This is a genomic window from Vibrio mediterranei (assembly GCF_013364395.1).
In the GTDB taxonomy this organism is placed as follows: domain Bacteria; phylum Pseudomonadota; class Gammaproteobacteria; order Enterobacterales; family Vibrionaceae; genus Vibrio; species Vibrio mediterranei.
Genome location: NZ_JABXGK010000002.1, coordinates 115,344 through 173,014, shown reverse-complemented (window position 1 = coordinate 173,014; position 57,671 = coordinate 115,344). Strand labels below are relative to the sequence as shown.

General features: G+C 42.3%; 57 protein-coding genes (2 of these 57 cut by a window edge). 36 read left to right on the top strand and 21 right to left on the bottom strand.

The genetic code is table 11. The features are described 5' to 3' along the window. A protein-coding gene (locus tag HOP38_RS14190) for a hypothetical protein (protein WP_198558330.1) crosses the window boundary here: on the top strand, positions 1 to 82 show its 3' end. 170 nt of this gene lie to the left of the window's left edge; only the last 82 of its 252 coding nucleotides appear in the window; its start codon lies beyond the left edge, outside the window; it ends in the stop codon at positions 80 to 82. Here the strand turns inward: HOP38_RS14190 and HOP38_RS14185 are convergent. Then, positions 79 to 1,674 (bottom strand): winged helix-turn-helix domain-containing protein, encoded by a 1,596-nt coding sequence (locus tag HOP38_RS14185; RefSeq protein WP_198558329.1) that lies wholly within the window; start codon positions 1,672 to 1,674, stop codon positions 79 to 81. The genes HOP38_RS14190 and HOP38_RS14185 overlap by 4 nt on opposite strands. Positions 1,675 to 1,772: 98 nt before the next feature. Beyond that, positions 1,773 to 2,270, bottom strand: a complete 498-nt coding sequence (locus tag HOP38_RS14180; RefSeq protein WP_198558328.1) for a winged helix-turn-helix domain-containing protein — start codon at positions 2,268 to 2,270, stop codon at positions 1,773 to 1,775. A gap of 331 nt (positions 2,271 to 2,601) precedes the next feature. Between HOP38_RS14180 and HOP38_RS14175 the strand changes: the two genes are divergently transcribed. From HOP38_RS14175 to HOP38_RS14125, 11 genes are read left to right on the top strand one after another with little or no spacing between them, the layout of a single operon-like run. After that, positions 2,602 to 3,132 carry a prepilin-type N-terminal cleavage/methylation domain-containing protein gene (locus tag HOP38_RS14175; protein WP_198558327.1) on the top strand — a complete coding sequence of 177 codons (531 nt, stop codon included), beginning with the start codon at positions 2,602 to 2,604 and terminating at the stop codon, positions 3,130 to 3,132. A gap of 55 nt (positions 3,133 to 3,187) precedes the next feature. Next, on the top strand, positions 3,188 to 4,234 hold the full coding sequence (locus HOP38_RS14170) for a hypothetical protein (RefSeq protein ID WP_198558326.1): 1,047 nt from the start codon (positions 3,188 to 3,190) through the stop codon (positions 4,232 to 4,234). Between the two features lie 11 nt (positions 4,235 to 4,245). Then, complete coding sequence (locus tag HOP38_RS14165; protein ID WP_198558325.1) at positions 4,246 to 4,986, top strand: TcpQ domain-containing protein; 741 nt, start codon at positions 4,246 to 4,248, stop codon at positions 4,984 to 4,986. Then, a complete protein-coding gene (locus tag HOP38_RS14160; protein ID WP_198558324.1) occupies positions 4,949 to 6,379 on the top strand; it encodes a type II secretion system protein GspD in 1,431 nt (476 codons plus the stop codon). The genes HOP38_RS14165 and HOP38_RS14160 overlap by 38 nt, the downstream gene beginning before the upstream one ends. Continuing rightward, entirely contained in the window at positions 6,379 to 6,888 is a 510-nt protein-coding gene (locus HOP38_RS14155; protein ID WP_198558323.1) for a hypothetical protein, read from the top strand. The genes HOP38_RS14160 and HOP38_RS14155 overlap by 1 nt, the downstream gene beginning before the upstream one ends. Then, positions 6,885 to 7,685 (top strand): hypothetical protein, encoded by an 801-nt coding sequence (locus tag HOP38_RS14150; RefSeq protein ID WP_198558322.1) that lies wholly within the window; start codon positions 6,885 to 6,887, stop codon positions 7,683 to 7,685. The genes HOP38_RS14155 and HOP38_RS14150 overlap by 4 nt, the downstream gene beginning before the upstream one ends. Then, the gene (locus HOP38_RS14145) at positions 7,678 to 8,229 is read left to right on the top strand and encodes a hypothetical protein (protein WP_198558321.1); all 552 of its coding nucleotides are present in this window, start codon (positions 7,678 to 7,680) and stop codon (positions 8,227 to 8,229) included. Before HOP38_RS14150 ends, HOP38_RS14145 begins: the two co-directional genes overlap by 8 nt. After that, the gene (locus tag HOP38_RS14140) at positions 8,226 to 9,758 is read left to right on the top strand and encodes a GspE/PulE family protein (protein WP_198558320.1); all 1,533 of its coding nucleotides are present in this window, start codon (positions 8,226 to 8,228) and stop codon (positions 9,756 to 9,758) included. The genes HOP38_RS14145 and HOP38_RS14140 overlap by 4 nt, the downstream gene beginning before the upstream one ends. Before the next feature lies 1 nt (position 9,759). After that, the gene (locus HOP38_RS14135) at positions 9,760 to 10,770 is read left to right on the top strand and encodes a type II secretion system F family protein (protein WP_038225048.1); all 1,011 of its coding nucleotides are present in this window, start codon (positions 9,760 to 9,762) and stop codon (positions 10,768 to 10,770) included. Between the two features lie 25 nt (positions 10,771 to 10,795). Further along, positions 10,796 to 11,575 carry an EAL domain-containing protein gene (locus tag HOP38_RS14130; protein ID WP_242456543.1) on the top strand — a complete coding sequence of 260 codons (780 nt, stop codon included), beginning with the start codon at positions 10,796 to 10,798 and terminating at the stop codon, positions 11,573 to 11,575. Next, the gene (locus HOP38_RS14125) at positions 11,535 to 12,170 is read left to right on the top strand and encodes a hypothetical protein (RefSeq protein WP_198558318.1); all 636 of its coding nucleotides are present in this window, start codon (positions 11,535 to 11,537) and stop codon (positions 12,168 to 12,170) included. Before HOP38_RS14130 ends, HOP38_RS14125 begins: the two co-directional genes overlap by 41 nt. A gap of 414 nt (positions 12,171 to 12,584) precedes the next feature. On the opposite strand, the gene HOP38_RS14120 is transcribed toward HOP38_RS14125, so the two are convergent. Continuing rightward, the gene (locus HOP38_RS14120; RefSeq protein WP_198558317.1) at positions 12,585 to 13,268 is read right to left on the bottom strand and encodes a GntR family transcriptional regulator; all 684 of its coding nucleotides are present in this window, start codon (positions 13,266 to 13,268) and stop codon (positions 12,585 to 12,587) included. A gap of 154 nt (positions 13,269 to 13,422) precedes the next feature. Further along, positions 13,423 to 14,835, bottom strand: coding sequence for a pyruvate kinase PykF (gene pykF / locus HOP38_RS14115; protein ID WP_006075666.1), 1,413 nt, complete (start codon positions 14,833 to 14,835; stop codon positions 13,423 to 13,425). Positions 14,836 to 15,369: 534 nt separating this feature from the next. Here pykF and HOP38_RS14110 point away from each other — a divergent pair. After that, positions 15,370 to 16,038 carry an HAD-IA family hydrolase gene (locus HOP38_RS14110; RefSeq protein WP_096442808.1) on the top strand — a complete coding sequence of 223 codons (669 nt, stop codon included), beginning with the start codon at positions 15,370 to 15,372 and terminating at the stop codon, positions 16,036 to 16,038. A 15-nt stretch (positions 16,039 to 16,053) separates the two neighbouring features. Here HOP38_RS14110 and HOP38_RS14105 read toward each other — a convergent pair whose 3' ends face one another. The 3 genes from HOP38_RS14105 to rpiB all read right to left on the bottom strand — a co-directional run bounded on the left by HOP38_RS14105 (position 16,054) and on the right by rpiB (position 18,071). Then, entirely contained in the window at positions 16,054 to 16,803 is a 750-nt protein-coding gene (locus tag HOP38_RS14105; protein WP_051867750.1) for a metalloregulator ArsR/SmtB family transcription factor, read from the bottom strand. 145 nt (positions 16,804 to 16,948) lie between these two features. After that, positions 16,949 to 17,626, bottom strand: a complete 678-nt coding sequence (gene rpe, locus HOP38_RS14100; protein WP_006075705.1) for a ribulose-phosphate 3-epimerase — start codon at positions 17,624 to 17,626, stop codon at positions 16,949 to 16,951. Continuing rightward, positions 17,619 to 18,071 (bottom strand): ribose 5-phosphate isomerase B, encoded by a 453-nt coding sequence (rpiB, locus tag HOP38_RS14095; protein ID WP_038225066.1) that lies wholly within the window; start codon positions 18,069 to 18,071, stop codon positions 17,619 to 17,621. Before rpiB ends, rpe begins: the two co-directional genes overlap by 8 nt. 215 nt (positions 18,072 to 18,286) lie before the next feature. Here rpiB and HOP38_RS14090 point away from each other — a divergent pair, with 215 nt between their 5' ends. The 9 genes from HOP38_RS14090 to arsB all read left to right on the top strand — a co-directional run bounded on the left by HOP38_RS14090 (position 18,287) and on the right by arsB (position 27,179). Continuing rightward, positions 18,287 to 19,723 (top strand): sucrose-specific PTS transporter subunit IIBC, encoded by a 1,437-nt coding sequence (locus HOP38_RS14090; protein WP_242456542.1) that lies wholly within the window; start codon positions 18,287 to 18,289, stop codon positions 19,721 to 19,723. A gap of 46 nt (positions 19,724 to 19,769) precedes the next feature. Then, positions 19,770 to 21,179, top strand: coding sequence for a glycoside hydrolase family 32 protein (locus HOP38_RS14085; RefSeq protein WP_198558316.1), 1,410 nt, complete (start codon positions 19,770 to 19,772; stop codon positions 21,177 to 21,179). Between the two features lie 83 nt (positions 21,180 to 21,262). Next, positions 21,263 to 22,123, top strand: a complete 861-nt coding sequence (locus HOP38_RS14080) for an SIS domain-containing protein (RefSeq protein WP_231892984.1) — start codon at positions 21,263 to 21,265, stop codon at positions 22,121 to 22,123. 181 nt (positions 22,124 to 22,304) lie between these two features. After that, a complete protein-coding gene (locus tag HOP38_RS14075) occupies positions 22,305 to 22,628 on the top strand; it encodes an ArsR/SmtB family transcription factor (RefSeq protein ID WP_062459922.1) in 324 nt (107 codons plus the stop codon). 53 nt (positions 22,629 to 22,681) lie between these two features. Next, positions 22,682 to 23,686 carry an ArsJ-associated glyceraldehyde-3-phosphate dehydrogenase gene (locus HOP38_RS14070; RefSeq protein WP_038224056.1) on the top strand — a complete coding sequence of 335 codons (1,005 nt, stop codon included), beginning with the start codon at positions 22,682 to 22,684 and terminating at the stop codon, positions 23,684 to 23,686. Positions 23,687 to 23,688: 2 nt separating this feature from the next. Then, complete coding sequence (locus HOP38_RS14065; protein ID WP_198558315.1) at positions 23,689 to 24,183, top strand: cyclin-dependent kinase inhibitor 3 family protein; 495 nt, start codon at positions 23,689 to 23,691, stop codon at positions 24,181 to 24,183. A 186-nt stretch (positions 24,184 to 24,369) separates the two neighbouring features. After that, positions 24,370 to 25,590 carry an organoarsenical effux MFS transporter ArsJ gene (gene arsJ, locus HOP38_RS14060; protein WP_198558314.1) on the top strand — a complete coding sequence of 407 codons (1,221 nt, stop codon included), beginning with the start codon at positions 24,370 to 24,372 and terminating at the stop codon, positions 25,588 to 25,590. Positions 25,591 to 25,721: 131 nt separating this feature from the next. Next, complete coding sequence (locus HOP38_RS14055) at positions 25,722 to 26,030, top strand: ArsR/SmtB family transcription factor (RefSeq protein WP_198558353.1); 309 nt, start codon at positions 25,722 to 25,724, stop codon at positions 26,028 to 26,030. A 99-nt stretch (positions 26,031 to 26,129) separates the two neighbouring features. Further along, complete coding sequence (arsB, locus tag HOP38_RS14050; protein WP_006072623.1) at positions 26,130 to 27,179, top strand: ACR3 family arsenite efflux transporter; 1,050 nt, start codon at positions 26,130 to 26,132, stop codon at positions 27,177 to 27,179. A gap of 44 nt (positions 27,180 to 27,223) precedes the next feature. Here arsB and HOP38_RS14045 read toward each other — a convergent pair whose 3' ends face one another. The 3 genes from HOP38_RS14045 to HOP38_RS14035 all read right to left on the bottom strand — a co-directional run bounded on the left by HOP38_RS14045 (position 27,224) and on the right by HOP38_RS14035 (position 32,384). Further along, positions 27,224 to 28,072 (bottom strand): GGDEF domain-containing protein, encoded by an 849-nt coding sequence (locus HOP38_RS14045; protein ID WP_006072625.1) that lies wholly within the window; start codon positions 28,070 to 28,072, stop codon positions 27,224 to 27,226. Between the two features lie 221 nt (positions 28,073 to 28,293). Then, entirely contained in the window at positions 28,294 to 30,063 is a 1,770-nt protein-coding gene (locus tag HOP38_RS14040) for a lysophospholipid acyltransferase family protein (protein ID WP_198558313.1), read from the bottom strand. A gap of 188 nt (positions 30,064 to 30,251) precedes the next feature. After that, positions 30,252 to 32,384: a TonB-dependent siderophore receptor gene (locus HOP38_RS14035; protein ID WP_198558312.1), complete on the bottom strand. Its 2,133-nt coding sequence runs from the start codon at positions 32,382 to 32,384 to the stop codon at positions 30,252 to 30,254. Positions 32,385 to 32,604: 220 nt separating this feature from the next. On the opposite strand from HOP38_RS14035, the gene HOP38_RS14030 reads away from it, so the two are divergent. From HOP38_RS14030 to rpoS, 9 genes are all read left to right on the top strand, one after another. Continuing rightward, the gene (locus HOP38_RS14030) at positions 32,605 to 33,258 is read left to right on the top strand and encodes a PilZ domain-containing protein (protein ID WP_198558311.1); all 654 of its coding nucleotides are present in this window, start codon (positions 32,605 to 32,607) and stop codon (positions 33,256 to 33,258) included. A gap of 116 nt (positions 33,259 to 33,374) precedes the next feature. Further along, a complete protein-coding gene (ftsB, locus tag HOP38_RS14025; protein WP_006072631.1) occupies positions 33,375 to 33,656 on the top strand; it encodes a cell division protein FtsB in 282 nt (93 codons plus the stop codon). Beyond that, on the top strand, positions 33,653 to 34,363 hold the full coding sequence (gene ispD / locus HOP38_RS14020; RefSeq protein WP_038224046.1) for a 2-C-methyl-D-erythritol 4-phosphate cytidylyltransferase: 711 nt from the start codon (positions 33,653 to 33,655) through the stop codon (positions 34,361 to 34,363). The genes ftsB and ispD overlap by 4 nt, the downstream gene beginning before the upstream one ends. Next, positions 34,360 to 34,839: a 2-C-methyl-D-erythritol 2,4-cyclodiphosphate synthase gene (gene ispF, locus HOP38_RS14015; RefSeq protein WP_198558310.1), complete on the top strand. Its 480-nt coding sequence runs from the start codon at positions 34,360 to 34,362 to the stop codon at positions 34,837 to 34,839. Before ispD ends, ispF begins: the two co-directional genes overlap by 4 nt. Positions 34,840 to 34,851: 12 nt before the next feature. After that, positions 34,852 to 35,829, top strand: a complete 978-nt coding sequence (truD, locus tag HOP38_RS14010; protein WP_198558309.1) for a tRNA pseudouridine(13) synthase TruD — start codon at positions 34,852 to 34,854, stop codon at positions 35,827 to 35,829. Between the two features lie 4 nt (positions 35,830 to 35,833). Next, entirely contained in the window at positions 35,834 to 36,598 is a 765-nt protein-coding gene (gene surE, locus HOP38_RS14005; protein ID WP_006072638.1) for a 5'/3'-nucleotidase SurE, read from the top strand. A gap of 4 nt (positions 36,599 to 36,602) precedes the next feature. Beyond that, positions 36,603 to 37,226, top strand: a complete 624-nt coding sequence (locus HOP38_RS14000) for a protein-L-isoaspartate(D-aspartate) O-methyltransferase (RefSeq protein ID WP_198558308.1) — start codon at positions 36,603 to 36,605, stop codon at positions 37,224 to 37,226. Next, the gene (gene nlpD / locus HOP38_RS13995) at positions 37,227 to 38,183 is read left to right on the top strand and encodes a murein hydrolase activator NlpD (RefSeq protein ID WP_124940255.1); all 957 of its coding nucleotides are present in this window, start codon (positions 37,227 to 37,229) and stop codon (positions 38,181 to 38,183) included. Between the two features lie 115 nt (positions 38,184 to 38,298). Then, positions 38,299 to 39,276 carry an RNA polymerase sigma factor RpoS gene (gene rpoS, locus HOP38_RS13990; RefSeq protein ID WP_006072644.1) on the top strand — a complete coding sequence of 326 codons (978 nt, stop codon included), beginning with the start codon at positions 38,299 to 38,301 and terminating at the stop codon, positions 39,274 to 39,276. Positions 39,277 to 39,350: 74 nt separating this feature from the next. Here rpoS and HOP38_RS13985 read toward each other — a convergent pair whose 3' ends face one another. The 3 genes from HOP38_RS13985 to HOP38_RS13975 all read right to left on the bottom strand — a co-directional run bounded on the left by HOP38_RS13985 (position 39,351) and on the right by HOP38_RS13975 (position 42,251). Further along, positions 39,351 to 39,962, bottom strand: coding sequence for a TIGR04211 family SH3 domain-containing protein (locus HOP38_RS13985; protein WP_006072646.1), 612 nt, complete (start codon positions 39,960 to 39,962; stop codon positions 39,351 to 39,353). A 221-nt stretch (positions 39,963 to 40,183) separates the two neighbouring features. After that, on the bottom strand, positions 40,184 to 41,446 hold the full coding sequence (locus tag HOP38_RS13980; RefSeq protein ID WP_038224033.1) for an inorganic phosphate transporter: 1,263 nt from the start codon (positions 41,444 to 41,446) through the stop codon (positions 40,184 to 40,186). A gap of 124 nt (positions 41,447 to 41,570) precedes the next feature. After that, complete coding sequence (locus tag HOP38_RS13975; protein ID WP_198558307.1) at positions 41,571 to 42,251, bottom strand: TIGR00153 family protein; 681 nt, start codon at positions 42,249 to 42,251, stop codon at positions 41,571 to 41,573. Between the two features lie 205 nt (positions 42,252 to 42,456). Here HOP38_RS13975 and HOP38_RS13970 point away from each other — a divergent pair, with 205 nt between their 5' ends. Next, complete coding sequence (locus tag HOP38_RS13970; RefSeq protein WP_198558306.1) at positions 42,457 to 43,974, top strand: CYTH and CHAD domain-containing protein; 1,518 nt, start codon at positions 42,457 to 42,459, stop codon at positions 43,972 to 43,974. A 46-nt stretch (positions 43,975 to 44,020) separates the two neighbouring features. Here the strand turns inward: HOP38_RS13970 and HOP38_RS13965 are convergent, their stop codons facing one another. Further along, complete coding sequence (locus tag HOP38_RS13965; protein ID WP_006072654.1) at positions 44,021 to 44,788, bottom strand: potassium channel family protein; 768 nt, start codon at positions 44,786 to 44,788, stop codon at positions 44,021 to 44,023. Between the two features lie 134 nt (positions 44,789 to 44,922). Between HOP38_RS13965 and HOP38_RS13960 the strand changes: the two genes are divergently transcribed. Continuing rightward, a complete protein-coding gene (locus tag HOP38_RS13960) occupies positions 44,923 to 46,179 on the top strand; it encodes a methyl-accepting chemotaxis protein (protein WP_198558305.1) in 1,257 nt (418 codons plus the stop codon). Positions 46,180 to 46,269: 90 nt separating this feature from the next. Here the strand turns inward: HOP38_RS13960 and panC are convergent, their stop codons facing one another. The 7 genes from panC to sfsA form a co-directional block, all read right to left on the bottom strand. Beyond that, on the bottom strand, positions 46,270 to 47,157 hold the full coding sequence (panC, locus tag HOP38_RS13955; protein WP_124940254.1) for a pantoate--beta-alanine ligase: 888 nt from the start codon (positions 47,155 to 47,157) through the stop codon (positions 46,270 to 46,272). Between the two features lie 8 nt (positions 47,158 to 47,165). After that, positions 47,166 to 47,960: a 3-methyl-2-oxobutanoate hydroxymethyltransferase gene (panB, locus tag HOP38_RS13950; RefSeq protein WP_006072660.1), complete on the bottom strand. Its 795-nt coding sequence runs from the start codon at positions 47,958 to 47,960 to the stop codon at positions 47,166 to 47,168. Positions 47,961 to 47,984: 24 nt separating this feature from the next. After that, positions 47,985 to 48,470 carry a 2-amino-4-hydroxy-6-hydroxymethyldihydropteridine diphosphokinase gene (folK, locus tag HOP38_RS13945; RefSeq protein WP_006072661.1) on the bottom strand — a complete coding sequence of 162 codons (486 nt, stop codon included), beginning with the start codon at positions 48,468 to 48,470 and terminating at the stop codon, positions 47,985 to 47,987. Further along, complete coding sequence (gene pcnB, locus HOP38_RS13940; RefSeq protein WP_006072663.1) at positions 48,470 to 49,819, bottom strand: polynucleotide adenylyltransferase PcnB; 1,350 nt, start codon at positions 49,817 to 49,819, stop codon at positions 48,470 to 48,472. The genes folK and pcnB overlap by 1 nt, the downstream gene beginning before the upstream one ends. 87 nt (positions 49,820 to 49,906) lie before the next feature. Beyond that, on the bottom strand, positions 49,907 to 50,794 hold the full coding sequence (gluQRS, locus tag HOP38_RS13935; protein WP_198558304.1) for a tRNA glutamyl-Q(34) synthetase GluQRS: 888 nt from the start codon (positions 50,792 to 50,794) through the stop codon (positions 49,907 to 49,909). Positions 50,795 to 50,860: 66 nt separating this feature from the next. Further along, a complete protein-coding gene (gene dksA, locus HOP38_RS13930) occupies positions 50,861 to 51,307 on the bottom strand; it encodes an RNA polymerase-binding protein DksA (protein ID WP_006072667.1) in 447 nt (148 codons plus the stop codon). 131 nt (positions 51,308 to 51,438) lie between these two features. Continuing rightward, positions 51,439 to 52,152 carry a DNA/RNA nuclease SfsA gene (sfsA, locus tag HOP38_RS13925; protein ID WP_124940252.1) on the bottom strand — a complete coding sequence of 238 codons (714 nt, stop codon included), beginning with the start codon at positions 52,150 to 52,152 and terminating at the stop codon, positions 51,439 to 51,441. Between the two features lie 56 nt (positions 52,153 to 52,208). Here sfsA and hrpB point away from each other — a divergent pair, with 56 nt between their 5' ends. The 3 genes from hrpB to HOP38_RS13910 all read left to right on the top strand — a co-directional run. Further along, positions 52,209 to 54,674, top strand: coding sequence for an ATP-dependent helicase HrpB (gene hrpB / locus HOP38_RS13920; RefSeq protein ID WP_198558352.1), 2,466 nt, complete (start codon positions 52,209 to 52,211; stop codon positions 54,672 to 54,674). Then, positions 54,671 to 57,061: a penicillin-binding protein 1B gene (mrcB, locus tag HOP38_RS13915; protein WP_198558303.1), complete on the top strand. Its 2,391-nt coding sequence runs from the start codon at positions 54,671 to 54,673 to the stop codon at positions 57,059 to 57,061. The genes hrpB and mrcB overlap by 4 nt, the downstream gene beginning before the upstream one ends. Positions 57,062 to 57,142: 81 nt before the next feature. Beyond that, positions 57,143 to 57,671: the beginning of a patatin-like phospholipase family protein gene (locus tag HOP38_RS13910; RefSeq protein WP_124940249.1), read on the top strand. The gene runs 1,790 nt beyond the window's last position; 529 of the gene's 2,319 nt are visible here — the first part of the coding sequence; the start codon lies at positions 57,143 to 57,145; its stop codon lies off the right edge, out of view.

Sequence of the window (57,671 nt, the reverse complement as noted above, 5' to 3'; positions counted from 1 at the left end):
GGATAAAAAAGAGTATGAACAATCATACTGTGTGGCGTTTTCTGATAAAGAGCTAAAGCTTATTGCTTTGTCATATCGTTAAGTAGGCTTGGAGTAATAGTTCAAGTAAGGTGAAGCGCGTTTGCAATAACTAGTGAAAGAATTTATCCAAAAAGGGTTCACTTGATTAAGTGCTAATACAGAATCTAATTCCTTCCAAGGAGAAAGACATTCAGCGCTATTATTCAAGTTAGCGATTCTATGATAAACATATTTGGCGGAAACAACATTGATAAGCGACATTAGAGATTTCATATAATACTCCAAGAACTTGTTTTCATCAGCTAAACGGATTGATATATCTGACCGGACTAAATATAAAAATGAATTGTCGATCATTTTTATCGATTCAGATTTGATAAAGTAACGTTCAGAATTATAGAAGTCATTAACTCGATAAAATAGCAAAGATAGCCAAATATCGACATCTCTTTGGAATTCAGTATTGCTAGCTTCGAGTAGATATGCCCATCTACGAACAATTTTATTTGAAATAGTTGTATTAGAAAGCACATAAGGAGTGAGATAATTTATCTCGTCAATGTCAGCATATCCTCTCTGTAGAATTTTATCGATAGAATATCGATGAGGGTTATTTGTAAGTTCATAAAGGTTTGACTGAGGAGTATAACAGTTACCATTCTTTATACTAAAAAAATTTACAATATGAGCGTTTATTTTCTTAACGGATTCCTTTATATCTCTAGGGTCAATGATTGATTTGTAACGATATGATAATTTTTTACTCATATTGTCTACTATATTAATTACTATTACTAGTTCGTTTGTTCTTTTATAACGATTAATGTTGACATTAAGAGTATATTCTGAATGTTTAATATCTTTTGCTCCTGGCCAATATCGGTCTTCTTGAAATGCTGAAAGATAGAAAGAAGGAGATTCTTTATTCACTACATTTATCTGAGGGTTATACAGTTGTGATTGCATCAATAGGAATTTCAAGTTTTTCAAATAACGTTTTGAATAATCGTCGCTTGCCAATATACTATACAGCAATAAATCTATGTCCGCGGTGCTTATATACTCGCTATTAGCATGATTGTTTTCTGAAAATCCAGTCTGATTAATGGTCATATGAAGAAAATAATAAGTAAATAATGCGGCGATAATTAATGTCACGAGTATGGCATTCTTGTTAAATTTTGCTAAGTCTCTAAGTTTGAATTGAGATACTTCAGGCTTAGTGGGGGCGATATCTAAATCAGTTCTATTTGGAACTAATGAGACAAACTCTCGGTTTAAAAAATAACCCTTTTTAGGATAAGTAACTAACAATTTATGTGCTTCATTGACAGTATCCAAGTTTCTTAAAATAGAGCGCAGTGTACTAATTCGGTTGGAAATTACATTCTTAGAGATATATTTATTGCCCCAAACTACATCGATTATTTCTTCAGCTGATGTGGGTTTACCTACATTTTGAAGAAGCAATTCCAATATATCTAAGGTGCGTTGTTCTAAATTTACCACATTCCCTGAGAATGAAAGTTCTCTAGAATTAGGATTATAGTTTAACTCTCCAATTCTAATAGAGGAGTCTTCGGCTTTCGCTGTATGAAGTAAATCGGTCATATGACAAAGGAGATGAGCAAGATAATAACCCAATGTTAACATTAGATTTTATACATTTCAGCTGTATTTATGTAATAGTGATTTATGAAACTATAGTTATTAAATTTGTTTCATATGTGACTAGCCAACTGACTTATAAGCTATATGTTCCTATATACTAAGTAAGAACATAGCATAAAAAGAAACAAGGCGAGATAATAAATATGCCTTATATTGGATATCCAAAGTTTTTTAGTACTAGTGCAGTCTAAAGGTACGCGGTTAACATCATCCTCGACTCTAAGTTCCACGTAGTTAGGTGACAAATAGTAACCTTTTTTAGGATATGTTTTGAGTAATTCTCGTGGTTCTATGCTCACAACATTCTCTCTAACAATACCTCTAAGAAAACAAACTCGGTTTGTAACAACATTTTTCGATATAAACTTATTTTTCCAGACGCGACACAACATTGTTTCGGAATCTACTGGAGTACCGACATTAGATAATAGAATCTCTAATACCTCTAATGAACGTTGATCGATAGCGATAACTTTGTCTGTAGAATTTTTAAGTACTCTTGTTGATGGATTATAGACTAGTTCCCCCATTGTTATATCACATTCTAACTGCAATGCTTGATCCAATACATTTTTCATTACTTATCCTAATAACTTAAAAAGAAACTCTATTGTTATCAGATAACTACGAAAATAATACTGGTGTCAGTCTTAAATTATAAGTTGATTAACTAATGTGTAGATTTGTTATGTCGTGTGATTTTTTTGTTAGCTTTTATTAAGTATTGTTTTTAGGTGTAACTGCGTAGGTTGGTGTAATGTCCTACCGACTAAAGCAGTGTCCGGAAGAAGAGTTAACTTCTATTCAGTCGATAGTCTAGTTTAGTAGAGTTATTCAATTGCGATAGAAAAATTCGGTGGCCAACTCTTTAGCCAATGATAAGTAAAATCTAATATATTAGGAGCAGCGATGAAACTTACTCACAAAGGTAAGCAACACAAAAATAAACAGAAAGGGATTGCATTATTAGAGATGATAATTGCAATCGGTATTATAGGAATCATTACAGCTGCAGTAGTAGCTTTATCGTCATCTGCGTTTGCTGAACAGAAAATGAAGGATACAATTTCGAATATATCTCAGCTAACTACAACTATTCAAAGAGCTTATAGTAATGCAAACTCATACAACGGATTAGCTGCAGCAGATTTTTCTGATGATCTAAAGAAAAACCCATATGGCGGTTCCTTCAATATCAGTAAATCTGCGATAGGTTCGAATGCTGATGCTGGTTTTACTATAGGCATTGGTGGATTGGATGTAGATACATGCGTAGATCTACTTCAATCGATCGGAAAAAACTATTACTTTGCTAAGGTAGCTGCTGCAGCCCCTTCAGACATTGGAACAGGAGGTATCTCTGATTTTTCTCCGAGCAACCTTAAAACAGTTGAATGTAAAGATGCTGCTACAAATCCTCTGTGGTTAGGCGATCGCTAGTTTTATGGTTATTGCCTCTAGTACTTGTTACTAGGGGCAATAGTTGGTAAGAGATATGAGCAGAAAACTAAATCAGGGGTTCGCTTTACTTGACACAATGATAGCAATAATGATTGCTAGCATTTTAATGATCGGAAGTTCATATTATGCAATGCGAAAATCTGAGGAAGAAAAACTAAAATCGGTTGGACAAACAATAGGCTTGGTTAGTAGTTATATTCTGGACTACATAGACCTAAAAGGAAATGATCTTAATATATCTGATAGCCAAATGTTTACTGATGTATCGTTTAAGCAGCTTAAATCCACAGATTGTCCATCAGGAGAGAGAAATGAAGCATCGTGGAAAAAAGGCCTTAATTGTTCTCTGTCATTTGACTCAAGTCGTTTAGTAGAGTTTTTCTCATGGAAAATAAACAGAAAAACTTCAAGTGAATTTGAGTATCAGCTTGAATATCAGCCTATCAATTCAAAAGTAATATCAAATAAAGTTAATGAATCATTAATAGAAAGAGCGATTAGAAACACGATAAGAGTACATGGTTTTGACGCAAATGATTTATCAATCAATTTTGTAAAAAACGGTAGCAAAACAATATTAACTGCTTCAACCATAGCAAGACAGTATCTAGCGTCAGACGGCAGTACTAAAATGCAATCCGGTGGCACTATTTGTTGGAAGAATAGCTCGGGTTTAAATGTTTGTCTTAAAGGTGATGACGAAGGAATATCAATATTAGATGGAAGTAATAATCCAAGAAACATCAGTGTAGGCACTGTTATAACTAAAGATACAAGTGGCAATAAACGTTCAACTATCGAGAGTAGGATTGTACAAGACGGTGATAAACTATTGAAGCCAACCTGTCCAACAGGACTAAGGCCAAATATATCACTTTCATTGGCCTCATATGGTATTAGTGGCAGCCTACCTAGTCGTGATCGATATTCGCCAATAATCAGTAATGTCACGGTACCAGGAGCGTTTTCTCTAGGTTGGACAACTAGTGGCAGTGAGTGGAATATTAATATTGCATCAAATAACCCAGACGTAGATAAATCTAAGATATTGGCAATGGCGTTAATATGGTGTGATGCATAAGGCTATATTTAATGCGTAAAAAAGTAATAAGAATATCGATAATTTCCTTGTTCGCTATAATATTACCCTTGAAAGCTCTCTCTAAAGTGGTAATTGTTAGCAATGGAGATACTCTTTATAGCATACTTAGGGATAACGGAATAAGAAGTGACGCTAATAATGTTTCTTGCATGGTGGCTATTAATAAAATACCTAACGTTAGAGACATTAAGGTTGGCACTAGGTTATCTTTACCGAGTATTAGCACATGTAAATCGATGGCGAGTGTTGCTCCTGATGTTATAGGAACTTTTGAATTCCCTTATGTGGAAAATAACGATTCTAAATTTACTGAATTTAATGAAGAAAATAATAATAGGAATCGCGATGAAGTTAAAATTACATGTAGCTACACATTGCCTAAGAATGCAGATAATTATGCCAACACAGAAGGGTTTAACTGTGGTTTCGCTGGAAAAAATCAGAAGCGTAAAAGTGAAAGCTATAGCCAAAATACATCGAATAAAAATAGTATGGATAAAAATAGTTTTAATATTTACAAGGATAAGACCTTGTATTACAACATTACAGAATGGATGAATAGTATAAACGGTACTTTACGGTGGAATTCAGAGGTGGATAGTCGAATTATCAGTGATATAAGCTTTGGTAATGATTTTAGAGTGGCGCTTAAGAAGCTGTCTTCCTACTACGGAGAATATAGGTTTACATATTATGAGAAGAATAATGTGCTTGAGGTTACTAATAATTAACATTCTATTTTTGTTTATTGCTTCTGGATGCTCAAATACAAGCAATGTTGAAACGAAAGCAGATATAAATAATGTAAAAAAGCAATTGGAACAGCTCTCATCAAAAACTAATACTAGGAAAAAAAACAACGTTTCATTTGTTGATGACTTCTTATTTAGAGGTGAGCAGATAGCATTAGATCGCGAAGTAAAGTACCAAAGCATCAATGTGGCCATGTTTTCTATGTATGACATCTCGCTAATAGAGGCAACAAACCCTATTAAATCAAAAGGGATAAGAGTAGAGGTTATGGATAATTGTAATTTTCCCTCGGAAGAACATAAGTCAACAATTAACTATAAAGGTAATATTGTTGGGTATCTAAACTATCTTAAAGAAATCTATAACTATGATGCTCTTTTTGATGGGAAAAACCTGCGACTTAACAAGTGTTCTGTGTATAACGCTCAGTTGCCAGGGAACACTTTTACATCCAATATGAATATGTCTGTAAATGTAGTTTCTAGTAGTCCAATTTCTGGGGTACATAATCAGGATGATATGGACTCTATTGTATCTACAATCGAATCTATCTTAAAAGGGGAAGGTGACATCATACTATCAAAACGTACTGGACACATACGAGTTACATCAAGACCAGACAAAATAGATTCAGTTAGAGGGTTTATAGATAGATTACTAAAGAATCAAGAAAAGCAAACCTCTATTGACGTTAAGATTGTGCAATACTCAGGGGATGAAAGTTCTGTTTTTGGATTATCCGGAAAGTTAGCATATAAAGATAATGAATTTTCTAACTCAGTAACTTCACCAAATACTAATTCTGACTCTCCAGTAGGCGAGATAAAGGGAACTATTGTATCAGGAAAGTTCAATGGAACAGATATATTACTGTCCAGCTTATACGGAAATAAAAACGTGTCAATTACCAGTTCAATAAATCTTGTCGGTATAAATGGTTCACCTTTGCCCTTTAATGTGTCAACAAAAAGAAATTATGTACGCTCGATTGAGTCAGAGTATGATAAAGACAAAAATACAGAAACGAAGAGTTATGAAATAGATAGTGTTGAGTCGGGACTTGAATTATTAATGCTTCCAACAATTGATGAGCTTAACAATATTGAAATGACTATAATGATTAAACAGAAGGAGCTGTTGAAAATTACCAAATATGAAAATATCCAGTTGCCGGAAACAACGGAGAACTCCTCTTTTCAAAGAATGCGCCTTCAGTCTGGTGATACTTTAGTATTAACAGGATTTGATGAGAATCGTTTGAATGATAATAGAGGTAGTACTATCCCCGGTATTCTCGCACTAGGGGGAAGTATTGATAAGAATAAGGCTAATAGGAAAATTGCCATTTTAATATCACCGAAGGTAATATGATGGACATTGGATATTGGACGAATAATGGTATAGGAAAGTCAGAAAAGAAGAATTTTAGTCACTTCTATAGAATGATAGGTTCTTCTTTAATTGATAAAAAAAGTAGATATATAGTAAGGAGCAATTCCGACTATAATTTGGAGACTGAGTTAATTAGATTGTTAGAAAGTAATAAAGATTTCGATAATTCTAAGCCTCATTTTGCGGTTTATCATAACAAGGAAACAGATGAAGGATATATAGCAATCTACATAAGTGGCAGATTTCTAAATACAGCGAGTATGTTTCCTCAACCAGTAAAAATGACGATTGAAAATATAAATAAGATTGTCAGGATGTGCGAAAAATTAGGCGGGCAACTTCATGAAATTAGCGCTATTAGTAGTAAAATTGAAGGTTCAGTTAGGTTAAAAAAGGTAACTCTGCTAGATTATAAATTGGTAGCTTTATGCTTGATAATCTCTTTGTCCTTAATAGCATCTTTAATATTTAGGTCTATATACTTATGAAGCTATCAATTAATGCTTTCTTAATGGTTTTCATAGTTATCGGGTTACTAAGTACCATATATATATCGGTCAGTAATTATGTTGATTACAAAGAAAAGCAAGATCTACAATTACTCGAAAATCAACGTATAGAAGCTATTGCTAGTCAAAGCTCCAAAAAACGTCAAGTTCTGACCTATTTAAACTTACTTAATGCTAAGGATGCTGCACTATATTTTCATACAATCGTCAATATCGGAATTTTTAACGAAATATCTAATTGGAGAATTAAAAGTGTCGACTATGGTATTGATAGCGGTTCTCCACCTAAAATATCAGTCATTTATCAGAATGTTAACGGTTCTCAGGTATTCTTCATAGAACATATTGTCAATCAAATTGTAGGGTTAGGGTTAATGAAAAAGGAAGATACGGTTAATTTTAGTGACTCAAATAAGATTGCTACTTTAATGTTGGAACCAATACCCTCAGAACCAATACCGATCATGAATTTTGAACACATCAAAGTCAAAGAGACTCACTCAATATCAGATATGGCAAATCTTATTAATAATTATACTGAGCTTTATAGAAATATGGATAACAATATTAAGGTCACTTTAGCGACTACTCAGAATGAGATTTATATCTCTGAAGATATGAATATATATAAAATTAATCTATCTTATGAAGGGGATATATATTCACTCTACTCTTTGATTGATATATTCCCTGAGTCATCTAATGTCTTCTTTGAGAAACTATCTTTTAAAGATTCTAAATATATAGCAGATATAGGAGTGATATATAATGGGTAATTCTATTATAAATAGTAGGCACACGGTTACAGAAATCTTAATAATAATGGTATGCTCTCTATTTTCTTCTTTATCCTACGCTAGCAATATTGATGATAAGTCAAAATCAAAGACTACCACCTTGCAAGAAGAGGTTGCTCCTGTCAGTGAGATTGAACAGCGACTTAGAAAATTCCAAAAAAGAAGCATTGACAACCAAATTTTAATTAAGGGAATAGAGCAGAATATTGAGATTAAAAGGCTTCAACTTGAACAAAAGAAAATACTAGAGCAGTTGAATGAAACATCTAAGCAAGCATCTATTAAAGGAAGCATCAAGGTTAAAAATAACAGTTCTATTAAGACTACAGAGTCTCCAAAAACATCAAACTATGAAATAACCCTTTCTACTATATATGTAATAGATGGTACTACATACGCTGATTTTCTTAACAGAAGTAACGGTGCCAGATTTAGTAGAATTAAGCCAAACAGGATCTTCGGTGGTGGGTATAGTTATGTAGTTTCATCAAATGGCACAGTAGAACTGAGGTACAAAAAGTGACTACCAATGTAATCATTGACTATCAAGACATATTAGAGAGAGAAGATTTGTCTGTTACGAAATACTCTACGGATCTAGACAGCTATAATATCTACGTATGCAAGTTAACTAAATCAAACGAAAAATATCTATTCCTGCCTGAAGACAGTGGCAGAATGGGACTAGCCATTGATAGTTTAAATAAATTTATTCTTCAAAACAGTTTTAATTTTTCTTATTTTGTTCCTTTAAAAGTTATTTCTGAAATAGATCGTTTGGCTACTAAAGATTTACTTCATGTAGACTCTACCGAAGCTAAACAAACTTTAGTCTCTGTTTTCAGTGACGCTGATGAGTATGGTTCTAGCGACATTCACTTTGTTAGAAATGACCAACAGTGTGACATCTATTTCCGAGTAGATGGAAATAAGAGTTTTTACAAGACATTGGATACAGATAGTGCGGATGCTGCTATATCAACTTTTTACAATGTAGAAGCAATTAGCAAAGGTAGTGCATGGAATAGAAAGGTTCCTCAGGATGCTATGGGGCCGATTCCTAGCCTTAAAGGGAAGATACTAAATCTACGTTATGCGCACTCACCGCTTAAAACGCGCACCGAGCAAGGTTATCATGCCGTCTTTCGAGTGCTTCAAGACGGAGGCGTCGGAGAAATTTCTGATTTAACAGATTTAGGCTTTTCCCCCGAAGAATCTGATCTGATAAAAAAAATGGTAAGTAGACCATTCGGGTTAGTAGTTGTTGCTGGAACAACCGGCTCCGGAAAGTCCACAACGATTAAAGGTTTTTTGGAGTGGCTATATCTGAGTTTTCATAATAAGTCTATCTCAGTCCTAACTGTGGAAGATCCTGTAGAGTACTCAATAAGAGGGGCAGTTCAGACAAACGTAAAGAGGAATGAACTAAAAGGGGACGATACGAACCCATTTATGCGTTATATCTATTCGGCAATGAGACGAGATCCTGACGTGTTGTTAATTGGAGAGACTCGTGATCCAGCTACCGCTAAAGCACTAACTGACGTTGTTGAAAGTGGGCATTTAGCTGTAACTACATTACATGCTAGTAGCGTCACAGGTGTTATATCTCGCCTAAATTCACTAGGGATAGAAATGGATAAGCTTCGGTCATATGACTTCTGGGCCGGAATTATTGTTCAAAAACTTCTAAGGAGGACTTGTACTCACTGCTCCCTACCGTTCAACTTTGATGACGAAACTCTTAAATCACGTGTTTCTCATGGCTTATATACAAGACTTATTGATAAGAATGCTGATATTCATATATCGAGTGAGTCTGGTTGTGAAAAATGTAGTTACTCTGGCTACAAAGGTCGCCAAATTTGTGTCGAGTTTTTATTCCCTTATAACGAAGTAATCGATTCAGTTGGTACGCAAGAGCTGTTCGCTACTTGGAAGAGATATGAAGATGGAGTAAGTGGTTACACTATGTCTGAAAACGCATTTTCAAAGATTGTTGCAGGCACACTTTGTCCGCAAGAGTATGAGCGAATCTACGGGGTAAATTGATATGTATAATTCAAAAATACGAGTAGAGATATATGAAGCATTTATTGATTGTTTGAAAAATAATGTATCGGTAGTTAGCTTTTTGGAAAGTAATATTACCATCAACAAAAGCATAAAGAACAAAGAGATGGTGAAGTTATACACAGATTTACTTGAGGTGTACAATATTAAGGGCGATCTGGTTTTACTATTAGAGGGTAAGATTCCAGATGATGAAATGCTAATTCTTAAGCTTTCTTCAGAAGCTGGCGATATGGTGATAGGTATTCAGCGTGCTTATGATATATGCGTACTGAAGAAAAAATCAGTTGATAAAATGTTCTCTGCTTTGATTGGTCCGATTGTAATGGTTGGTTTAGTACTATTGATGATTGGCGGATATTCAATAAAGGTTTTTCCAGAGTTTGAAGCAGTTCTTCCAGTTGAACAATGGCCGAAAGTCTCATCGACACTATATGCTCTAGGTGGTTTTATATTTAGCTTCGGGTTTCCGGTTTTGATTTTCTCAGTTGTAATATCATTGTTTATATTTAATAGGTACTTGAAAAATGGAATTGGCAACTTTAGAGAAAAGTTAAGTAATTTGCCTATTGTTTCTATCCTTACTCTAAATTACGCATCTGTATTTTTAGGGGTATTATCTTTGATGATAAGATTAAACGTCCCAGTTGGACATACTTTTATGAATTTTAAAAGTACGACAAATTCCAGGTGGATTCAAAAACATATGGCCAGTATGCAGGATCGGCAAGCCGAAGGCCTTCCATTGGGCGATGTTTTGAATACTGGTTTCTTACCCATACAATTAGTTTCTAAATTAGCGTTATATGCGGAGTCTGCCGACCTATCAATGGCAGCAGATAAAATATTCATTAACTCACAAACTCATTTAAGTAAGGACTTAGATAATTTATCTGCGAAGCTGAAAACTATAGCGACTATTATAATCTCTCTTTTTGCAGTTTGGATCTACTTATCAATTATGATGCTAAGTAATAACCTAGCTCCCTAGATAAAAGGAACATATAGTGAATATAATGAAAAACTATTTTCTACTAATGTTGTTATTGCTAACTTTCTATACTTCTTCAGAGGAATATCAATATGCTATATTGCTGTCTTCGATAATTTTTTCATCAATAGTGCTAGTTTTCTACAGTTATTTATTCTATTTGGTGGTTACTTGCAAGTATCATCTTCAGCCTGTAGTAGACTACCAAGAAAACAAAGTGGTCTATTTTGAAATACTCTCTAGGTTTTGTTCTAGTAAAACACCAATACAAGTGATTGAGTTATTTCGTCGTAATGGTTTTTTATACTTCCATACTTTTCTTCAGATTAGACGTTTGCAAAGAATGAATGCAAGCTTAGATGTAGGTATAAATATTTGCCCATCTTTGTTAAGAAGTTGGTATTGTCAGTTCCTACTAAAGACATTATCAAATGCAAAGAATATAAAATATATAGAAATTACTGAAGACTCAAGTGTCGATTACACCCCTCAGGTGATAGATAATATCCTTTCTTTAAAAAATAGGGGAAAGGTGATTGTTGTTGACGACTTTGGTATAGGTAATAACAATATTTTTCTGGTAGATAAGATACTTCCACATATAATAAAGGTAGATAAAAAAATATCTCAAAAGTTGGACAAAGACAATGAAGGTAGCAATATAACTTTTACAATAGCTCATCTATGTTCTTTTTTTGGTTGTACTTTAGTTATTGAAGGTATTGAGTCTCTGGAACAACTTGAGAAATATGAGGAAATGGACAATGTTTACTTTCAAGGATTTTACTTCAACAATAGGTTCTAGTGATAAACTATTAGCTCGTATTCTAGGGCTTATATTTATGTGCTCATCTTCTTTAGTGATTGCTTCATCCACAGGGCTAAAAAATAGCTTTATTTCTGAATGTGATAATAACTATTTTGATCAACGTAAAAAGCCGGCAACATTTTATGTAATGAACCCCAATGTTGCCACACTAGATGGCACGGTTTGCCGTGGTACTCTAGATGCATTTCTATCCTTACTAAAAGAGTACCCTGAACTAAAAATACTGGAAATATATGAAGTTGATGGTAAGCAATGTAACGAAAGTAAGTTCCAGCTTTTTAACAGTATTTATAGACACCAGTTGGAGATAGTCGTTGTAGAAGGTGGTGTGGCTGTTTCTGATGGTATGGACATTTTTCTTGCAGGCAATACATCTCGGCTTGAAACGGGTTCCCGCATTGGATTTTTCAGTGGAAAGCCTTTGCAAGATAACGAGATTTCGATGATGAAATGTGAACATTTGTACCGTCAGTACTATAAGGACTTGTCTTTGGATCCTAACTTTTATGGATTTCGGCTAAGACAACAACCAACAGCACTTTGGCGTACAGAATCGGTCTATTTCTTTTAGAGCGAGTATGCATTTGTAAGAGAGATTCAAAATTGAGATTCGTCTCGGATCGAGTGGAAAAATTCGTGCCTCAGCATTAGACTAAAGTCTAATGCTGGTTAAAACTTGACCTAAAAGGAATAATCAGTAAACTACCAGTTCTTGAATATAGGTCACACTTTTTTACAAACACTTTTTCTTATTTCAAGAACGGAATTCTTCAAGTTTTTTGACAAAATATATCAAGGATGTCAAATAGTTGGGTGGTAGAGGTTCGTTATGTACAATCACTTTTTGGTAAGACTTACCATTGGGACTCTCGTTGTTTTAGGTATTAAGCTGAGTGCATTATACTTTTTGCCTATGGTGCTACTATTGAATACGCACCACAAAGAGTTTTTTGGATGGTAAAAATCGGGGCTAGCCCCGATTTTTTTATGCCATTTCTATCTCATCGACCGTCGACTCAATCTCTTTCATCATTCGATATAGCTGCTCAGCAAGTTGCTGTTTCGCACCATCAAGATCTTTGTCTAGCGTTAGCTTCATGATCTTTTCATGTTCATCGAGGTTGAAGAGCTGTGAGAAGCTCTTTGGTGAATGGGTTAGCGAGATACGTCGATAACGTTTAACCTGCCTGATAATATCGCTAAAAAACTCAAGCATGTTCTTAGAGAAGCAACCACTTAATAGAGAACTGTAGAAGGCTTCTTGACGCTCTTCCCACTCTTGCCAATTGAAGTTTTCTGCTTGGAACTTAAAGCGCGATAGCTTATGGAACTCAGTCAGTATTTCCAACTCCCAGCTTTCACTACCTTCTTTGATTGATTTTTCTAGTAACACAGAGGACACAACCTTGAGGCTTTCATATAGGTCGTAGAGTTCGACCTTAGAAACAGGTGCAACCCAGCATCCTTTTTGCGGTTCAAGCTTTACGTACTTAATCCACGAAAGCTGAATTAGTGCCTCTCGGATAGGGGATGCTCCTACGTTATATTTTTCTTTAAGCTCCGCAACAACCAGCTTTTGGTTTGGTTTAAGCTCTCCGGAAAGAATATCCTGACAGATTAGCTTCGCTACTTTGTCTGTCAAAGTTGGGCTAGACACAATGCACCTCATTAACTTAATAGAATTACCTAAAAGCAACTCAGCAGTATGCTGTGTTGTAAAAACGTAAGGATAGTACAGCGTGTTGAAAAATTGGGCAAGATAATTATAAAAAAAAGAGGGCGTATGCCCTCTTTTTATAGATGTTCTGAATGTACTGTAAGAATTATAGTACGTGAACAGAAGCTGTGTTAGTTGTGCCTGAAGCTACTAGAGCACCAGAAACCATTACTACGATGTCGCCTTTCTTACCAAAACCAGACTCTAGAGCGTACTCTTTACCGTTTTTGTAGAACTCATCAGTGCTGTCGATTGAATCAACAAGAACTGGGCGAACACCCTTAGTAAGAACTAGCTGTGCAGCAGTCTTAGGGTTAGTTGTTAGCGCAACGATGCTTGCTGTTGGGAAGTATTTACGTACAGAACGTGCAGACTTACCACCTTCAGTAGCAACGATGATTAGTGGAGCAGCTAGCTTCTCAGCTGTGTCTACTGCACCTTTACATACTGCTTCTGTGATGCGCAGGCGTGGGCTGTCTAGACGAGAACCTAGCTCAGCTTTTAGTGCGCCGTCAGTACGGTTAGCGATTTGAGCCATGATAGTTACCGCTTCAACAGGGTATTTACCTTTAGCTGTCTCACCTGAAAGCATTACTGCATCAGTACCGTCCATGATTGCGTTCGCAACGTCACCCGCTTCAGCACGAGTTGGACGTGGGTTGTTGATCATAGAGTCAAGCATTTGAGTTGCAGTGATAACTGTCTTACGAGCACGGTTACACTTCTCAATCATCATTTTCTGAGCGAAGATTACTTCTTCAGCTGGGATTTCAACACCAAGGTCACCACGAGCAACCATGATACCGTCAGAAAGCTCTAGGATCTCGTCGAAGTTATCTACACCTTCTTGGTTTTCGATCTTAGAAATGATGTGGATGTTCTCGCCACCGTTTGCGTTTAGAACGTCACGGATTTCTTTAACGTCAGAAGCTTTACGAATGAAAGAAGCTGCAACAAAGTCAACGCCTTGCTCACAACCAAATTTTAGGTCGTTCTTATCTTTTTCAGATAGAGCTGGAAGCTGAACAGAAACGCCTGGTAGGTTAACACCTTTGTTTTCGCCTAGAGCACCGTTGTTAAGAACTTTACACTTAACTTCAGTTTCAGTAGTAGAGATAACTTCCATCTCGATTAGACCGTCGTCTACTAGGATAGTGTTACCAGCAGAAAGGTCTTGTGCAAAACCAGCGTAAGTAACAGCAACAGTGTCTTTGTTACCAACAACAGAGATATCTGTTGTGAAAGTGAATTCTTGACCAGCTACTAGATCAACGTCATTGCCGCCTTCTAGTTTGATAGTACGAATTTCTGGACCTTTAGTGTCTAGAAGAATTGCAAGTTGCTTACCAACGTTTGCCATAACTTCACGGAAGTTAGCAATACGAGTGCCGTGCTCTTCGTAGTCACCGTGAGAGAAGTTAAGACGCATAACGTTCATGCCTGCGTTTACTAGTTCAGTTAGCTTCTCTACTGATTCAGTTTTAGGGCCAATCGTACATACGATTTTGGTCTTTTTCATGGAAGATACTCTCCGGGTAAATATTATTACAATTTGAAAGTTAGTATTAGTCTCTCTAGAAGGCTAGGGATGCCCATAAATAATTCACATGAGCTATCAAATGTCTTGCCTATTTTGCTTCTTCTAGAAATGAAAGTCTTTCAACAAGTTTAGTCATTTTATGACCAACTGAGGCGCTTTCTAGGCTACTTTTTTTGAGCTAATCCACTATATTTCAGTAAGATTGCAAAAAAATAACCGCTAATTCTGTAATTTTTTTTCTTTTCGGGCACGAATTCTACCACCGAATTGATCAGATTTCACTGTGCATAACTTGTTTTAGAGCAAGGTTTCGGCGCTTAGTATTTAATTTTTGGATCAAAATAAATAATCCGGATGAATGGGCACCATTTGGTAACTTTTTTTCAAAATAGTGGCTCATACGGGACAAACTCTTCCTTCATTGAAGCCAATAAACCCTGATGATATTGTGTGCTTTATATGGCGATTTGTTGTTCAAAGGCAACAGACTAAAATCAGGTGGTGAAATAAAATATGGCATCAAAGAGAATCAAATGCGTGATTTTTGATTGTGATGGAACACTGATCGATAGTGAACGTTTGTGTTTGCAAGCTATTGTAGAGGTGCTAAGTAGTATTGGCGTCGAGGTCAACTATGATGATGTCAAAGATCAGTTTCAAGGCGTAAAACTGGAAAAGATCTTCGGGGCACTGGTCGACGACAACTCCAAGCTTGCTAATGACGGTTTAGCTAAGCTTATTAGCCACTATCGACTGCGTTGTAAGGAGCTGTTTGCTGAACAATTAACGGTTATCGATGGTGTCTATGAAGTATTGGATGAGCTGAAGGCGAATAATATTGCGGTATGTATCGCATCAAATGCTCCCCATGAAAAGATGGCGTTTACGTTGCCGCTGGCTAAACTAGACCAGTACTTTGAAGGCACTGTCTTCAGTGCTTTGGATGCCAATGCATGGAAGCCCGATCCCAAACTGTTGCACTACGTGATGGACAAAATGCAAGTGAGCTCAGAAGAGTGTTTATTCATAGATGATTCTCTGGTTGGCATTCAAGCTGGCGTTGAAGCCAATGTAACCACGTTGTACTTTTCCCATGCGGAACCGCATAAAGAGACCACAATCAATAGCTCATATTTACATAGCATTACTGAAATGCACCAACTGCTGACCTTTATTCGATGATACGAAAATGAGTGGCTAATTATGTTTTTCTGGGCGGGTGGTCGATTGGTTGAGTAGCTGATTAGCCGCCACTAATGCTCCTCTCATACTGACCACAGATGCGTCTAGAATGTCGATTGCCCATAGTGGTAGTTTGCCTGAAATGGAGTAAAACGCCCATTGACCTTTTCTTCTATCTGAAACGATCCCGCAATTTCTGAGTACTGCGAGCGCTCGGGAAATCTTAGGCTGTGATTCTTGTAATGCTTCACACAGCTCCCCAACACTCAATTCAACCTCTGTAAAGATCAATAAAGTGATCATGAGGCGAGTCTGATCGCCTAAGCACTTATGTAGTACTAAAGGATCAAAATCTAAATCGTTAGTCGGTTGATGAACGGTAACAAACAAGTCGATGCGCTTTTGTAGATCATATAAAGACGCTTCGAAGGAGATATCAGAGAGTGACGTTGGCGCAGGAAGATCCCAATAAATACTTTCTTCAGTGTTCTCGAATACACCACATTCACGCTGCGCTGAAGAGCAGAGCGTAATTACATAGTCAAAATGCGTGTCTTTAAACTCGTCGATGGACTTTGAATACAGTTCATCGGTAGGAAAATCTGCATCGTTTAATGTCGATATCGTTCTTGCGTCAACCTGACTTGGACTGCTACCTGCACTATAGGCTTGATAAAACTCAGCATAATCGCGATTTATAATCGCTTCCGCTAGTTGCGAACGTGCTGAATTGCCTCGGCAGACAAAGAGAATCTTTTTAGTCATGGTTTCCTCAAGAGATTGAGCATCACGGTGTGGTTACAGGCAATATTATGGGAGTTATTTGCAGCTAAAGAAAGACCTTTCATCATTGAAAGGTCTTATCAAGCTATACGCGAATTTTATAGCAGGAGCAGTTTTAAAGTAGGGGTTAAGCTGCGGTGGCTAGCTTGCCATCTGCAATTGCTCTCAAGTTATCCATGGTTTCCGCATAACTAGTTGGTTTACCAAATAAGCCAGCAGTACCAAGGATAAAGTATTCGATTTTATCCTTAAGCAAATCGATGACTTCAGGGCTGATCGCACCATCAATAGCCAGCTTAGTATCGGTACCTTGTTTGTTGATCATGTCAATAATGCGATCAATTCGATTGAAAGCATTGGCAATGAACTTCTGCCCCGCAAATCCTGGGTTAACTGACATCACCAAAATTACGTCTGTGACATCAAGTACATCTTCAATCACACTCAGTGGTGTGCCTGGATTGATAGCCAGACCTGATTTAATACCTTTAGCTTGAATATTACCAAGCGTACGATGTAGGTGCGGTGGTGCCTCCGCATGAACATACATTAGGCTTGCACCAAGATCAGCAAACATATCAATGTACTGATCTGGATTGGACAACATTAGGTGCACATCGTATTCAATATCGGTTGTATTGCGGATAGCCTTAATATCTTCCGGGCCTAGGGCGAAGTTAGGAACAAAGTGTCCATCCATTACATCAATATGAAGCATATCTACTTTGGCCTTCTCTAGCTCAGCCAACTCTTGAGGTAATTTAGAGAAATCCACACACATCATTGAAGGACAAAACTTAGCCATGAGTGAGCTCCTTTTCGATGTCAGCAATTTGGTTAATACGATTCTGGTGACGGCCACCTTCAAACTCACCTTCTAGCCAACGGTCTACAATCATTTTAGCGAGCTCAATTCCTACGACGCGAGAGCCAAACGAAAGAATGTTGGTGTCGTTGTGCTCGCGAGAAAGCTGGGCGGTGTATGGGTCGCTGCAAACCACTGCGCGAATTCCTGGAACTTTGTTAGCGGCTAGCGAAATGCCAACACCTGTACCGCAAATCAAAATACCGCGCTCGGCTTGACCTGAAATTACTGAGTTTGCAACCGCTTTGCCGTATTGAGGGTAGTCTGTTCGCTCGGCAGATTGAGCACCTAAGTCGATCACTTGATGACCTTTTTGTTCTAAGTGACTAATAACGAGAGCTTTGTGTTCGAAACCTACGTGGTCACAACCAATAGAAATGATCATGTTTGTCTGTACCTTAACCGATGAATATGGCTTTAATTTTACGATAAAATTCACGTCTGTAAATATTTAAATTTCATTGAAATCGCCAGTAATCATATAAGTAATTGAAAAATAGCAAATTAAAAATTCACAATAAAATTCACAATAGTGCAAATTTCATAAAATAATTTATTTTGTGATAAAGATCGTCGTCTAGCACGTAAAGGGGTGATAGATTGAAAAGCAATTACTCAATAAACAAATCGCAGGATGAAATGATGTCTTATTCGTTGATTGCAGAAGAGTTGGTTAACTCGTTAGGCGGTGAACAAAACATAGTATCGGTTGCGCACTGTGCAACACGCTTACGTGTGATGGTGGCGGATGAAGCCAAAATCGATAGAGAGAGGATTGAAGATACAGACAAGGTAAAGGGCGCGTTCTTTAACAGTGGTCAGTACCAAATTATCTTCGGAACTGGTACGGTTAACCGTGTGTTTGAAGCGGTTCAGAATCTCGATTTATCGACGTCTTCAAAGTCAGAAATTAAACAAGCAGCAAACCAACAAGGTACGGCGCTACAACGAGCGATTCGCACATTCAGTGATGTATTCGTCCCACTTATACCTGCCTTGGTAGCAACAGGATTGTTCATGGGGCTTCGTGGACTTGTGACGCGACCTGAAGTGTTGGCTATATTTGGCCTAACGCCTGATTCTATCCCTGCAAACTTTATCCTTTATACCCAAATTCTCACGGATACGGCGTTTATTTTCTTACCTGCGATGGTGGCTTGGTCGGCAAGCCGCGTATTCGGAGGGACTCCATTGATAGGCTTGGTGCTTGGTCTAATGCTGGTTTCTCCTGCATTACCTAATGCATGGGCGGTTGGTTTCGGTGAAGCAAATCCATTGATGTTCTTTGGCTTTATTCCAGTCGTTGGTTACCAAGGTTCTGTTATTCCAGCATTTATTGCAGGTTTCCTAACCGCGAAGTTGGAACGCCGCATTCGCTCAATCATGCCAGAAGCGTTTGATTTGGTGATGACTCCATTCCTAACGCTGCTTATTATGAGTGCTGTTGCGCTTCTTGCTGTAGGTCCATTGTTCCACATCGTTGAAGTGACTATGGTAGAGGCAACTAAGTACTTGCTTGACCTACCATTTGGCTTGAGTGGTCTGATTATCGGTTTCGTGTGGGATTTGATTGTTATCACTGGTGTTCACCACGTGTTTAACCTGCTAGAAATCCAGCTACTAGCGAACGAAGGTAGCAACGTTTTCAACGCACTTATCACTGGTGCTATCTCTGCTCAGGGGGCAGCGTGTCTAGCAGTTGGTATGAAGACGCAGAGTAAGAAGCTTAAAGCGCTGTGTTTCCCATCAACGGTATCTGCTTTCCTAGGCATTATTGAACCAGCAATCTTTGGTGTGAACCTTCGTTACTATCGTCCATTCGTATTCGCCCTAGTTGGTGGTGCTGCTGGTGGTTTTGTGGCGCAAATTCTTGGTCTAGCAGCGAGCGGTATGGCAGTAACCGTTATCCCAGGCACGCTACTTTATTTAGATGGTCAGATTCTCTCTTACTTACTCGTTCACGCGGTAAGTTGTGGTGTGGCGTTCTCGTTGACTTACACCATGGGCTTCTCTGACAAGATGCTTGAAAAGAAATAAGCGATTTAATGATAAGCCTCCCTAAATGGGAGGCTTTGGAGTTTTTATGACAGATTCTCAATATTTCCTGCGAACCATCCAATCTTTGCTTAATGCCCCTAAACATGGAGAGCATGATCCATATCGTCCAGTGTGGCACTTCGCTCCACGTGTTGGTTTATTGAATGATCCCAACGGCTTGTCGTTTTTTAATGGTGAATACCATTTGTTTTATCAGTGGAACCCACTCAAATGTGAACATGGTGCAAAGGCTTGGGGGCTAGCAACGTCTTCAGACCTTATCCATTGGCTACATAAACCCTTAGCCTTGGCACCGACTGAAGACTATGAGATATCGGGTTGTTATTCCGGTTCCGCTATTGAAGTCGATGGTAAGCTTGAGCTGTTTTACACCGGTAATGTTAAATACCCAGAGGGTGGTCGAACTGCCTATCAATGTAGAGCACAGCTAGATGAGCAGGGCACGGTAACTAAACTTGGGCCGGTATTGTCATTGCCTGATGGTTATAGCGGTCATGTTCGCGATCCTAAAGTTTGGAAACGTGGCAATCATTATTACATGGTGCTTGGAGCAGAAGATTTGCAGCGGCGTGGCGTGGTGATTCTGTATCGTTCTACTGACCTGCATCAGTGGGAGAAATGTGGTGACATTTACGGTACTGACATTAACGGCAAGCAAGATGCTAACTTTATGCTGGAGTGTCCAGATCTCTTTGCTCTTGATGGTTGCGATGTCATGATTACTTGTCCAAAGACTTGGATAGATATAGAAGGCAAAGCGACAGAAACTTTTGATGTTGAGGTCACTTTGGGTGAGCTCGATTACCATCAAGCGCTTTACAACGCTACTGGCAGCCGTTTGATGGACCACGGGTTCGATTTCTATGCGCCCCAAACCTTCGAAGATAACAAGGGACGTCGTATTTTGTTTGGTTGGATGGGCAAACCGGATGAGTTTGAACCTTATCAACCAACTATTGAATATGGTTGGATTCACCAAATGACCTGCCCGCGCAGATTAACCATTCTCAACGGTGAGCTGTTACAACAACCTGTTGAAGAATTGACGACGTTGCGCCGCAACCCACAATCGGGCACCTGCTTATCCACCGCTTTGGTTGGATTAAGTGCAGAATTGTTGCTGCAAGATATTGACGGAGCCACTATCACGATTGAGCTGTCCGACGACTTATCACTGTTAGTCACGCCTTCGAGTATCACAACTCGACGAAAGAACCTTAAAACAGGTTTATGGGAAGATAGAGCATGGAAGGGAAAAGCCTCTTCGTTGCAGCTGATGCGTGACCACTCATGCGTTGAAGTCTTTATCAATGATGGAAAAGCTGTAATGACCAGTCGATTGTTTGGACAAGCAAGTAGCAGTGAGCTGCAATGTGGTTTCCGGTTCGAAAGTGATAAAGCAGTCAGCTACCAGCATTGGACATTAGAAGTTTAGCGATTCAAGTGCACACTCGTCACCGACAGGTGCAGAAAATCCAGTAGTTTTAGGGTTATAATGAAGGAAATACTTTGAGAGCTGTGTTGAAAGTTGTGAACTCGAATCAGGTAATCCCCAATATACGTATGATGATGCCGTCGCTGACTAAGACGGAACAGTCGATAGCGGAAAACTTTTTGCAGCCGCATTTTTTGCAAAAGTCGACCTCGATAAATGAGGTTGCCGAACGATTAAGCGTCTCTCCGGCGCTGATTGTCAAAGTATCGAAGAAGTTGGGGTTTAGCGGCTTTAAACAGCTGAAAGAGTCGTTATATGCGCAGAGCGAAACTCAGTCCTATGCGCCAAGTGAGCGTTTGTTGCCTGATGATAGCGCCGAGAAGATTGTGTCAAAGGTACTGCAAAACTCCATAAATGCCCTAACTGAGATCCTCAATTTTGTGGATGTAAGCATGGTCGATGCGGCTGCAGAGGCCCTGCTAAAGGCTCGAAATATCGAGCTTTTTGCAGTTGGTGGTTCAAGCATCATCTGTGAAGATTTTCAGCATAAGCTGCTACGTATTGGTATTAAATCATCGGTGCCTAAAGATCGTCACTTAATGCTGATGTCAGCGAGCATTATGACAGACCAAGACGTTGTATTGGTGGTCTCTCACTCTGGCCAGACGGTTGATCTCATGGATGCTGTGCGTCAGGCAAAACAGTCTGGTGCGACCGTGATTTCTATTACCAATAACTATCACGCAGAGCTGTCATCCTTGTCGGATATCCCACTTTATGCCCCAGCGTCGCCTGAGCCTGTACTTGGCAAAAACGGCACTGCACGTTTGGTTAAATTGGCGATGATCGACAGCTTGTATGCCACCATGGCAAGCAAAATGCCATCTTTAGCGGAAGAGAGCTTGAGCAAAACCATCAGAGCAGTAGAACGGCTACATCGCTAAATTTTTGTTAAATAAATAGTTTATTCTGCCAACTGAGCCCATCGACCGTAAGAAGTTGATGGGCTTTTCTATGTATCCCTATCCATTTAATTATGAAGGTTTTATGACAGGTCAAAAAGATCCTTGACTCTTAGTATGTAAAAATTAATATATACGCATATCCATATATGAGTATTTAATTATGCTTCCACATGAGTTTTTCAAATTGATGTCTGATGAAACACGTATCCGAACCTTGTTGTGGGTGTCTGCGAATGAATCAGTCTGTGTGAATAGTCTTGTTGAGGCCTTGGGAGAGAGCCAACCAAAAGTCTCAAGACATTTGGCAATGTTAAGGCAAGCTGGTGTACTAAAAGATACTCGTAAAGGGCAGCATGTTTTTTACAGCTTGGCGGAAGGGCTGCCTGGCTGGTTATACAGAACCTTGAAAGGGCTTGAGCAATCGAACTGCTTGCAAAGCGCTTATCAACTAAACTTTAACGAACTTGTGCCACCTTCTAAGTAGGTATTAGGCGTTAGTTCATCACCGAATGTATTAAGTAATTAAGAGATTGAGTTATGGCTATTAAAGTAGGTATTAACGGATTTGGTCGAATTGGTCGTTTGGCGCTGCGTGCTGCTTTCGATTGGCAAGAATTAGAATTTGTATTGATCAACGATGTCGCAGGCGATGCAACCACACTAGGTCACCTGCTTGAATTCGATTCAGTTCAAGGTACCTGGCATCATGGTGTTACAGTCGAAGGTAATGAGCTTGTCATCGATGGTAAACGCATTAAAACCACGCAAGAGCGCGATATCGACGCGATCGATTGGTCTGACTGTGATGTGGTGATTGAAGCAACAGGTGTGCACCGCAAAACTGAATTCTTGAACAAATACTTAGATCAAGGCGTTAAGCGTGTTGTGGTTTCTGCGCCAGTGAAAGAAGCCGGTATTGCTAATATTGTCGTCGGTGTTAACGACGATATTTTCGACGCTGAAGCACATCGTATTGTTACCGCAGCATCGTGTACGACTAACTGTATTGCACCAGTTGTGAAAGTGATTCACGAAAAATTGGGTATTGAGCAGTCATCGTTTACTACGATTCATGACCTGACTAATACGCAAACTATCCTAGATGCACCACACAAAGATCTACGTCGTGCTCGCGCCTGTGGTATGAGCCTTATTCCAACAACGACAGGTAGTGCAACTGCTATCGTTGAGATTTTCCCAGAGCTTAAGGGCAAGATTAATGGCCACGCTGTTCGTGTCCCGTTAGCGAATGCATCTTTGACTGACATTATCTTTGACGTTAAACGTGACACCACTGCAGAAGAGGTTAACGCGCTACTGAAAGAAGCGTCAGAGGGTGAGCTGAAGGGAATTCTTGGCTTTGAAGAACGACCATTGGTGTCCATCGATTATAAAGGTGACCAGCGTTCAACGATTGTCGATGCTCAATCTACAATGGTGGTCGGTTCTCGTATGGTGAAAATCTATGCGTGGTATGACAATGAAATGGGCTATGCAACGCGCACTGCAGAATTGGTTCGTAAAGTCGGTCTAGCGGGGTAATGATGATGCATCCAACATGGGAACTTAAAGTAGATAACGCAGCGCTTGTATTAACGCCTTGTCCTGGTACTAAAGATGTGTCTCTGGATGATTCATTAGCGCAACTTAAAACTCAAGGTGTGACTGTGATCGTGACGGCTCTCGATAATCACGAGATGAAGGAAGCAGGAGTTGCAGAGCTTGGTGCAAAAGCAAGGTCATTAGGAATCAAATGGTTTCAAACTTCGATTGAAGATGATCGCGCGCCAAGTGTTGAATTTGCAGCGGATTGGAAAGCAATTTCGCCAGAATTACATCAAGCGGTTGAGGCGGGTGAAAAGATTGCAATGCACTGCATGGGTGGTTCCGGACGTACTGGTCTTCTAGCGGCCAATTTGCTGCTAGAAAAAGGTTGGGATCTTGAGACGATTCGCCGTGAAGTGCAGGCATTACGTCCAGGCGCATTTACCAAACAGCCACAAATCGACTATGTAGAGAAGTTAGCGGCGACGTTCTAGTTGTCGCTAGTTTAACTTCTATCCTAATTATTGTATTAGTGAAAGCGGGAGCCTCGTTTTCGCTGAAACAGTAATTGGGTAGACCCCTGCTTGAGCAGGGATGACGTTGCTTTACTGAGTAGCTCTGTTTTACGCAAGTCACTCAACTTTACACGAGTAATTAAACCCTACTCAGGCAGAAGAATTATGTTGTCTAACCTTAGCAAAAGCGTTCGCCAGTATATGCTGGTCACTTTTAACTACTGGAATTTCACTATTACTGATGGTGCGCTACGCATGTTGGTGGTGCTGTATTTCCATGATCTAGGTTATAGCACCTTAGCTATTGCTTCTCTGTTTTTGTTCTATGAGTTCTTTGGTGTTGTCACTAACTTAATTGGTGGCTGGCTTGGGGCTCGCCTGGGGCTAAATCGAACCATGAATATCGGCCTTGGGATGCAGATCTTCGCTTTGTTGATGTTGGCCGTGCCGAGTGTCTGGCTAACCATCCCTTGGGTGATGGCTGCACAAGCGCTATCTGGAATCGCCAAAGATCTGAATAAAATGAGTGCGAAGAGCGCCATTAAGACGTTAGTGCCTGACGAACAGCAAGGTGCACTCTACAAGTGGGTGGCGATTCTAACTGGCTCTAAGAATGCACTGAAAGGGGCCGGCTTCTTTATCGGTGGTTTACTGCTCTCTGTGCTCGGTTTCCAATATGCCGTTGCTGCCATGGCAGCTGTGCTTAGTTTGGTGTTTATCGGCAGCGTACTTAGCCTAGAAAGTGATATGGGTAAAGCGAAAGCGAAGCCTAAGTTTAAGCAGATTTTCTCTAAATCGGAGAGCATCAATATTCTGTCAGCGGCACGCATGTTCCTATTTGGTGCTCGTGATGTCTGGTTTGTCGTGGCATTACCTATTTACCTTGGTTCAGTGTTCGGTTGGGATCATACATTAGTCGGTGGTTTTCTGGCTACGTGGGTAATTGCCTATGGCTTTGTTCAAGGCATTGCCCCAAAAATCACGGGCAAAGTCCAAGGAAAGGTGCCCGATGGCAGTGCAGCAATGTGGTGGGCATTAGCACTTGCGGCCGTGACTGGCATAATCGCTTATTGTGTTCAAATGCAATGGTACCCACAGGCTGTGATTGTGGTTGGATTATTGATTTTCGGCGCTATCTTTGCAGTAAACTCCTCGCTCCATAGCTATCTGATCGTCAGCTATGCCAAAGGTGATGGGGTTTCCATGGATGTAGGCTTTTACTACATGGCTAATGCGATGGGACGTTTAATTGGCACTGTGTTGTCTGGCTGGGTATTCCAAGTTGCTGGTCTTGCAGCATGTATGTGGGTCTCTTTTGCCTTCCTTGTGCTCACGACCATCATTTCGATCCGCCTACCTGGTGCTCCGAAAGCGATCGCTCAGTAAGTCATAAAATATCCACTTTAAAGAGTTAATCGTTAAACGACGATTGACTCTTTTTTATGTCAGGCGTATATTTATCGTCAAAATACGATAGAGGGTAGAGTGTGACGAATTGTACAGTTGATAATACTGAAATGTTCATTGCATCAGATGAGCAACTGGTCCAAGAGAAAACGCTGGCGGCACAAGCTAAGGCATTGTCCCATCCTGCTCGTATTCGTATCTTACGAATTCTGTCAGACCTAGAACGAGCCGGTGGTTGTTTAAACAGCGATCTAGTTTCTCAATTGGGTCTCGCTCAATCAACGGTATCTGAGCATTTACGTATACTTAAAGTCGCCGGTTTTATTAGTGCTGAGCCGATGCCACCGAAGGTGTGTTATCGAATCCAGAGAGAGGCACTCAGTGACTTTGCGCGTCTAACACAATCAGTCTTTGATTAAGCAAGCTTCTATCATTCTTTGATTATTGAGTCGGCATTGCCGACTTTTATTACTATAATTTAATCGTTATTCGACGATTGACGATATTGGAGAGTTAACATGTCCGAGTTAGCTATGGAACAACCGAAAAAGCTGGGCTTCCTTGATCGCTTTCTTACTTTATGGATCTTTTTGGCGATGGGAATTGGGGTGGTTCTGGGAGTTGCATTTCCGAGCCAGATTGAGAACTTGAATGAGTCAATGACGGTGGGTAGCACTAATATCCCTCTCGCCATTGGCTTGATACTGATGATGTACCCGCCATTGGCGAAAGTGAACTACGGCCTGATGGGCAGTGTGCTCCAAGACAAAAAGGCTGTGACACTTTCATTGGTTATGAACTGGCTGGTTGGCCCAATTCTTATGTTTGTGCTGGCACTGACATTTCTGGGTGATGAACCCAGCTTAATGACAGGTGTCATCTTAATTGGTCTAGCTCGTTGTATTGCTATGGTACTAGTATGGAATGACATTGGTGGTGGTAACAAAGAATACGGTGCAGCCTTAGTCGCACTGAACAGCGTATTCCAAATTATCACATATAGCTTCCTTGCTTGGTTATTCATTACGGTGTTGCCACCAAAATTTGGTTTCCAGGGGCAGGTCGTGGATATCTCAATGGGTGATATCGCTGAAAGTGTAATGATTTACCTAGGTATTCCTTTCTTGGCTGGATTTTTAAGTCGCAAGATCTTAGTCGCGAAGAAAGGAGAGCAATGGTACAACGAGACCTTTATTCCTAAGGTTTCACCGATGACGTTAATCGCACTACTGGCTACCATCGTACTGATGTTCAGCCTTAAAGGTGAGATGATAGTTGAACTACCAATGCAAGTAGTACGCGTAGCGATTCCACTTACGATCTACTTCTTTATGATGTTCTTTGTGAGTTTCTTTGTTGCTAAGAAGATGGGTGTTCCTTTCGATAAGAATGCGTCAATTGCCTATACCGCGACGGGTAATAACTTTGAACTGGCCATCGCCGTGGCTATTGCCGTATTTGGCTTGAATTCACCTGAAGCATTCGCGGGGGTTATTGGTCCTCTGATTGAGGTGCCAGTGCTGATTGCCTTAGTGAACTTCACATTGAAAATGAAAAAACGCTACTAGCGCCAAAAATAAAAGTGAAAAGCTGAGCATTAGGCTCAGCTTTTTTATAATAGGACTTTAGGCTTTTTTGCGCGTTTATCGTGCTTACTTTGGTACATGGCAAGGTCGGCTTTCTTCAAAGTGATTCGTAAACTGGACTGGAATGCCGAATAGCCGATACTGTGGCAAAGCTCAGGGTAGGCTTGGAAGTCATCAATAAATAAGCGATGCAGTTTGCTTATAGATTGCTTTAATGTGTCTTCATTTTCATAGTGCGTTAAAACTACAAACTCATCCCCACCATATCGAACAATCACATCCTTATCAGAAAAGCTCTGTCGTAAGCAACGTGCGAACCTAAGTAGAACCAAATCGCCTTCACTATGACCCAAGTTATCGTTAATCTGTTTAAAGTTATCGAGGTCAATAACGACGCAGAATCCTTTTTTCCAGCGAATCGAACTGAGATAAGTCAGGTTTCGCAGTTTAGTTAATGGATCGGTATACGCTTTCTTTTCGAAGAACTTTGCTTCTTGATGCAGTTCAGAAACATCGAAGCTGGTGGTATAGATGAAAGACTCGCCTTCAATGTCTACTTTAAACTTCAGCACATTGTAGTAAAAAGTGGAATGTAAGCTTTGAAACTTAACGATTTTTGGAATGCATTGGCCGGACTCAATATAATCGATACTCGCGTCATGACATTCTTGAAGCATATTGGCTACATTTTCAGGAACTACTTGAGCTAGCGCGTTTGCCGTCATCCCTATTGGGTTGATGTCGGTATACTGGCGCAACCAGACATTAAATTTATCATTAATATAGACGTATTCGTGGGACGAATTTCTAATCGACAGAAACCCCGGAAAATGGCGAAATAGTTCATTCGCTTGGTGATATGTCAAATCTGTCACTGCTAAATCTCACTCAAGTAAGTCCGATCTTCCTACAGCTGAAAAGCGGTCGATGTCGTTATCGTTTTTTCAGCCGTTTCTAGCATGCTCCCAGCATAAGAACTGTGATGCACATCCTCTTGTTGATAGTTATTGGAAAAGAATGACTTAGTTCTCATGGATGAGACGGTTTGAGAGAGGATAAAGCAGCCGAAGCTGCTTTGAAGAAGGTAACGTAGACACTAAATGGACATAGCATTGTGCTTGTTTAGATACTGTTTAGCGTGTTCAGATCCCATATAGCGAGCTAAGGATTTATGAGGTACCGAGGTGAGATCGACAACGATCAAACCATCCAATGCGTCATTGAAGTTGGGGTCGACGTTAAAACAAACCAACTTGCCGTTTAAGTTTAGGTATTGTCTTAACAAGACAGGTACGCTTTTTCCAGTGTCCAGTCTTGAGATAACGCGCGACAACAGTTGAACGTCCGCTAGAGCACCCAGTGTTTGAGGGCACCACTGTCTATGGCGACTTTGTTTAGGGGGATTAGACGCGCTTACATATCGTGCACTGTCATTATCGTAGTGATGCAAGGTCATTGTGTCGGTGAGGAGCTGGCGAGCGATGTCGCTATAGTCATTGCTAATACTCACCGGACCAAATAGATGAGTGTAGTTTGGATTTCGACGTACAAATTCCGCAATACCTTTCCACAGCAGTAGTAGGGCGCTCATGCTCTTTTGGTATTCTTCTGCGACAACACTGCGTCCCATTTCAATGGATTTGCCCATTGTATTTAAGAAAGTGTGCTCGAAGTTAAACAGGGTGCGAGAGTATAAGGTGCGCATATCCCCTTGCTTAATGAGCTGATCAACGAGACCTAGACGATAAGCGCCGACCAACTTTTGTTTCTCCTTGTCCCAAACAAATAGGTGTTGATAGAGCTGATCAAACTGATCGATGTCTAAAGATTGCCCCGTTCCTTCTCCAACTTGTCGGAAGTTAATTTCCCTTATACGTCCGATTTCTCGCATCACCGCAGGAATGTGATCCATGGTGGTACAGTAAACCTCAAACTCACCGCTAGTAAGGAGTAAGTGCTCTTGAGGGAGGAGTTCGATGTCCTCAAGCAGTTCGCTGAGGTGAGTTTCTGAGGCTATAGCTTGCTCACGTTGATGAGAAGAAAGTGAGCTATGGTTTCTTTCAGGATGTCGCTGATTGAGCAAATAGGTATTAAGGCGCAGATAACTAACTAGCTGCTGACTGTCTAGCGAACTCACCTCTTTAAACTTGATTTTGTTGCCAATTGAAATTCGGATGGCGGTGTTCTTTTTATTGAGAAGCTCGCGACCTAGCATGGCCGTTCTCAGCATCGGGTGGACCTTTCCTGCCAAGTAGAAGTGTTTGGAGTTAACGCCGCCGATATGCACTGGCACAGTGGTTGCCTGATTTCTTTTGATAAGGGTACTAACGGATCGGCTCCATTGCTTGTCCTCCAGTTGAAGCGATTTTCTGTCAACCAGTTGGGATACTTCGCCTGCAGGAAATACAAGCAGAAGGCCACCAAGTTCTAAATGTTGGTTGGCTTGTCGCAATGCTCTGGAGTTTGATCGATGTGCATTGGTTCCGTTGAACACATCTACGCCGATGAACAAAGGCTCCAGCTCCGGAACCAGTTTAAGAAATTCATTGGCAAGAATTTTCACGTCCTTGCGAATCTGCAGTAGCACCTCAGCCAAGATGACGCCTTCAACACAACCTAGAGGATGATTAGCTACGATGATGGTTGCTCCAGTTTTAGGTATCGTCTCACTACTGCCTGCTTCGATGCGATAATCAATACCTAGGATATCCAATGTGAAACGCAAGAAAGTCTCGGTATCACAATCTGCAGGACGTTGAGCGTATAATCGGTCTAAAACTGACAGGCCAGTAGCCCACTCAGTAACGTTTTCTGCTAGGCCTAGTGGAGACCTGCGCGGCAGACGAAAAGGACTGGTAGTTTCCATGACAACCTCTGAACATAAGCCAAATTAATGTGGTTAAAATGCTATGACGTTGATATGTCAAAATGGCGAACAGCAGATGGAAGATGGATGACGTGTTGATGTCAAAATCGTGACATCGAATTAGAGGGATATGAGACAGTGAGAAGAAAAAGCCCAGCGATGAGGTCGCTGGGCTCGATTTAGTTAGTTTAGAATGTTGCGTTAACGGACAGTTTGAATCGGCGTTCATTTCCGAAATGAACATCGTTGATCACGCCTGTCGAGCTACCTGATTTAGTGGTATATTCGCCACCACCACCTGTGCCAGCAACATACTCTTTATCAAAGAGGTTTTCGATATTGAATCGGAAATCCCACACGACATAATCGCTCTTAATTTTGTGTGATGCGCCGGCATCAAAGCGCACGTAACCATCCAGTTTGACGGTGTTAGCATTATCAGCCCAGCGCTCACCTTGATAGAACATACCAAGGTTAAATGCCGTCGAGTCAGTCATCGCATAGCGAGTCCATGCAGAGCCACTCCACTCTGGAACGTTGGCTGGACGTTTATCTTGGTATTTATCATGTTTGTCGAAGTTTGCATCTAAGTACATACCGGTTGCCATCACAAACCATTTATCGGCGATTTGACCTTGTGCACCAGCTTCTACGCCTTGGTGGCGCTGAGTACCGTTTTGTGTCGTGATTCCATTCTCTTTGATACTGATGTTCTTTTTCTCAATATCGAATATAGCACCAGTAAGCAGTAAACGATTATCCATTAGCTCCCATTTTGTGCCCAACTCGTACTGACGGCTTTTCTCAGGTACACGCTCGGTAATAGAGTTGTCATCATTAACCACGTTAGATACTGGGTTGAAGCTCTCAGAGTAGTTAGCGTAAATGCTACCATTATAGCTTGGATGGAATATCAAGCCTGCTTTTGGAGAGAAGGATTGACTGTCATTTGCACCGCTTACAACTTCATCTTTTGAGTTGGTACCATCGGCAAAGTACATGTCATATCGACCACCTACAAGTGCTTGCCACTGGTCATTGAAAGTGATCAAATCTTGAGCATAAAAACCGTAGAAGTGGTTGTTACTCTCATAAGTAGACGTGGCATTGTTATAGTCTAGCCCTGGGTTTGCAGGGTTCTCACCAGGTTGCACACTAATTGAGCTGCCTTTCACTCGCTGCTGCGCATAGTCATAGAACTGGCCATTTGTACCGATCAAGACTTGGTGATCCACATTGAGAGCAGTGAAGTTACCGTGAAGATCTGCGTGGAAAGCTTGAGTTTTCCAATGATCATGACGATCAAATGGGCTCATGGTGTAACTGCCATCAACGAGCGTATTAGAGTCTGGTGTCGGCATCGAATCATAGCGATGACGCTTCATGTCCTGTAAGTTGTAGCTTAGTTTGGCTTCCCATTGTGTATTGATATACAGATTAAGATCAGCTCCAAAGTTTTCTACATCGTTGTTGATGAATGACCAGTGAGCGTCTCTGATGGTTTCTTTATCGCCAATTCGATTACCATTTAGGTCCAACCAAGAGCCTGAGTCGATCGGTGCATTATCTTGAGTCTTTTCGTAGTTGAAAGAGAGTAGACCCCAGTCGTAAAGATCAGCTTCAATGACGCCATAACCTAGAAAACGATCGCGTTCTCGGTTATCACCCGTTGCGTACTTTCTACTTTCAACACTGTCTTGTTTTACTAAGACAGTACGACCACGAAGTGTCCCTGATTCATTCAATTTGCCCGATGCATCAACGTGATAGCGCGTGCTCCCTAGATCGTCAAAATCTGCACCTACGTTGACTTTTGGAGTCGCAGTCGGCTTTTTTGACACCATATTAATCATGCCGCCTGGCGCTGAGTTACCGTATAAAAGGCTGGATGGACCCTTTATTACCTCAATGCGATCTAAGGTTTCAATTGGCAACATGTAGTGAGTGAATAGTGAGTGACCATTGCGCAAGTAGCCATTGGTTGATGACAGCTCAAATCCACGTAAGTAGAACGTTTCTCTATTCCATTTCTGTGAGCCTGCGCTGACACTAGCATCGTTTTGCAACGCTTCACCTAATGTGGTTGCCAGTTGTTCATCCAAGACAATCTCGGGAATCACGTTTACAGATTGCGGGGTTTCTAACATAGAGGCATCGGTGCGCATAGCACCTGAAGCACTGTCAACTTTATAGTCATCAAAGCTTTGCGCATGTACGACGAGTGTTTCATCCACACTCGATTTTTTTTGTTCGGCAAATGCTGGAGAGGTGTTAAGTGCGAGTACCACGGCACTGCAAAGTGTGGTCACTTGGAATTTCATTCTGGGCTTTCCTTGCTCGTAAAAATCGAGACAAATTGAATAGTTTATTATTGGTATATGACATCATATTAGTAGCGAGGTGAATGCTAATGCTATTTATTATCATTTGCAATATTGCTAAATGTAACAATCTGTATCTTTTGAAATTTAGGCTGATGGATTGCATCAAACAGGTAAATGAGGTGTAATTAATTTGTTGGTAAACAAAAGGATAGCGTCAGTGGAATGGGGACAAAAAAAACAATATGAATGTTATCGTTACCTTAAAACAGGTATGAAACTCAGTCTTTCTGTTACAGGTGAAGAGCCGCTCAAAGGGCTACCTGCGTCTTTAATCGGCTTTAAATTTGATGACTATTTGGTTGTGGATGCGCAAGAACTGGAGCAAGAGACGATTTGTGCCTTGAGAGAAAAAGAGGTGATTGTCAGGGGGTTGACGGATACGGGGTACGGACATGTAATGGCGTTTACTTGTCAGTGCATTGCCGATTCTAGTGTGCCTAGTAAACAGATTTATCTTTCACCTCCCAACAACTTCGTATCTAAGCCCATTAGAGAGCATTCGCGTTATAAGCTTGCAATTCCTTGCTCTCTTTCTGTTGGTAAAGCGCAAACCGAAGCAACAATGGTGGATTTCTCGTTGTCTGGTTGTGGTATTTTTATCGCTTCAGAACATGATTTTTGTAAAGGGCTAGAGGTAAAAATAGATTGTGAGCTGAATCGTTTTTTACCCGCAGGAATTACCTTCGAAATAGCTAGTATTAAAAAGCATGGAGTGGGTTCGTTAATCGGAATTCAATTCAACCAGCAGGTGTTAATGTCAAATAACCTAAAAATGACACTTGCCGAATGGTCTCTTCAAGCCAGTCATTAGGGCGAGTAGGCACTTACTTTTCACCTTAGTCGCGAACAAGGCTTTCTCTTCGCTTATTTCAAGGTGTAAACTGTGCTATATAAAGAGCAGATTTTTTCGATGGAACGTGCCAGTTTATGCGTATCTTTACCCTAGTGTTGTTAGTTGTTTTTTCTTGGTTGCAATATACTCTCTGGTTTGGAAAAAACGGTATCGTCGACTTCAATCAAGTTGAATCAGAAATCCAAGTGCAACAGCAAGTGAATCAAAACCTACAGACACGTAATAATGAGATGTTTGCGGAAATTGATGACCTTCGACAAGGGCTTGATGCCATTGAAGAAAGAGCACGACATGAACTAGGAATGATTCAAGACGGAGAGACGTTCTATCGCATCATAGGTGAGGACAACCAATGATACCTGAACACCATCCTATCATTGCTATTGTGCCAGCTGCTGGCGTGGGCAGTCGTATGCAAGCTGACGTCCCAAAGCAATACCTTAAGATTAATGACAAAACTATTTTAGAGCATACGGTTGATAAGTTGCTGTCACACCCAAGTGTCGAAAGCGTCATTGTCGCTGTTAGTGAAAATGACCCTTATTATTCTGGACTGTCATTTTTATCGGAAAAGCCAGTAGTGCGTGTTGCTGGTGGTAACGAGCGTGCCGACTCGGTACTCGCTGCCATCGACTACGTTAAACAGCGTATCCCTAATGCGTGGTGTTTGGTTCATGATGCCGCTCGCCCTTGTATCACCTTGGCAGACATCAGTAAGCTGATTTATGAAGTGTCCGTGCACCCGGTTGGCGGAATTTTAGCTTCGCCCGTGAAAGACACCATGAAGCGAGCCGATGACGTCAATGGTATTGACCATACTGTAGAGCGAGTGGGTCTGTGGCATGCGTTGACGCCACAAATGTTCAAAGTAGAGCTACTTCATAGTGCACTTACTAATGCACTGGAGGAAGGGGTTTCAATTACCGATGAAGCGTCTGCTGTTGAGTGGACCGGGCTTTCTCCATTACTAGTTGAAGGGCGTGGAGACAACATCAAAATTACTAGGCCAGAAGATTTAGCTCTGGCTGAATTTTATTTAATGAAAGAGGAAGTACAACAATGAGAATAGGCCATGGCTTTGATGTTCATAAGTTTGGTGGCGAAGGTCCTGTAATCATTGGCGGTGTGGCCATTCCTTACGAGCAAGGATTGATCGCACACTCTGATGGTGATGTTGCACTTCACGCTTTATGTGATGCCTTACTTGGGGCTATCGCCGCAGGAGATATTGGTCGTCACTTCCCAGATACTGATGCCGAGTGGGAAGGAGCGGATAGTCGCGCTCTACTTCGTGATGTGTACAGTAAAGTTAAAGCGAAAGGCTACGAACTGGTTAATGCGGATATCACCATCATGGCGCAAGCTCCTAAAATGGCTCCTCACATTGACATCATGTGCCAAGTCATTGCAGAAGACTTAGATACCGATATTGGTAACGTTAATGTGAAGGCAACGACAACTGAAAGATTAGGCTTTACAGGACGTAAAGAAGGAATTGCCACTGAAGCAGTGGTATTGATTAGCAAAATTACGTCTTAATAGGCAGCGATGATGACTGATGTTTTACAACACTTAGCCTACCTATACGGTAAGCCAACCACGACAGCCAAATTTAAAGCGACCAATGAAGATTTTGTGGTTCGCGAAGTACTTGGCTTCGAGTTCACAGGAGAAGGCGAGCATTTGATGCTACGCGTTCGCAAAAATGGTGAGAATACCAGCTTTGTTGCCAACGAACTGGCAAGGTTTTGCGGGGTCAAGTCCAAAGATATAGGTTGGGCAGGTCTTAAAGACAGACATGCTGTGACAGAGCAGTGGTTGAGTGTGCATCTGCCGAAAAAGAATGTCCCTGACTTTTCCGACTTTCATAAGCAATATCCTAGTATTGAGATAGTAGCAACTAACTGGCATAACAAGAAGTTAAGACCAGGTGATTTAGCGGGGAACGAGTTTGATATTCGTCTTACGGACGTTTCTGATATAACGGAATTGAGCGCGAGATTACAGCAAGTCGAAGCGAGTGGTGTTCCTAACTATTTTGGTCAGCAACGATTTGGTAGAGATGGCGGCAATGTCATCGAAGCAAGACGTTGGGGACGTGAAAATGTACGAACTCGTAACCAAAATAAGCGCAGCCTATATTTGTCGGCAGCTCGCTCTTGGATTTTTAATGAGATTGTCTCTAAGCGCATCGAAGCTCAGAGTTTCGAGAGTGCAATCGCGGGTGATATTCTGGACGATAATGGCGCGATTACCGCTGCACTGGCTGGTGATAACGCCCTGCCGACAGAGCAAGATGCTTTAACACTTGAGCAAAGCGCGGTAGATCAAGAGCCTGACCTCATGTTGTTGATTCGTGGTAATCGTATGCGACACGATCGCCGAGCTATCTTACTGAAGCCTGAATCATTAAAAAGTCAGCTAGAAGATGATGCCGTGACGCTTTCTTTCTTTTTAGACTCAGGTAGCTTTGCAACATCAATCTTACGAGAGCTGGCTCAAATAGAAGAAGTGGAACGACAATTCTAAACACATGGATATGAGTAAAAAACTTAGCATTTTAATCAGCAATGATGATGGGGTGCATGCCGAAGGCATTCGAGCACTAGCGAAAGAACTTAGTGATATTGCGCAAGTAACCATTGTTGCACCAGATCGCAACCGATCTGGTGCCTCCAACTCATTGACGCTAGAACAGCCTCTGCGCGTAAATCAAATTGAGCCGGGTGTTTACTCTGTGCAAGGCACACCGACGGATTGTGTGCATTTTGCACTCAATGAGCTAATGAAAGATGACCTGCCTGATCTCGTGCTATCTGGTATTAATCATGGTGCAAACCTTGGTGACGATGTTCTGTATTCCGGAACGGTTGCCGCAGCTATGGAAGGGCATTTTCTTGGAGTTCAATCCATTGCATTTAGCTTGGTAGGCAAACAGAACTTTACCGCTGCGGCGATTATCGCTCGACAGTTTGTGGAGCGACATCTTAAGCAAAGGGTCCCAACTAATCGCTTGTTGAATATCAATATTCCAGATTTTCCATTAGCGCAATTAGGTCAGGTTGAGGTTACTCGATTAGGCGCGCGCCATCATGCTGAGAGTATGATTAAACAGAAGGACCCACGTGGTCACGATATCTATTGGCTAGGTCCTCCGGGGAAAGAGCAAGATGCGGGTATAGGAACGGATTTCTATGCAATAGAGCATGGCCATATTTCCATTACTCCGCTTCAGGTGGATTTGACCGCGCATGAATCAATAGGTGCAATGGAACGTTGGATAGCAGGGAGAGATTAAGGTAATGAATCCGCAAGCGGAACGACTCGTTGAGTTTATCAAAGGGCATGGCATTACCAATGGTGCAGTATTAGAAGCGATTCAATCTGTACCCAGAGAACAGTTCGTGTCTCAAGCGATGATACATCAAGCGTATGATAACAATGCGTTGCCTATTGGCGCTGGTCAAACAATATCTCAACCTTATATTGTCGCCAAAATGACCGAGCTTTTAGAGCTATCAAGAGGAACTAAAGTACTCGAGATAGGAACGGGTTCTGGCTACCAAACTGCAGTTTTGGCTCAAATAGTTGAGCACGTCTTCTCGGTAGAAAGAATCAAATCTCTTCAATGGGATGCTAAACGTCGCCTAAAGAGACTCGATATTTACAATGTCTCGACTAAACATGGTGATGGTTGGCAAGGATGGAAAGCAAAAGGTCCTTTTGATGCGATTATTGTGACAGCTGCAGCGGCGACAGTCCCTGACGCTTTACTGTCTCAGCTCACAGAAGGTGGGCGACTTGTAATTCCTGTTGGTGATGATGAACAACAACTATTAAAAATCACTCGAAAAGGTGATAGTTTTAATACCGAAGTTATTGAATTAGTAAGGTTTGTTCCTTTGATTGCAGGTGAATTAGCGTAAATGCAAAGCCGTTTGAAGGCCGTGGGTTCCGTAATTATGTTGTCCAGTGCACTTGTTGGGTGTGCTGGGCGTTCGCCTGCACCTGTCTCAGATTTGGGAGGAAGGTACGATAATGTCTCTCGAGGGAGCTATCGCGGTAGTTATTACGAAGTGCAAAAGGGTGATACCCTCTATTTCATCGCCTACAAAACGGATAAAGACGTTAAGGAACTGATTCGACTAAATAATCTTCGTTCTCCTTACACCATTCATCCTGGTCAGCGCCTCAATTTGTGGCGACCTGTTTATACTCCTCCTGCGTACGCTGGCTCTGGTGCTGGGGAAGTGGCTGCGGCTTCTACTGCAACAGCTGCCGCGGGTTCTACCACCGCTAAAGCTAAGTCTTCTAACTCGCAATCCTCCAAAGCGAAGACGGGTAGTTCATCAACGCAAAATAGTCAAAAAACAGCCACTAAGAAGGTTGATCAATCAAAAACAAAGGAGTATGGTGACTCTAAAGGTAAACAAAATGTTAATAACACAAAACCCAATACGGCAAAACAGAGCACTGCTCAAACCAAGCCGAAGCCACCACCTAGCTCTAGCGGCAAAGTAACGAGCTGGCAATGGCCAACCAAGGGACGTGTAATAAAGAACTTTTCTGCAGGGGACCAAGGAAATAAAGGTATCGACATTGCAGGCCAGAGAGGCCAAGCGATTGTTGCCACTGCAAAAGGAACCGTGGTTTATTCGGGTAATGCACTCAGAGGTTATGGAAATTTGGTTATTGTTAAGCATAACGATAACTACCTCAGTGCCTACGCACATAACGATCGGTTGTTGGTATCAGAAGGACAAAGTGTAAAAGCCGGACAAAAAATCGCAACAATGGGAAGCTCCGGAACCAATAGTGTAAGGCTGCACTTTGAAATTCGTTACCAAGGTAAATCGGTAAATCCTAAGCGTTACTTACCGTAATTACCGTATACGTATTTACAATACGAAAGCTACTTGCAATTTGATTGACGTTATCAGAGAAGGTTAGCGACATAGTTTGTAGTCATGTTTTGCTAGCTCGCCAGGGGGAGGCGCTATGAGTATCAGCAATGCAGTAACCAAAAATGAAAACTTCGACGTTGAAACGGAATCAACGGAGATCGTCGAAAACGCACTTACCAACGATGAATCCATTTCTGAAGATAAAGATATGTATGACGCATCGGCGAAAAGCCTAGATGCGACTCAGCTTTACTTAGGCGAAATTGGTTTCTCTCCATTACTTACCGCGGAAGAAGAAGTCCTGTATGCGCGACGTGCCCTAAAGGGTGACGAAGCCGCTCGTAAACGTATGATCGAAAGTAACCTACGTTTGGTGGTGAAGATCTCTCGACGTTACAGTAATCGTGGGCTGGCGCTGCTTGATCTTATTGAGGAAGGAAACCTTGGTTTGATTCGAGCAGTCGAAAAGTTTGACCCAGAACGAGGCTTCCGTTTTTCTACTTACGCCACTTGGTGGATTCGACAAACGATTGAACGTGCGTTAATGAACCAGACTCGCACCATTCGTCTTCCGATTCATGTAGTGAAAGAACTCAATATCTATTTGCGTACTGCTCGTGAGTTATCACAGAAGCTAGACCATGAGCCTACAGCAGAAGAGATTGCACAGAAGCTTGATAAGCCAGTCAGTGATGTGTCTAAGATGCTACGTCTAAATGAACGTATTAGCTCAGTAGATACACCGATTGGCGGTGATGGTGAAAAAGCACTCCTAGATATTATTCCTGACTCAACGCATTCAGACCCTGAAGTATCGACTCAAGATGATGATATCAAGTCTTCGCTGATTCACTGGCTTGACGAGCTAAACCCTAAGCAGAAAGAAGTACTAGCACGACGTTTTGGTCTGCTCGGTTATGAGCCATCGACACTAGAAGAAGTAGGACGTGAGATTAATCTGACCCGTGAACGCGTGAGACAGATTCAAGTTGAAGGCTTACGTCGACTTCGCGATATCCTGATCAAACAAGGGTTGAATATGGAGTCACTGTTCAATTTCGATGACGATTAGACTTTTCGTCTCATGAACAAAAAAATACCGCCAAATGAGGCGGTATTTTTGTCTGTGCGTAATGCTGAACTGTCTTATGCCCAGCCGTTTGGACTCTTCTTACGACGAGGAATGATGTGTGGAAGAATCAATCCAAACAACAGACCTGCTCCAGCAACACCACCGCCATACATAAAGTAGCGCAGCAGTAGGTCTTCTTTCTGTGTATCCAGTTTTGCGCGCAGCTCACGGATTTCAGTTTGAGATGAGGTTAGCTGCGAGCTGATATCTGAGTAGTTTTGCTCCAGTTCAGCAATTTGCTTGTTACGTGCTTCTAGAGAACTCACTAGACCATCTTTTTCGCTGTTCGCTGTTTCACGAGCGTTAGCCAGTAGTGATTTCGCTTCAGTCAGTTCTTTCTCAAGACGCGGAAGACGCACTGCCATGCTCTCTTGAGTGGTCACATACTTAGTTTCAACCCAGCCTTTGCGGCCACGGCTATCTTGAACTTGAGAGTAACCATTCTCTCTGTTAGTGGAGAGTAGTCGAACTTTGTCACCAGCATTGATGCTGCCAATGATTCGATATTGGCTGCTAGGGCCAGAATGCATGTAAGTAAATAGCTTGTCAGCAATATAACGATCCTGCGCCAATGCAGCAGGGGCTGCCAGTAATGACACCATGATCATGCAGATCAGTTTTTTCACAGTAAGTCCCTTAAGTGTTTCAATGGGGAATGAACAAGAAAGTATCGTTCGCTTTGTTCGCGGAGACGTACTCTCAATTTGTAAATTTTTAAGAATGGGCAAATAGTATGAAGTTTCTTAACGGGGTGCAACAAAGAAGGGAGGCAAAGCCTCCCTTTATTTGAATTTGAGTCAAATATGACGTGAGCTTCACATCTCTCTGACTTTATTGCACATCGTGCTTATGCACCAAAGATGGCTTGCATAGCGTAGAAGAATACGACCGCTAGTAGTGCACCTGCTGGTAACGTCACAATCCAAGAAGCTACGATGTTACGAACAACACCTAAGTTTAGTGCAGCAATACCGCGAGCAAAACCAACACCTAAAACCGCACCTACAAGTGTTTGCGTGGTCGAAATAGGAAGACCTGTACCTGAGGCCAAAACAACCGTACAAGCTGTTGCTAGCTGTGCAGCAAAGCCACGGCTTGGTGTTAGTTCGGTAATACCCGTACCAACAGTCGCCATTACTTTGTGGCCCATTGTTGCAAGACCAACAACGATACCGATACCACCTAATGGAAGAATCCACCAAGCGATAGAGCTTTTCGCTGTAATTTCGCCCATGTGTTCAACGGTAGATACTACCGCAGACAGTGGACCAATTGCGTTAGCTACGTCGTTCGAACCGTGTGCGAATGCCATTGCACAAGCTGTGATAACCATTAGAACACTGAAGATACCTTCAACGCCGCTAAAACCATGATCTTCCTCACGGTCAGCAAACTTACGTTGGATATAGATGTAACCACCGATCATAACGAGTGCAGAAACACCTGCAGCCCAGAACCACGCTTCCATACCTTCTAGGTGCAGACCTACGTGCTTAAGACCTTTTTTAATCGTTACTAGGGCGATAACCATGGTAGTAATGAACATGTAAACTGGCACAAAGCGCTTTGCGTTAAACAGTGGTTTTTCAGTATCAAATATCAGTCGTTGTGCACTGATAAATATTACGTAAGCAAAAAAGCCAGAAATAACAGGGGTAATAACCCAGCTACCTACGATGCCTTTAACTGAGCCCCAGTCTACCGCTTCGGTACCGACTGACACACATGCGAAACCAATGATGGCACCGATGATTGAGTGTGTCGTTGATACTGGCCAGCCCATGTAAGAAGCTAGAAGTAGCCATGTACCTGCGGCAAGTAGAGAGGACATCATACCGTAGACAAGAATGTCAGGTTGATGGGCGAACAGTGACGTTTCAATAACACCTTTACGAATCGTGTCAGTCACTTCACCGCCGGCAAGGTATGCGCCAGCAAATTCAAAGATCATCGCGATGATGATCGCTTGCTTAACTGTTAGAGCTTTAGAGCCAACAGAAGTACCCATTGCATTGGCAACATCATTTGCACCAATACCGATTGCCATAAGGAAACCGAATACTGCTGCAACAATAATTAGGATAGTGCCGTAGTTTGCAAGAATATCCATTGTAATACCTAGTTTTGTTTCATAACAAGCGGAGCAATTCTTTAGGCGCAGGGCAAACTCTTAAGCATTGTCTGTGCTCAACGCCTAATTCATCCTTGCTCTTTGTTACTTAGTTAACGTTCGATTAAGACCTAGACAGCATCACTTCAAGACGAGCGCCTACACGCTGTGCTTGATCTGCAATACCGCCGACCCATTCAAAAATCTTGTAGAGGAACATGACATCAATTGGATTCATGTCGTGCTCAATCGTCATCAATTGCTGACGAAGTTGGATCTGCATTGCATCAGTGTCATCTTCGATGATATCTAGCTGATGAATCATTTCTGCTACAAGCGTAACTTCGCGGCCTTTAAAGCCAGTCTCTAACAGTTCATCAAGCTCGTTAATTACTTTTTGAGCTTGGTTAGCTGCATCAAGACAACGCTTTACATAAGCGATGAAGTTTTCTTGCAGTGGAGTTGGAATGACGAGTTGTCGACCGTATACACGACCGGCAATGTCTTTTGATAGGTTCGCTAACTTATCTTGCTGTGTAAGTAGCTCAAGCATGTCGCTACGATCCACAGGCATGAATAAACCGCGTGGTAGTTTTAAGCGTATTTCACGCTTAAGTACGTCCGCTTCTTTCTCTAGGTGAGAAATCTGCGCACGGATCTCTGCTGCTTTCTCCCAATCGCCTTGAGCACTAGTCTCAAAGAAGTTGATAAGATGAGAACAACATTCTGTTACGCACACTACGTGGCGCTGCAAAGGCTTAATAGGGGACTTTGCAAATAACCCCATAATTGTATTTACTGGCATGGTCATTCAACCTAATTAATATAACCTGAAATAAACATACACCAATTCATGGTGAAATGTTGAGCGATGGCTATAAAGGCGCGCATGGTAACCCATTAAAAGTCTGATTTAAACTGTTTTAGATCATCATTTGGGTGATATTTGTCACTTGCTGAACGCATCGATTGCTCATATCCTGTTGTGAGTGTCCCCGAAAGGTAAAACTATGGAAACCGAGATAGAACTGAAGTTTTTTGTTTCTCCTGAATTTTCAGAAACTTTACGTAACAAAATTTCTGAAACAAAAGTACTTCAGCACAGTTGTCGTGAGTTAGGAAACACTTACTTCGATACTCCTGATAACTGGTTACGCCAACATGATATTGGCTTAAGAATTCGCCGTTTTGATGATGTTTTTGTTCAAACTGTAAAAACATCTGGACGCGTGGTTGCAGGTTTGCACCAACGTCCAGAATTTAATGCAGAACACACTTCCAACTCTCCATTGCTCACACTTCACCCAGTAGATATCTATCCTCAAGGAAAAGATATCGATGTATTGCAAGCAGAACTGACACCTATTTTTGCGACAGACTTTACGCGTGAACAGTGGTTGATTGGTATGGCTGATGGTAGCCAAGTGGAAGTGGCCTTCGATCAAGGAGTGGTCTCTTCGGGTGATAAAACTTATCCCATTTGCGAAGTGGAGCTGGAGTTAAAATCAGGTCAAACCGATGCGCTATTCACATTGGCTCGCTCATTTAGTGAAGACGGTGGCATTCGCTTAGGTAACTTAAGTAAAGCGGCGAGAGGTTATCGCTTGGCAATGGATTACGAAGGTGATCCCGTCAAGACAATGGATTTAGTCGACACCGTAGAAAGCGATAGTGTAGAAACCTGCTTTATTCAGTCTCTCGAACATGCTCTAGCTCACTGGCATTATCATGAGCAAATTTACGTTGAGCATGAGTCCATAGAAGCGCTGCATGAAATTAGTCATGCACTAAGCTTTATTCGCCAGATTCTTACTGTTTACGGTGGCATTGTTCCTCGCCGTGCTAGTGCAATTGTACGACAGGAATTGAAGTGGTTAGAAGAGGAGCTAAGCTGGCTCAAGAGTTATGATCACTTCGAAACGTTACTTGAAGATAAAGGGCATGTTCTAAGAAAGCTGGATGCAAGAAAGTATTTGGTTGCTGAGCTGAAAGAGATGGAGCAAGAGCTACCTGATCGTGAAGACATGCTGAAATTGATTCACTCGGCACGCTATGCAGGTCTATTACTAGACCTAAGTCGCTGGATTTTATCGCGAGGCTGGCAGCCGTTTCTTGATGACAAAGCTCGCGATAAGATGGCGCAAAACATTAAGCCGTTTTCCATCAAACAGCTTGCACGCACTTGGGCTGAGTTGATTGAGGCTTTCCCACCAGAGAAACTGCTCACTCGACAGGATTACATCGGCCAACAATATCGTTTGATGAGGAATCTCTACACCGGTGTTGGTTTTGCTAGCCTTTATAATATGGATGAGCGCAATAGTTTCCGGCTTCCTTGGGCAGATTTACTTCAGGGAATTGACGACTTACTGATGTTGGAGCCTTTAGAGCGCTTAGTCACAAAATTAGAAGGCGAAGAGCAACAGCAACTAGAACGTTGGTTGAAACGCCAGGAGAGCTCCATACTACATGCGATGGAGCAAACTCGACAAATCAGTATTGAAGCCCAGCCTTACTGGCAGGACTAGTGGCTAATTAATTGCTGCAAAAAAGAGGCGTGGTGCCTCTTTTTTGTTATTTATTGGAATCCAGCGAGTCCATTTTTCTTTCGATTTTCTCTAGCTTGTGTAGGATGATTTCTTGTTGGTTTAACACCTTCTGTAGCATCACTTCTTTATGTTTGGAACGCCTTTCATCCATTGAACTTGGTGAGGAAAGCAGCGAGGTAATCAAACCTGATGTCATACCAAACAAACCAACACCACAGATGATAATCACTCCAGCTAGCGCTTTTCCCAAACCCGTAACAGGGTAATGATCTCCATAGCCCACTGTTGAAACGGTAACGAAAGCCCACCAAACTGCATCGCCGATATGCTGAATATTGGCTTCGGGATCATCTCCTTCCGCCCAGAGCATAAGCCCAGCGCCTGCGGTGATCAGTAAGATCAGTAGTAATAAAATAGAAGCAATGGTGGTTTCGTGCTTATTCCGCGCCAGTTGTCTTAGTAGGGCCTCACCAGAACGGATAACCAAAATAACTCTAAAGATATGAAACACTCTGGCAAAACGTAGCGGCTCAATCATAGGTACACTAGCGACAAAATCGATCCAGTGGGTTTTCATAAATTGCAGACGATCTGTGGAGCGGATCAGATCTATGAAAAGCTGCAGCAGAAATAAACTACAGATTATAAAGTCTAGGCCGATAAGGACGGTACGCTCATCGCTATTGATAGGCGCAAACAACAAGGCTGAGATCACAAATAGCGCCATAAACGACAGAAAAAGTGACAATAAACTCAGAGGCTTAGTTTCAGTTTTGGTATCATTTGCTTTCATACGAGGCTCGAAATAAATAACTTGGGCTCATGCGTGCCATTTCCTTTAGCGAAGGTAACGTACAAGTAAATGACGTTGGCATCAAAGTTAGGTAAAGACACCCTAACTATATAATAAATAATGGAGAACGGATAATGACCACACTGGCATTTAAACCTTGGGAGCGTGTAATAACGGACGTGCGCTTAGTTCCTAAGATGTTGATGTTGATGATATTTAGTACGGTTCTGTTGGTTAGCAAGCAATTATGGGATGCCAGTACATTTTATGATTCATTGCTTGCTGCGACGCAAAGTGCAGAGGTCGCGCAACAGCATTATGAAGCCTACTTGGTTCAAGTGGTTTGGCAAACAGCATTGATGATCGTGCTCTTTGTTGCGCTCTTATTATTCGCCGCTAAAACGATGTTAAAACAAACTACATATCTCAGCGATGCTATCAAACGCATGGCGGACAAAGACCTGACCGTGCCGGTCAACATGGATTGTAAAGATGAGTACGGTGACGTTGCTAGAGAGCTAGAACGCACTCGTGTTCAGCTGCAAGATATCATCAAGACTCAAGTGGTTACTTCTCAAGAACTCGCGACGCTCACTGAAGTGATGACGTTAAGCATGTCTGAAACCAAAGAGTCTTCTCAAGAAGAGTTTAACGAAATCGATCAGCTTGCCACGGCAATGAGTGAAATGACTTCAACGGTTCAGACCGTTGCAGATCACGCTCAGAATGCTTCTCAGCTAACAGAACAAGCTTCAGGGCAGGCATCGACAGGTCAACGTTTTGTTCAAGGCACTGTGACTAAAATGAGTGAGTTGTCGGATGATATCGCAGCTTCTGCGCAAGCGGTAAACCAAGTTGAAGAACGTGTTGAGTCCATCGGCAGTGTTGTGGGCACCATTCAAGGTATTTCAGAGCAGACTAACCTTCTAGCGCTTAATGCAGCTATTGAAGCTGCACGTGCAGGAGAGGCAGGCCGAGGCTTTGCTGTTGTTGCGGATGAAGTGCGCAATCTCGCTCAACGCACACAGCAGGCGACAGTAGAAATCCAAGAGATGATTTCTCAACTGCAATCAAGCGCCAATTCAGCGGTTGAATTGATGGAAAAGAGCGTGGTCGAAGCGGCCGACGGTGTAGAACTTGTCACCAATGCCGGTGTAGAACTTGATGGCATTGTGAATCAAGTCAATCAGATTAATGATATGAACTTCCAAATTGCCACTGCAGCGGGTCAGCAAAGCAGTGTTGCCGAAGAGATGAATCAAAACCTGACTAATGTAAGAGAGCTGGTCGAAGCGTCGGTTGTGGTTGTTACTGAGCTGTTGGAAACGTCGGAAATGATGCAGAATAACGCAACAGAACTCGATGGTAAGATTCAATCGTTTAGAGTTTAATTCGCAATAATAGAAAAGGGGTCACTGATTACAGTGACCCCTTTTTTGTATCCAACGAATGTGTGCACTGTAGCAACAAAAACTACAGTGCTAGTTTTCTTCTGCTGATTCTGTTTCCGCTTGTTGCTGTTGTAACTCTAAGACTTGGTTGTCAATTAGACGCGCTTTTCCTAAGAAAGCCGACATCAAAATAACCGCGTGCGTTGAATCACTGCTAATCGGTTGCAAGCTGTGTGCGTCGCGAATGAAAATTTCGTCTGGCTGAAGACCTGCTGCACGCAATTGATCACTTGCGTCTTCAACAATGGAAGCGTAATCATCACGACCACCGCGAATTGCACTGTTAATCCAACGCATGGTTTTTGCTAACACAGGTGCACGCTGGCGTTCATCCATTGTCAGATAACCATTACGTGAGCTCATTGCCAAGCCATCCATTTCACGCACTGTTGGGACACCGACAATGTCAATATTCATGGCAAGATCGCTCACCATTTGACGGATAAGCGCCAGTTGCTGGTAATCTTTTTCACCAAAGCAAGCTACGTCTGGCTGAACGATATTGAACAGCTTAGTGACGATAGTTGATACGCCTCTAAAGTGCCCTGGACGTGAAGCACCTTCAAGCATGTGAGAAATGCCTGGAACCTCAACAAAGCTCTGTTTATCCAAGCCTTGTGGGTACATAACTTCTGGTGTTGGCGTGAACAATAAGTCGACACCTTCAGCCGTCAACTTCGCCATATCTTCGTCAAGCGTGCGTGGATAGTTGTTTAAGTCATCCGCACGATCAAATTGCATCGGATTAACAAAAATGCTCGCGACGACGACATCAGCATGTTCGCGTGCTTTGCGCATTAAAGTAAGATGGCCTTCGTGCAAATTACCCATAGTAGGAACAAAGGCAATTCGACGCTGTTCGCGCTTAAGTAGTGCAATTTGCTCTCTAAGTTCAGCAATATCAGCTAAAGTTTGCATGATTCCCCCTAGGCAATCGTATGAGCGTCATCAGGGAAAGCGCCGCTTTCCACATCAGCGATGTACTTCGCGACAGCACTGCGCATATCACCAGTTTCTGCGAGGAAGTTTTTCGAGAACTTAGGCATGTAGTTCGCCGAAATACCAAACATGTCATGCATCACTAAGATTTGGCCATCAGTAGTGTTACCTGCACCGATACCAATAACAGGGACATCGAGCGCTTCTGTGATACGTTTTGCGAGCTCTTGAGGAACGCATTCCAATAGAACGATTTGAGCGCCAGCTTCTTGAAGAGCCAGTGCGTCACGTACCATTTTGTCTGCATTCTTCTGATCGCGACCTTGAACTTTATAACCACCAAAAATATTGACGCTTTGCGGCGTTAAACCTAGGTGAGCACAAACTGGAACAGCACGTTCAGTCAGCATTCTTACGGTATCAACGAGCCAATCACTGCCTTCAATTTTAACCATGTTAGCGCCTGCACGCATCAGCTTTGCCGCATTCTCACAAGCTTGCTCTGGAGTGGCATAGCTCATGAAAGGCATGTCGGCCATAAGAAGACAGTTTGGGCTGCCTGCACGTACACTACGAGTATGATAAACAACGTCTTCTACTGTTACAGGAAGTGTGTCGTTGCGGCCTTGAAGTACCATACCTAGTGAATCACCCACTAGTAGAACTGGCATTTCTTGGCTTTCAAATAAACCTGCAAAGCTCGCATCATACGCGGTTGACGTTGCAAATTTACGACCTTCTTGTTTCCATTTAACAAGATCGTTGATGGTGATTTTTTTCATTTTTAATCCTTACTTAGGGGTTGGCTACGATTGCCAAACTCTGAGCCCATTACGTGACACATTGTCCACCAGTGTTTTGAGCTCAGTCCCGTCAGGGAGTTGTAAATTTGGTGCGATTTCCAGAAGCGGATAGAGAACAAATTCTCTCTCTTTCATCCCATAATGAGGAACGGTTAGGCGCTCGGAATCGATCACCTCATTGCCATAAAGAATAATATCGAGATCAAGAGTTCTTGGGCCCCATCTCTCATCTTTACGGACACGCCCTTGTTCCAGTTCGATCGCTTGTGTGCAATCGAGGAGCTCAAGTGGCGTTAATTCGGTAGAAACTTGCGCGACAGCATTAATATAATCAGGCTGATTTTGTGGTCCCATTGGTGTGCTGCTATAAAGCGAGGAGCAAATTGTGAGCTTACTCTTTGGTAAGTGCTTAAGTGCTTCAATCGCTTCGTTAGCTTGAGCTACGGGATCTGACAGATTGCTGCCAATCGCTATAAAACAAGTGATCATTACTCAGCGCTCTTAGATTTCTTCGGTGTTCTTCTGCGACGAGAACCAGAACGAGAGCTTGAACCACCAAGGTCATTGACCATGGCTTGACGCATATTACGACCCGCTGATTGGAACGTTGCCCACCATTTTGCCAAAGCAGCTACTTCACCGCCTTCAATTTCACCACGCATTTCGAGGAAATCAAAGCCCGCTCGGAACTTGTTAAGCTCCATCAGTCGGTAAGCTCGCTTGCCTGAACGACGAGGCAGTCGCAATTGCAGTTGCCATATCTCGCGAATCGTTGCGGTATGACGGCGCGGGATCGCTGTCGATTTGACTTGTTCATCGAGGATATTATTACTAGCTTCCATGATAGCGTCGTACTCAGACATGCCTTTTGACATTAATCGAGTGGCATATTCCATCATTGGGTACCAAAGCATGGCGGCAAACATAAACGCAGGGTTTACGCGTTTACCTTCTTCGATGCGCTCATCGGTAGCATCCAACACCAAGTCTAAGACTTGCTCAGTGCGAGAAGAATACTCTTCAGTAAAGTGCGGCGCTATGATTGGGAACAATTGTTGGAATAAATTGTATTCCCTCAATAGGTGATAGGTTTCTAGTCCATACCCAGACTGTAATAGCTTTAATGACTCTTCATATAAGCGAGCAGATGGGATATCACGCAATAATGGTGCAAGTTCTTCAATCGGCGCTGCTGTGTCTTCTTCAATGTCAAAATCTAATTTGGCAGCAAAGCGTATAGCGCGCAGCATACGCACTGGATCTTCGCGGTAGCGAACTTCAGGCTCACCGATAAGACGAATTAAACGATCTTCTAGATCTTCCATTCCACCTGCATAGTCGTGAATGGAGTAGTCGCCGATGTTGTAATACATCGCATTGATTGAGAAATCACGACGCTCTGCATCTTCATCAATAGAACCATAGACATTGTCGCGCAGTAGCATGCCTTCTTTGCTCTGTTGAGAAACGTTTTTCTCTTGTTCTTGATGGTGTCCACGGAAGGTAGCGACTTCAATAATATCGCGACCGAACATAATGTGTGCAAGACGAAAACGTCGACCAATGAGACGACAATTCCTAAATAGTTTTTTGATCTGCTCTGGCGTTGCGTTAGTGGCTATATCAAAATCTTTAGGTTGTTCTCCAAGCAGCAGATCGCGCACGCCGCCGCCAACGAGATATGCGTCATATCCTGCACCATTAAGGCGATATAAGACTTTTAACGCATTTTCGCTGATCTGCTTGCGCGAGATGTTGTGTTCGTCTCGGCTATAAGTCTGCAATGAAAGCTCGTGATAGACCGGTTGAACTTTTTGAGAATTTTCTTTTTTATTCATAATATTAACGCAATTTAGGTTCGCGAAATGACGCAGTTTTGGCGTACATTCCGTGCCTGACGCATGAAATTTGCCGCTTATGATAGCTTAGAGAGCCTCATTTGAGAATGGCGGTTTGATTTTGAGCTTATTTGGCAGTTGTAAAAGCTGCCAGTTTTCCACGCCCCACTGGATGATAGTCTCTATGTTTTCTGTTTCAATATGGCTATCAATGTTGAAACCAAGAAAACGCATTGCATTGAGTAATGTGGGTCTTGGATTGCTGAAATCAATAGCGGTGGCATGATTTTGTTTGGATAACTTGTTGCCATTATCATCAATTGCCAGCGGAAGATGCAGGTAGCTCACTGGGTCCACGTCTAATGTCTTATATAAGCTGATTTGACGACCTGTCGGCTCAATAAGATCAGCACCGCGAACGACTTCAGTGATGTTCTGATAAATATCATCGAGCACCACCGCAAGGTTGTAGGCAAACAACCCGTCACGGCGCTTAATAATGAAGTCTTCTTCAGCTAGAGCTTTAGGGATATCCAGTTGGCCATATCGTTGGTCGATAAAGGATTCAACCGGGTGGTGCATTTTGAGACGGACCGCGCACTGATTGCTTGAACTCAGTGCTTTATCTCGACACGTACCTTGATAGTAGCCACCCAGTGCTTTTATTTGCTTTCTGGTGCACTCACACAAATAAGCTTGCCCTTGATGAAGCCAATGGTCGATTTGAGCCTGATAAGCGTCCAACCGAGAACTTTGATAAAGAACATCACCATCCCATTGCAATTGATAGGCTTCCAGTGTTTTTAAGATAAGCGAGGCTGCTCCAGCCACTTCACGCGGAGGATCTATGTCTTCTATTCGAACTAACCACTGACCTGAATGGCTTTTGGCTTGGAAATAACTTCCCAGAGCGGCAATTAAGGAACCAAAATGGAGTGGACCTGAGGGAGAGGGGGCAAATCGACCTATGTACATAGTATTAGTTTCGTATGAAGTAGTGGATCAAAAAAGGGAGCGTTTGCTCCCTTTTCTTATCGCTTATTAGCCTTGCATTTGTCTTTCTTTGATCTCTGCAAGAGTCTTACAGTCGATACATAAATCGGCAGTAGGACGAGCTTCTAAACGACGGATACCGATTTCGATACCACAAGATTCACAGAAGCCAAACTCGTCTTCTTCAATCTTGTTTAGTGTCTTCTCAATCTTTTTGATTAAGCGACGTTCGCGGTCACGGTTGCGAAGTTCGAGACTGAACTCTTCTTCTTGTGACGCGCGGTCAACGGGATCAGGAAAGTTAGCTGCTTCGTCTTGCATGTGGTGCACAGTTCGATCAACTTCTTCCCTAAGTTGGTTGCGCCAAGCGCTCAAAATTTTTGTAAAGTGATCCATTTGAGCTTGTGACATGTATTCTTCACCAGCTTTCTCTTGATATGGTTCAACACCTGCAATGGCTAGGATGCCTAGCGCTTTTTTCTTAGTTTCTGGCATGCAGCATCTCCTACTTACACCTAGTCAACTGTGCGTACAGTTAATTTTAAGGCGGGTATCTATAGCAAAAAGAAATGCTGGTGGCAAATGAAGTTTGTTAAAGTTCTTATCAATGTGAAGTGAAATCACTTTTAGCTGAAATCGACCTTCGATAAGAGCGTAATTTCATTATCAAAAAACGCTGCCTTGTAACAAATTACCTCTACCCCTGCTTCCTCTGCTTGCTTGAGTAATTGTGAATATTTCGCATCTATATGGTGTGCCGCTGACACTTTTTCAATCCCTGAATGCAAAACAGCGAAAAATAATACAGCTCGATGTCCGGTTTGAACCATTTCTGTGAGCTCTCGCAAATGCTTTTGTCCTCTTGTGGTTTGTGCATCTGGAAAGTAGCCCTGACCGGTGGTGCTTGCATCATCAAGCAGTGTGACACTTTTTACTTCAATGTAGCAATCTGCGCGATCACTATCTTGTAATAAAATGTCGATTCTGCTGTTTTCTTGACCATACTTCACCTCGGTTCTCAACGATTGATAACCATTAAGCTCCTCAACAATGCCATTTTCTATTGCTTCAACAACTAAAGTATTAGCCCTAACCGTATTAACGCAAATTTTATGACCTGAGACGGTTTCCGTTAGCTCCCAACTATTAGGGTATTTTCGCTTTGCATTGTCAGAGGTGGAGTACCAAACGGTAGAGTCTGGGTCGGCGCAACCAGTCATTGCCCCGGTGTTTGCGCAGTGGATAGTGATCTGTTCTTTGTTGCTTAAATGGATATCAGCAAGAAAGCGTTTGTATCGTTTTATTAGCTTTCCTTGCTTTAAAGGAGGATCAAAGTGCATTTCGAGGCCATTTTTTATTAGAATGAGTGGCCACATTACAACATAAGGTCAAAGCGTTGTCACAGCTCCCTATAGAACAAGTGTTGCCTTCAATATTTGAAGCGATTTCCTCATCGAATCAGATCATACTCAAGGCGGCGACTGGTGCCGGTAAGTCAACGTACTTTCCTGAAAAGCTTGTTGAAAGTGGACTGATAGACGGCAAAATTATCATGCTCGAACCGCGACGTATTGCGGCGAGGAATATAGCCATGTACGTAGCGTCGCAGCGGAATGAAACGGTAGGTCAAACCGTAGGATACCGAGTACGTGGTGAGAGTAAGGTAAGCAAGGATACAAAGTTAGAAGTTGTGACAGAGGGCATCTTAACTCGTATGCTGCAAGACGACCCTGAGTTGACGGGCATTGGAGCGATTATTTTTGATGAGTTTCATGAGCGTAGCCTGCATGCCGATACCGCACTCGCTTTTTCCCTTGAAAGCCAAGAGGCGCTGCGAGATGACTTGAAGCTGATTGTGATGTCTGCAACGTTGGAAGCCAATGACCTTCAACGTGTATTACCAACAGCAACCTTTATAGAATCCAGTGGACGCTCTTTCCCAGTAGAAACCCATTATGTGCCAATGAGCCGTAATGATAATCTGCCAATGTTTATGGCAAAACAAATAGAGAACCTGATGCTACGTGAGTCAGGTTCTTTGCTGGCTTTTTTACCGGGCGTTGGCGCCATCAAAAGAGTTGAAGAGCTTTTGAGCCAATCTGGTATCGAAGCAGATGTCTGTCCTTTATATGGGCAGTTGGATTTTAAAGCGCAGCAAAAGGCTATCCAGCCAGCTAAATCCGGGACACGAAAAGTCGTTCTTGCAACCAATATCGCTGAAACTTCCCTAACCATTGAAGGTATTCGCCTCGTCGTAGATTCGGGTTTAGAAAACCAATCTTGGTTTGATTTAAAGACCGGTGTTTCGAGACTTGAACAAACCCGCATTGCACAGTCCTCCGCGATTCAAAGGGCAGGACGTGCAGGTCGAATTGAGCCTGGGCTTTGTGTACGTTTATATAGTGAAACTCAGTTCAACTCACAACCTGAGCAAAGTACGCCAGAAATTCTACGTAGTGACTTGTCCGCATTGCGATTAGAACTGACCAAGTGGGGCTGCTCTGATGCAATGGATTTAGCTTGGATAGACCCTCCCAAGTCCACGCATCTACAGCAAGCCCAGTCGCTTCTTATCAAGCTGCAACTTATTGATGAGAAGGGCAAGCAAACCGCACTTGGACATCAAGCTCATGAGTTGGGTGTCGAGCCTCGCCTTGCTAGCATGTTGCTACAGGCTAAGCAGTTAGGGTCTAAGACGCTCAATGTGGCAATAGCCGTATGCTGCCTGATTGAAGAGCCCGAACGCAATGAGCTGGATCTTACTCGTTCATTAACGCGCTGGCAGCAAGGCACTCACTCTCGCCGTGGCCCTCTTTCCCAAAGAGCTTCTATATTGGCGCAACGTTTATCGCATCGTTTTGTTTTAGAGGTGATGAATGAATCTTTACTCGGATTTGTCGCAGTGCTCGCATTCCCAGATAGAATAGCGGCAAGTCGCAGTGCTGCATCGGGACACTATTTGTTAGCAAATGGGCATGGAGCAAGTGTCGATAATCAGCAACCATTAGCGAAGTCACTTTACTTGGCCGTTGTTGATTTAATGAAAACCGGTCAGGGAAGTAGTCAGATTTTTAAGGCGTTGCCGCTGGATATTGAGCTGCTTTCGACAACAGCACCGCAATTAATTGATGAACTCTCTGTGGTGGATTGGGATGATCAGAAAGGTCGCTTAGTTGCCAGTGAACAACGAAAAATTGGCGCGATTGTTTTGCATCACAAAGAGATTCCCGTTCCAGAAAAAGCGGATGTTGAAGCTGCGCTGCTTGGCTATGTTAAGCGTAAAGGCTTAGCTGCGTTAGACTGGAGCTCTGACGCGCAAGCGCTTTGTACGCGCGTCATATGTGCTTCGGACTGGCTCCCAGATGAAGGTTGGCCGGATATGTCTGAGCAAGCATTGTTCGACGAGCTTGAGACGTGGTTATTACCCTTCATGACTGGCATCAAGAATGCCAAACAACTTAAGAAGTTGGATGTAATGGCCGCATTACAAGCCCGCTTAGGTTGGGATAAACAACAACGACTCAATGAGTGTCTCCCGACACATTTGGTGGTTGCCTCTGGCGGAAGAAAGAAAATACATTACCAAGTTGGTGAAGCTCCGACGTTGTCGGTGAAGCTGCAAGAAATGTTTGGCGAAAAGTCATCACCTACTATTGCGCTAGGTAAACAAGCGATTGTGTTAGAACTATTATCTCCAGCTCAACGTCCGTTGCAGATAACCAGAGACTTGGCGGCATTTTGGCAAGGTTCCTACAAAGAAGTACAGAAAGAGATGAAGGGGCGTTACCCGAAACATCCTTGGCCTGATGACCCAATGAATCATCAGGCAACGAGTAAAACTAAAAGACAATTGAATTCATGACAGTAACGAAAAAGTTGGCACCTAGTGGTAAAAAGCCAGCACCAAGAAAGACCACCACAAAATCGGCTCCTAAATCGAAAGCCAAAAGCAGCAAACCTAAGCGTAAGCCGAGTCGGAAAAAACCGAAACAAGGGTGGGGGAAACGCCTGTTCTCAATCGGTTGGAAACTGGCTTTGGTTGGCGTGGTGGCTCTTGGCGCGGTGTTTTACTATCTTGATCAAGTGGTTAAAGAGCGCTTTGAAGGCAATTTATTCGAGTTGCCAACAGTGGTTTATGCTCGTGTGCTCAATCTGTCTGTCGGCGACAACATCACGATAGCTCAGCTACGTAATGAACTGGACGTATTGAACTATCGTAAGGTATCTCAACCGCGCCATCCAGGAGAGTATTCCTCGTCTTCCACCAAGATAGAACTGATTCGCCGTCCCTTCGAATTTGCCGACGGTCCAGAACCCGATCGTCATGTGATGTTGTATTTTAACGATGGGTCATTGTCTAGAATTCAGTCGTTGGAAAAGAAAGGCGATCTTGGCTTTCTAAGAATTGAACCTAAGATGCTTGGGATGCTCGAGAAAAAAGCCGATGAACAACGCTTGTTTTTAAGGCGTGATCAATTTCCAGAAATCATGATCGACGCGTTATTAGCAACGGAAGATCGTGATTTTTACCAACATGATGGCATCTCTCCTACTGCCATAGCACGTGCGTTTTTTGCTAACATTCGTGCTGGCCGTACGGTACAAGGGGGCAGTACGTTAACACAACAGTTGGCTAAAAACCTGTTCCTCACCAGTGATAGAACCTTATGGCGTAAAGTAAGAGAAGTGTTTATCGCACTCATTCTTGATTATCGCTATAGCAAAGACCAAATCTTAGAAGCATATTTAAATGAAGTTTACCTTGGCCAAAGCCGCGGTGAGGCTATTCATGGTTTTGGGCTAGCGTCTCGTTTGTATTTTGGTCAGCCACTACAAGAGTTGAGAATTGACCAGCTTGCGTTATTGGTGGGTATGGTAAAAGGGCCATCGTACTACAACCCTATTCGTCATCCAGAGCGAGCTAAGCAGCGCAGAGACTTAGTGCTGCGTTTAATGATGGATCAGAACATGCTGACCGGACGTGAGTTTGAAATGGCAGCCTCTCGTGATCTCGACTTGCAGAACAATCCACAAATTGCGAGCCGCCAACCAGCGTATTTTCAGCAGCTTAACCGTGAGCTGAATAGCAAGCTAGGCGATAAGCTACGTGGTGGCAAAGGCATTCGAATCTACACCTCTCTGGATCCTGTTTCACAGGACAAGTTAGAAAAGGCCATTGCTAAGCGGGTACCTCAGTTAGAGAAAACATCCGGTAAAGGTCTTGAAGCGGCTGCTGTTGCGGTGGACAGAAATACTGGAGAGATCCGAGCTATGGTGGGCGGTAAGCGTACTGGTTACAGTGGTTTCAACCGAGCGTTGAATGCGAGTAGGCCAATTGGTTCGTTAGTCAAGCCTGCTGTCTATCTTACTGCGTTGGAACAGCCGCAGAGCTATGATTTGGCATCGACTCTAAAAGACACTCCAATTACATTGAAAGGCAGTCAAGGTAATGTTTGGCAGCCACGAAACTACGACCGTAAGTTCCGTGGTGATGTGCCGCTCTATCAAGCGCTTGCAAAATCCCTTAATGTCCCGACTGTGCGCTTAGGTATGTCTCTCGGCATTAAGCCGGTTTCCGAGACATTAGTGCGCTTAGGTGTAGATGCGAATGAGATCAGGCCTGTTCCATCCATGTTCCTTGGTTCGCTGTCGTTGACGCCATATCAAGTGGCGCAGATGTTCCAAACCATCGCTAACTCAGGACGACAAGCTGAGCTATCGGCTTTACGTTCAGTCGTTACTGTAGAGGGGGAAGTGCTCTATCGATCTCTACCAAAAGCCCAACAGAAGGTCCCTCAGCAAGCAGCATGGCTTACCACCTTTGCGATGAAAAAAGGAGTAGCTGAGGGAACAGGACGTTATCTGAATAGTCAGTTTGCATGGGCAGCACTGGCAGGAAAAACGGGTACTAGTAATGACACTCGTGATAGTTGGTTTGTTGGTGTCGATGGACGAGAGGTAACGACAATTTGGGTCGGGCGTGATGATAACAAGTCGACTAAACTCACAGGGTCTAGTGGTGCATTACGAGTGTATTCTGACTATTTGAAAGCTCGAATTCCGGAGAAGTTAACATTACCTTGGCCTAAGAACATCAGCATGATTGGTTTCTCTAAACAGCGTAGCGGTGCACTGGAACTTGATTGCGGAAGCCAATTTGAATTACCCGTCTGGGATGAAGGTGGAAAACTCAAAGCGTCCTGTGACAACCAACCCAAACAGTGGATAAAAAACCTGTTTGATTGGTGATTTCAACTACGTTTAATTATGAAGAGAATTTGCTAATTACCTGATATATTGGATTAACCATAATAAAAAGCGCTTTTAGGGATGAATGTGAAACGCCTGACTCAGTGGCTAGTAGCCGTCGCTCTCCTGTCCAGCAGTGGATGGGTGTTAGCAACCGAAAATACCGATAACAACGCAAAGGAACTTGACCGTCCTAAGATAGGATTGGTTTTGGCAGGCGGTGGCGCGAAAGGGGCTGCGCACATTGGTGTTCTAAAAGCACTAGAAGAAATGCAGATTCCTGTTGATATCATCACGGGCACGAGCATGGGGGCCTATGTGGGTGGCCTTTATGCTACCGGGATGAGTGCCGATGAGATTGAAAGCTTCATCTATACCGTGGATTGGAATAATGGATATCGCGACCGCGTTAGCCGCAGTCAACGCCGAGTTCGCGATAAGGAGTCGGAAGATCGCTATCAAATCCGCACCGATATCGGTTTACATTTTGGCTCGATAGAAGCCCCAAAAGGGGTGGTACAAGGCCAGAATATGTTACGCATTCTGCGCAAAACTACGGGCAACCTTCCTGAGTTTAAATCGTTTGATGACTTGGCCATTCCTTATCGTT

Bases quoted from the DNA above. Each gene is read 5' to 3' on its own strand.
- HOP38_RS13965 (WP_006072654.1), bottom strand. From the start codon at position 44,788: ATGAAAGCAAATGATACCAAAACTGAAACTAAGCCTCTGAGTTTATTG.
- pcnB (WP_006072663.1), bottom strand. From the start codon at position 49,819: ATGAATAAAAAAGAAAATTCTCAAAAAGTTCAACCGGTCTATCACGAG.
- HOP38_RS14035 (WP_198558312.1), bottom strand. From the start codon at position 32,384: ATGAAATTCCAAGTGACCACACTTTGCAGTGCCGTGGTACTCGCACTT.
- HOP38_RS14150 (WP_198558322.1), top strand. From the start codon at position 6,885: ATGAAGCTATCAATTAATGCTTTCTTAATGGTTTTCATAGTTATCGGG.
- pykF (WP_006075666.1), bottom strand. From the start codon at position 14,835: ATGAAAAAGACCAAAATCGTATGTACGATTGGCCCTAAAACTGAATCA.
- HOP38_RS13980 (WP_038224033.1), bottom strand. From the start codon at position 41,446: ATGGATATTCTTGCAAACTACGGCACTATCCTAATTATTGTTGCAGCA.
- HOP38_RS14165 (WP_198558325.1), top strand. From the start codon at position 4,246: ATGCGTAAAAAAGTAATAAGAATATCGATAATTTCCTTGTTCGCTATA.
- ispF (WP_198558310.1), top strand. From the start codon at position 34,360: ATGAGAATAGGCCATGGCTTTGATGTTCATAAGTTTGGTGGCGAAGGT.
- HOP38_RS14040 (WP_198558313.1), bottom strand. From the start codon at position 30,063: ATGGAAACTACCAGTCCTTTTCGTCTGCCGCGCAGGTCTCCACTAGGC.
- sfsA (WP_124940252.1), bottom strand. From the start codon at position 52,152: ATGCACTTTGATCCTCCTTTAAAGCAAGGAAAGCTAATAAAACGATAC.
- folK (WP_006072661.1), bottom strand. From the start codon at position 48,470: ATGATCACTTGTTTTATAGCGATTGGCAGCAATCTGTCAGATCCCGTA.
- rpoS (WP_006072644.1), top strand. From the start codon at position 38,299: ATGAGTATCAGCAATGCAGTAACCAAAAATGAAAACTTCGACGTTGAA.
- arsB (WP_006072623.1), top strand. From the start codon at position 26,130: ATGTCCGAGTTAGCTATGGAACAACCGAAAAAGCTGGGCTTCCTTGAT.
- ftsB (WP_006072631.1), top strand. From the start codon at position 33,375: ATGCGTATCTTTACCCTAGTGTTGTTAGTTGTTTTTTCTTGGTTGCAA.
- HOP38_RS13970 (WP_198558306.1), top strand. From the start codon at position 42,457: ATGGAAACCGAGATAGAACTGAAGTTTTTTGTTTCTCCTGAATTTTCA.
- panB (WP_006072660.1), bottom strand. From the start codon at position 47,960: ATGAAAAAAATCACCATCAACGATCTTGTTAAATGGAAACAAGAAGGT.
- HOP38_RS14125 (WP_198558318.1), top strand. From the start codon at position 11,535: ATGTTTACTTTCAAGGATTTTACTTCAACAATAGGTTCTAGTGATAAA.
- truD (WP_198558309.1), top strand. From the start codon at position 34,852: ATGACTGATGTTTTACAACACTTAGCCTACCTATACGGTAAGCCAACC.
- HOP38_RS14075 (WP_062459922.1), top strand. From the start codon at position 22,305: ATGCTTCCACATGAGTTTTTCAAATTGATGTCTGATGAAACACGTATC.
- ispD (WP_038224046.1), top strand. From the start codon at position 33,653: ATGATACCTGAACACCATCCTATCATTGCTATTGTGCCAGCTGCTGGC.
- nlpD (WP_124940255.1), top strand. From the start codon at position 37,227: ATGCAAAGCCGTTTGAAGGCCGTGGGTTCCGTAATTATGTTGTCCAGT.
- HOP38_RS14170 (WP_198558326.1), top strand. From the start codon at position 3,188: ATGAGCAGAAAACTAAATCAGGGGTTCGCTTTACTTGACACAATGATA.
- HOP38_RS13975 (WP_198558307.1), bottom strand. From the start codon at position 42,251: ATGCCAGTAAATACAATTATGGGGTTATTTGCAAAGTCCCCTATTAAG.
- dksA (WP_006072667.1), bottom strand. From the start codon at position 51,307: ATGCCAGAAACTAAGAAAAAAGCGCTAGGCATCCTAGCCATTGCAGGT.
- gluQRS (WP_198558304.1), bottom strand. From the start codon at position 50,794: ATGTACATAGGTCGATTTGCCCCCTCTCCCTCAGGTCCACTCCATTTT.
- HOP38_RS14085 (WP_198558316.1), top strand. From the start codon at position 19,770: ATGACAGATTCTCAATATTTCCTGCGAACCATCCAATCTTTGCTTAAT.
- rpe (WP_006075705.1), bottom strand. From the start codon at position 17,626: ATGGCTAAGTTTTGTCCTTCAATGATGTGTGTGGATTTCTCTAAATTA.
- HOP38_RS14055 (WP_198558353.1), top strand. From the start codon at position 25,722: ATGTTCATTGCATCAGATGAGCAACTGGTCCAAGAGAAAACGCTGGCG.
- HOP38_RS14110 (WP_096442808.1), top strand. From the start codon at position 15,370: ATGGCATCAAAGAGAATCAAATGCGTGATTTTTGATTGTGATGGAACA.
- HOP38_RS14105 (WP_051867750.1), bottom strand. From the start codon at position 16,803: ATGACTAAAAAGATTCTCTTTGTCTGCCGAGGCAATTCAGCACGTTCG.
- arsJ (WP_198558314.1), top strand. From the start codon at position 24,370: ATGTTGTCTAACCTTAGCAAAAGCGTTCGCCAGTATATGCTGGTCACT.
- HOP38_RS14180 (WP_198558328.1), bottom strand. From the start codon at position 2,270: ATGAAAAATGTATTGGATCAAGCATTGCAGTTAGAATGTGATATAACA.
- HOP38_RS14070 (WP_038224056.1), top strand. From the start codon at position 22,682: ATGGCTATTAAAGTAGGTATTAACGGATTTGGTCGAATTGGTCGTTTG.
- HOP38_RS14000 (WP_198558308.1), top strand. From the start codon at position 36,603: ATGAATCCGCAAGCGGAACGACTCGTTGAGTTTATCAAAGGGCATGGC.
- mrcB (WP_198558303.1), top strand. From the start codon at position 54,671: ATGACAGTAACGAAAAAGTTGGCACCTAGTGGTAAAAAGCCAGCACCA.
- HOP38_RS13960 (WP_198558305.1), top strand. From the start codon at position 44,923: ATGACCACACTGGCATTTAAACCTTGGGAGCGTGTAATAACGGACGTG.
- surE (WP_006072638.1), top strand. From the start codon at position 35,834: ATGGATATGAGTAAAAAACTTAGCATTTTAATCAGCAATGATGATGGG.
- HOP38_RS14135 (WP_038225048.1), top strand. From the start codon at position 9,760: ATGTATAATTCAAAAATACGAGTAGAGATATATGAAGCATTTATTGAT.
- HOP38_RS14130 (WP_242456543.1), top strand. From the start codon at position 10,796: ATGAAAAACTATTTTCTACTAATGTTGTTATTGCTAACTTTCTATACT.
- HOP38_RS14185 (WP_198558329.1), bottom strand. From the start codon at position 1,674: ATGTTAACATTGGGTTATTATCTTGCTCATCTCCTTTGTCATATGACC.
- HOP38_RS14065 (WP_198558315.1), top strand. From the start codon at position 23,689: ATGATGCATCCAACATGGGAACTTAAAGTAGATAACGCAGCGCTTGTA.
- rpiB (WP_038225066.1), bottom strand. From the start codon at position 18,071: ATGATCATTTCTATTGGTTGTGACCACGTAGGTTTCGAACACAAAGCT.
- panC (WP_124940254.1), bottom strand. From the start codon at position 47,157: ATGCAAACTTTAGCTGATATTGCTGAACTTAGAGAGCAAATTGCACTA.
- HOP38_RS14155 (WP_198558323.1), top strand. From the start codon at position 6,379: ATGGACATTGGATATTGGACGAATAATGGTATAGGAAAGTCAGAAAAG.
- HOP38_RS14120 (WP_198558317.1), bottom strand. From the start codon at position 13,268: ATGAGGTGCATTGTGTCTAGCCCAACTTTGACAGACAAAGTAGCGAAG.
- HOP38_RS14160 (WP_198558324.1), top strand. From the start codon at position 4,949: ATGAGAAGAATAATGTGCTTGAGGTTACTAATAATTAACATTCTATTT.
- HOP38_RS14175 (WP_198558327.1), top strand. From the start codon at position 2,602: ATGAAACTTACTCACAAAGGTAAGCAACACAAAAATAAACAGAAAGGG.
- HOP38_RS14145 (WP_198558321.1), top strand. From the start codon at position 7,678: ATGGGTAATTCTATTATAAATAGTAGGCACACGGTTACAGAAATCTTA.